54 protein-coding genes and 7 tRNA genes are annotated in these 50,337 nt (G+C 53.6%); 49 read left to right on the forward strand and 12 right to left on the reverse strand.

Going from position 1 to position 50,337, the window contains the following annotated elements; genetic code table 11:
* The 3 genes from Q7R85_02625 to Q7R85_02635 all read left to right on the forward strand — a co-directional run.
* On the forward strand, positions 1-615 hold a 615-nt coding region (locus Q7R85_02625), incomplete at its 5' end, for an IMP dehydrogenase (GenBank protein ID MDO8584994.1).
* 63 nt (positions 616-678) lie between these two features.
* Entirely contained in the window at positions 679-948 is a 270-nt protein-coding gene (locus Q7R85_02630; protein MDO8584995.1) for a hypothetical protein, read from the forward strand.
* 10 nt (positions 949-958) lie between these two features.
* Positions 959-1,339, forward strand: a complete 381-nt coding sequence (locus tag Q7R85_02635) for a hypothetical protein (GenBank protein ID MDO8584996.1) — start codon at positions 959-961, stop codon at positions 1,337-1,339.
* Positions 1,340-1,394: 55 nt separating this feature from the next.
* On the opposite strand, the gene Q7R85_02640 is transcribed toward Q7R85_02635, so the two are convergent.
* Positions 1,395-2,459, reverse strand: a complete 1,065-nt coding sequence (locus Q7R85_02640; GenBank protein ID MDO8584997.1) for a hypothetical protein — start codon at positions 2,457-2,459, stop codon at positions 1,395-1,397.
* A gap of 192 nt (positions 2,460-2,651) precedes the next feature.
* Positions 2,652-2,736 (reverse strand) — tRNA-Ser (locus Q7R85_02645).
* Positions 2,737-2,803: 67 nt separating this feature from the next.
* Between Q7R85_02645 and Q7R85_02650 the strand changes: the two genes are divergently transcribed.
* From Q7R85_02650 to Q7R85_02670, 5 genes are all read left to right on the forward strand, one after another.
* A tRNA-Arg gene (locus tag Q7R85_02650) sits at positions 2,804-2,876 on the forward strand.
* A gap of 71 nt (positions 2,877-2,947) precedes the next feature.
* The gene (locus tag Q7R85_02655; GenBank protein ID MDO8584998.1) at positions 2,948-3,925 is read left to right on the forward strand and encodes a hypothetical protein; all 978 of its coding nucleotides are present in this window, start codon (positions 2,948-2,950) and stop codon (positions 3,923-3,925) included.
* A 169-nt stretch (positions 3,926-4,094) separates the two neighbouring features.
* Positions 4,095-4,165: transfer RNA gene (locus tag Q7R85_02660), tRNA-Ala, on the forward strand.
* 5 nt (positions 4,166-4,170) lie between these two features.
* The gene (locus tag Q7R85_02665) at positions 4,171-4,398 is read left to right on the forward strand and encodes a hypothetical protein (GenBank protein ID MDO8584999.1); all 228 of its coding nucleotides are present in this window, start codon (positions 4,171-4,173) and stop codon (positions 4,396-4,398) included.
* On the forward strand, positions 4,379-4,645 hold the full coding sequence (locus Q7R85_02670; GenBank protein ID MDO8585000.1) for a hypothetical protein: 267 nt from the start codon (positions 4,379-4,381) through the stop codon (positions 4,643-4,645). The genes Q7R85_02665 and Q7R85_02670 overlap by 20 nt, the downstream gene beginning before the upstream one ends.
* Here Q7R85_02670 and Q7R85_02675 read toward each other — a convergent pair.
* The 3 genes from Q7R85_02675 to Q7R85_02685 all read right to left on the reverse strand — a co-directional run bounded on the left by Q7R85_02675 (position 4,642) and on the right by Q7R85_02685 (position 6,754).
* Positions 4,642-5,691 carry a lipocalin family protein gene (locus Q7R85_02675; GenBank protein MDO8585001.1) on the reverse strand — a complete coding sequence of 350 codons (1,050 nt, stop codon included), beginning with the start codon at positions 5,689-5,691 and terminating at the stop codon, positions 4,642-4,644. The two genes, Q7R85_02670 and Q7R85_02675, sit on opposite strands and share 4 nt — an antisense overlap.
* Before the next feature lie 113 nt (positions 5,692-5,804).
* Entirely contained in the window at positions 5,805-6,476 is a 672-nt protein-coding gene (locus Q7R85_02680; GenBank protein MDO8585002.1) for a hypothetical protein, read from the reverse strand.
* Positions 6,477-6,667: 191 nt separating this feature from the next.
* Positions 6,668-6,754 (reverse strand) — tRNA-Ser (locus tag Q7R85_02685).
* A gap of 114 nt (positions 6,755-6,868) precedes the next feature.
* Here Q7R85_02685 and Q7R85_02690 point away from each other — a divergent pair.
* Together Q7R85_02690 and Q7R85_02695 are read left to right on the forward strand one after the other, a co-directional pair.
* Complete coding sequence (locus Q7R85_02690) at positions 6,869-7,576, forward strand: hypothetical protein (GenBank protein ID MDO8585003.1); 708 nt, start codon at positions 6,869-6,871, stop codon at positions 7,574-7,576.
* A gap of 128 nt (positions 7,577-7,704) precedes the next feature.
* Complete coding sequence (locus tag Q7R85_02695) at positions 7,705-7,953, forward strand: hypothetical protein (protein MDO8585004.1); 249 nt, start codon at positions 7,705-7,707, stop codon at positions 7,951-7,953.
* A 14-nt stretch (positions 7,954-7,967) separates the two neighbouring features.
* Here Q7R85_02695 and Q7R85_02700 read toward each other — a convergent pair whose 3' ends face one another.
* Positions 7,968-8,759 (reverse strand): ComF family protein, encoded by a 792-nt coding sequence (locus tag Q7R85_02700; GenBank protein MDO8585005.1) that lies wholly within the window; start codon positions 8,757-8,759, stop codon positions 7,968-7,970.
* A 93-nt stretch (positions 8,760-8,852) separates the two neighbouring features.
* Between Q7R85_02700 and pilM the strand changes: the two genes are divergently transcribed.
* The 21 genes from pilM (at position 8,853) to Q7R85_02805 (ending at position 28,190) form a co-directional block, all read left to right on the forward strand.
* The gene (gene pilM, locus Q7R85_02705) at positions 8,853-9,929 is read left to right on the forward strand and encodes a type IV pilus assembly protein PilM (protein ID MDO8585006.1); all 1,077 of its coding nucleotides are present in this window, start codon (positions 8,853-8,855) and stop codon (positions 9,927-9,929) included.
* Positions 9,930-10,053: 124 nt separating this feature from the next.
* The gene (locus Q7R85_02710) at positions 10,054-10,596 is read left to right on the forward strand and encodes a hypothetical protein (GenBank protein MDO8585007.1); all 543 of its coding nucleotides are present in this window, start codon (positions 10,054-10,056) and stop codon (positions 10,594-10,596) included.
* A 5-nt stretch (positions 10,597-10,601) separates the two neighbouring features.
* Positions 10,602-11,171, forward strand: coding sequence for a hypothetical protein (locus Q7R85_02715; GenBank protein ID MDO8585008.1), 570 nt, complete (start codon positions 10,602-10,604; stop codon positions 11,169-11,171).
* Between the two features lie 80 nt (positions 11,172-11,251).
* Entirely contained in the window at positions 11,252-11,542 is a 291-nt protein-coding gene (locus tag Q7R85_02720) for a hypothetical protein (protein MDO8585009.1), read from the forward strand.
* A 122-nt stretch (positions 11,543-11,664) separates the two neighbouring features.
* Complete coding sequence (locus tag Q7R85_02725) at positions 11,665-13,395, forward strand: GspE/PulE family protein (GenBank protein ID MDO8585010.1); 1,731 nt, start codon at positions 11,665-11,667, stop codon at positions 13,393-13,395.
* 119 nt (positions 13,396-13,514) lie between these two features.
* Positions 13,515-14,588 (forward strand): PilT/PilU family type 4a pilus ATPase, encoded by a 1,074-nt coding sequence (locus Q7R85_02730; protein ID MDO8585011.1) that lies wholly within the window; start codon positions 13,515-13,517, stop codon positions 14,586-14,588.
* Positions 14,589-14,633: 45 nt separating this feature from the next.
* Positions 14,634-15,842, forward strand: a complete 1,209-nt coding sequence (locus Q7R85_02735) for a type II secretion system F family protein (protein ID MDO8585012.1) — start codon at positions 14,634-14,636, stop codon at positions 15,840-15,842.
* A 71-nt stretch (positions 15,843-15,913) separates the two neighbouring features.
* The gene (locus Q7R85_02740; protein MDO8585013.1) at positions 15,914-16,363 is read left to right on the forward strand and encodes a prepilin-type N-terminal cleavage/methylation domain-containing protein; all 450 of its coding nucleotides are present in this window, start codon (positions 15,914-15,916) and stop codon (positions 16,361-16,363) included.
* A gap of 308 nt (positions 16,364-16,671) precedes the next feature.
* Positions 16,672-17,553, forward strand: a complete 882-nt coding sequence (locus Q7R85_02745) for a prepilin peptidase (GenBank protein MDO8585014.1) — start codon at positions 16,672-16,674, stop codon at positions 17,551-17,553.
* The gene (locus Q7R85_02750; protein MDO8585015.1) at positions 17,550-18,176 is read left to right on the forward strand and encodes a type II secretion system protein; all 627 of its coding nucleotides are present in this window, start codon (positions 17,550-17,552) and stop codon (positions 18,174-18,176) included. The genes Q7R85_02745 and Q7R85_02750 overlap by 4 nt, the downstream gene beginning before the upstream one ends.
* 123 nt (positions 18,177-18,299) lie before the next feature.
* A complete protein-coding gene (locus Q7R85_02755) occupies positions 18,300-18,845 on the forward strand; it encodes a hypothetical protein (protein ID MDO8585016.1) in 546 nt (181 codons plus the stop codon).
* Positions 18,846-18,848: 3 nt separating this feature from the next.
* Positions 18,849-19,379, forward strand: a complete 531-nt coding sequence (locus tag Q7R85_02760; GenBank protein ID MDO8585017.1) for a prepilin-type N-terminal cleavage/methylation domain-containing protein — start codon at positions 18,849-18,851, stop codon at positions 19,377-19,379.
* 83 nt (positions 19,380-19,462) lie between these two features.
* The gene (locus Q7R85_02765; protein ID MDO8585018.1) at positions 19,463-21,463 is read left to right on the forward strand and encodes a hypothetical protein; all 2,001 of its coding nucleotides are present in this window, start codon (positions 19,463-19,465) and stop codon (positions 21,461-21,463) included.
* Between the two features lie 78 nt (positions 21,464-21,541).
* Complete coding sequence (locus tag Q7R85_02770) at positions 21,542-21,814, forward strand: hypothetical protein (GenBank protein ID MDO8585019.1); 273 nt, start codon at positions 21,542-21,544, stop codon at positions 21,812-21,814.
* Entirely contained in the window at positions 21,814-22,188 is a 375-nt protein-coding gene (locus Q7R85_02775) for a hypothetical protein (GenBank protein ID MDO8585020.1), read from the forward strand. The genes Q7R85_02770 and Q7R85_02775 overlap by 1 nt, the downstream gene beginning before the upstream one ends.
* Positions 22,189-22,263: 75 nt before the next feature.
* A complete protein-coding gene (gene ligA, locus Q7R85_02780) occupies positions 22,264-24,345 on the forward strand; it encodes an NAD-dependent DNA ligase LigA (GenBank protein MDO8585021.1) in 2,082 nt (693 codons plus the stop codon).
* 147 nt (positions 24,346-24,492) lie between these two features.
* Positions 24,493-25,509 carry a hypothetical protein gene (locus Q7R85_02785; GenBank protein ID MDO8585022.1) on the forward strand — a complete coding sequence of 339 codons (1,017 nt, stop codon included), beginning with the start codon at positions 24,493-24,495 and terminating at the stop codon, positions 25,507-25,509.
* A gap of 141 nt (positions 25,510-25,650) precedes the next feature.
* The gene (locus Q7R85_02790; protein ID MDO8585023.1) at positions 25,651-25,923 is read left to right on the forward strand and encodes a helix-turn-helix domain-containing protein; all 273 of its coding nucleotides are present in this window, start codon (positions 25,651-25,653) and stop codon (positions 25,921-25,923) included.
* A gap of 63 nt (positions 25,924-25,986) precedes the next feature.
* Positions 25,987-26,286 (forward strand): Asp-tRNA(Asn)/Glu-tRNA(Gln) amidotransferase subunit GatC, encoded by a 300-nt coding sequence (gene gatC, locus Q7R85_02795; GenBank protein MDO8585024.1) that lies wholly within the window; start codon positions 25,987-25,989, stop codon positions 26,284-26,286.
* 2 nt (positions 26,287-26,288) lie between these two features.
* Positions 26,289-27,755 (forward strand): Asp-tRNA(Asn)/Glu-tRNA(Gln) amidotransferase subunit GatA, encoded by a 1,467-nt coding sequence (gene gatA / locus Q7R85_02800; protein MDO8585025.1) that lies wholly within the window; start codon positions 26,289-26,291, stop codon positions 27,753-27,755.
* 42 nt (positions 27,756-27,797) lie between these two features.
* Positions 27,798-28,190, forward strand: a complete 393-nt coding sequence (locus Q7R85_02805) for a hypothetical protein (protein ID MDO8585026.1) — start codon at positions 27,798-27,800, stop codon at positions 28,188-28,190.
* A gap of 488 nt (positions 28,191-28,678) precedes the next feature.
* Here the strand turns inward: Q7R85_02805 and Q7R85_02810 are convergent.
* The 6 genes from Q7R85_02810 to Q7R85_02835 form a co-directional block, all read right to left on the reverse strand.
* A tRNA-Asp gene (locus tag Q7R85_02810) sits at positions 28,679-28,752 on the reverse strand.
* 32 nt (positions 28,753-28,784) lie between these two features.
* Entirely contained in the window at positions 28,785-30,134 is a 1,350-nt protein-coding gene (murD, locus tag Q7R85_02815; protein MDO8585027.1) for a UDP-N-acetylmuramoyl-L-alanine--D-glutamate ligase, read from the reverse strand.
* Positions 30,135-30,361: 227 nt separating this feature from the next.
* Positions 30,362-30,778, reverse strand: a complete 417-nt coding sequence (locus Q7R85_02820) for an NlpC/P60 family protein (protein MDO8585028.1) — start codon at positions 30,776-30,778, stop codon at positions 30,362-30,364.
* A gap of 109 nt (positions 30,779-30,887) precedes the next feature.
* Positions 30,888-30,959 (reverse strand) — tRNA-Met (locus Q7R85_02825).
* A gap of 40 nt (positions 30,960-30,999) precedes the next feature.
* Complete coding sequence (locus tag Q7R85_02830) at positions 31,000-32,574, reverse strand: hypothetical protein (protein ID MDO8585029.1); 1,575 nt, start codon at positions 32,572-32,574, stop codon at positions 31,000-31,002.
* Positions 32,575-32,651: 77 nt separating this feature from the next.
* Positions 32,652-32,724 (reverse strand) — tRNA-Met (locus Q7R85_02835).
* 68 nt (positions 32,725-32,792) lie between these two features.
* Here Q7R85_02835 and Q7R85_02840 point away from each other — a divergent pair.
* The 18 genes from Q7R85_02840 to Q7R85_02925 form a co-directional block, all read left to right on the forward strand.
* Positions 32,793-33,440, forward strand: coding sequence for a hypothetical protein (locus tag Q7R85_02840; GenBank protein ID MDO8585030.1), 648 nt, complete (start codon positions 32,793-32,795; stop codon positions 33,438-33,440).
* Positions 33,433-34,191, forward strand: coding sequence for an HAD-IIB family hydrolase (locus Q7R85_02845; GenBank protein MDO8585031.1), 759 nt, complete (start codon positions 33,433-33,435; stop codon positions 34,189-34,191). Before Q7R85_02840 ends, Q7R85_02845 begins: the two co-directional genes overlap by 8 nt.
* A 34-nt stretch (positions 34,192-34,225) precedes the next feature.
* The gene (gene pheS, locus Q7R85_02850; GenBank protein MDO8585032.1) at positions 34,226-35,254 is read left to right on the forward strand and encodes a phenylalanine--tRNA ligase subunit alpha; all 1,029 of its coding nucleotides are present in this window, start codon (positions 34,226-34,228) and stop codon (positions 35,252-35,254) included.
* 67 nt (positions 35,255-35,321) lie between these two features.
* The gene (gene pheT / locus Q7R85_02855; protein ID MDO8585033.1) at positions 35,322-37,313 is read left to right on the forward strand and encodes a phenylalanine--tRNA ligase subunit beta; all 1,992 of its coding nucleotides are present in this window, start codon (positions 35,322-35,324) and stop codon (positions 37,311-37,313) included.
* 73 nt (positions 37,314-37,386) lie between these two features.
* Positions 37,387-37,878 (forward strand): hypothetical protein, encoded by a 492-nt coding sequence (locus Q7R85_02860; protein MDO8585034.1) that lies wholly within the window; start codon positions 37,387-37,389, stop codon positions 37,876-37,878.
* A 3-nt stretch (positions 37,879-37,881) separates the two neighbouring features.
* Positions 37,882-38,559 (forward strand): hypothetical protein, encoded by a 678-nt coding sequence (locus Q7R85_02865; protein MDO8585035.1) that lies wholly within the window; start codon positions 37,882-37,884, stop codon positions 38,557-38,559.
* A 168-nt stretch (positions 38,560-38,727) separates the two neighbouring features.
* On the forward strand, positions 38,728-41,958 hold the full coding sequence (gene gyrB, locus Q7R85_02870; GenBank protein MDO8585036.1) for a DNA topoisomerase (ATP-hydrolyzing) subunit B: 3,231 nt from the start codon (positions 38,728-38,730) through the stop codon (positions 41,956-41,958).
* A gap of 54 nt (positions 41,959-42,012) precedes the next feature.
* Positions 42,013-42,201 (forward strand): preprotein translocase subunit SecE, encoded by a 189-nt coding sequence (gene secE, locus Q7R85_02875; GenBank protein ID MDO8585037.1) that lies wholly within the window; start codon positions 42,013-42,015, stop codon positions 42,199-42,201.
* A gap of 51 nt (positions 42,202-42,252) precedes the next feature.
* Positions 42,253-42,804, forward strand: coding sequence for a transcription termination/antitermination protein NusG (nusG, locus tag Q7R85_02880; GenBank protein MDO8585038.1), 552 nt, complete (start codon positions 42,253-42,255; stop codon positions 42,802-42,804).
* 52 nt (positions 42,805-42,856) lie between these two features.
* Positions 42,857-43,282, forward strand: coding sequence for a 50S ribosomal protein L11 (gene rplK / locus Q7R85_02885; GenBank protein MDO8585039.1), 426 nt, complete (start codon positions 42,857-42,859; stop codon positions 43,280-43,282).
* An 81-nt stretch (positions 43,283-43,363) separates the two neighbouring features.
* Positions 43,364-44,095 (forward strand): thymidylate kinase, encoded by a 732-nt coding sequence (locus Q7R85_02890; GenBank protein ID MDO8585040.1) that lies wholly within the window; start codon positions 43,364-43,366, stop codon positions 44,093-44,095.
* A 57-nt stretch (positions 44,096-44,152) separates the two neighbouring features.
* Positions 44,153-44,692: a hypothetical protein gene (locus Q7R85_02895; GenBank protein ID MDO8585041.1), complete on the forward strand. Its 540-nt coding sequence runs from the start codon at positions 44,153-44,155 to the stop codon at positions 44,690-44,692.
* 207 nt (positions 44,693-44,899) lie between these two features.
* Positions 44,900-45,175 (forward strand): hypothetical protein, encoded by a 276-nt coding sequence (locus Q7R85_02900; GenBank protein ID MDO8585042.1) that lies wholly within the window; start codon positions 44,900-44,902, stop codon positions 45,173-45,175.
* 110 nt (positions 45,176-45,285) lie between these two features.
* The gene (locus Q7R85_02905) at positions 45,286-45,798 is read left to right on the forward strand and encodes a hypothetical protein (GenBank protein ID MDO8585043.1); all 513 of its coding nucleotides are present in this window, start codon (positions 45,286-45,288) and stop codon (positions 45,796-45,798) included.
* Positions 45,799-45,921: 123 nt separating this feature from the next.
* Complete coding sequence (locus tag Q7R85_02910) at positions 45,922-46,257, forward strand: hypothetical protein (GenBank protein MDO8585044.1); 336 nt, start codon at positions 45,922-45,924, stop codon at positions 46,255-46,257.
* Positions 46,258-46,428: 171 nt separating this feature from the next.
* On the forward strand, positions 46,429-47,691 hold the full coding sequence (locus tag Q7R85_02915; protein MDO8585045.1) for an HD domain-containing protein: 1,263 nt from the start codon (positions 46,429-46,431) through the stop codon (positions 47,689-47,691).
* A gap of 66 nt (positions 47,692-47,757) precedes the next feature.
* Positions 47,758-49,218, forward strand: a complete 1,461-nt coding sequence (gene gatB, locus Q7R85_02920; protein ID MDO8585046.1) for an Asp-tRNA(Asn)/Glu-tRNA(Gln) amidotransferase subunit GatB — start codon at positions 47,758-47,760, stop codon at positions 49,216-49,218.
* Positions 49,219-49,356: 138 nt separating this feature from the next.
* Positions 49,357-50,337: YCF48-related protein (locus Q7R85_02925; GenBank protein MDO8585047.1), on the forward strand; the 981-nt coding region annotated here is incomplete at its 3' end.

The following is a 50,337-nucleotide window of genomic DNA, read 5'->3' on the forward strand; positions in this document are numbered from 1 at the left end:
GTGGATGTGGTCGCGGGAAATGTCGCAACAGCGAGTGGCACCGTTGATTTGATTAAGGCGGGAGCGGATGCGATTAAGGTGGGCATCGGGCCCGGGGCGGCGTGTTCCACGCGCATCGTGGCGGGTTCCGGCGTGCCGCAATTTACGGCGGTCAAGGCGTGCGTTGAAGCGGCGAAGAAATACAATGTACCGATTATCGCCGACGGCGGAATAAAAAATTCCGGTGACGTGGCAAAAGCCATTGGCGCAGGTGCCTCAGCGGTCATGATCGGCAACATGTTTGCGGGAAGTTTGGAATCGCCCGGCGAGTATTACATTGAAGACGGGGGAGCATTTAAGATTTATCGCGGGCTTGCCTCGCGCGATGCTTCCATGGACCGCGGAGCGCGCGAAGCAAATGCCGAGCGCGCCGACCGCGCGCCGGAGGGCATCGGCTACCGCGTCACGTATAAAGGAGAAGTGAAAAGAATCCTCGGCAATCTCGTGGACGGACTCCAGTCCGGTATGAGTTACACTGGCGCCCGAAATTTAAAAGAATTTGCCGATAAAGCGGAATTTGTGCGGATGACCGATGCGGGTATGCGCGAAAGCGTGCCGCGGAGCCATCAGCAGTAAGGGCGGGGTGCGGGTGGTATAATAAAAAATAGTGGGAGGCCGCATCGAGAAAGGAGGTGCGCGATGGAGACCATGGGCTTGCACGTGCTTTGGGTTTTCGTGCGCGACTATCTTGCGGGAAAAAACGCTGACGCGCAGAACGTCACGCTTGCCCGGGATCTTGAGTGGCGCGGTATTACGGACGGCGATCGTATCGCGAAGTTCACGTGTCCGCGGTGCCGGGAGCCGCTGTATTTCCTTGAAGGGTTCGGTCCGGCGTGTTCAGGTTTGCGTGGCGGTTGCGGATTGAAGGCGCCGCGCGGGAAGCGCGTGCCATTCGAGAAAAAGAATTAGGAGATGCAGGATGGCAATTACGGTTGATGACATCGCTGAAGCGGTGGACATTGAGGAAGTCATCCAGGAGTACATGGCGGGCGGGTTGGACAAAGAACAAACCCGGGAGATGCTCAAAGAGCTCATGAAGCTCAAGGTAAGCCCGGGTGACCGCCTACTGTTCCGTTACCCGGTGCCGGATCCGAATAATCCTGCGGTGCCGCCGCGCTGGTATGCCTACGCGGTACGGTGTCCGAGGTGCAGGAAGCCGTCCGTGTACTTCTTCCAGGACTTCGGTCCGGGGTGTTCGGGAATGGACGGCGGATGTGGCTATAAAGTGCCAAAGGAAAAGCGTCCGTGGTACGATCCGCCATCGGATGTCAATCGTGGCAGGGCGCCATACAAAACATAACGACCCCCAAGCTCGTGATGAGCAAGGGGGTCGTTCGCTTTTTGTTCTTTCGGAGTTAGTCCGCGCGGCCGTACTTCTTTTTGAGGTAGACCGTGTAGTCCGCCAGGAACTTCGGACCGAAGTTCCTCGGAGAGAAGGGGAGCGGCAGCCACTCTGCGGCCGAGGTTTTCCACGCACCGGTGATTGTGCCCTTCGTGTGTGTGAACAGGCGCACAGTAGGGTCGTAGTGTTTGCCGGTGAGAATGGCTCGCCTGATTGCGGCTCCGAGGAGCCGCTGTCGGTCGCGGTACATGACGCTGGGTGGCATCGTGCCATCGCCTTCGGCCACGATCATGACCGACTTGATGTAGGGATCCTTCGCGCGCCTCATGGCACGAACAGCATCTTCAACCGGATAGATCGGGTGAAAATCCTCCTCGTTGGACATCGCGCCGAAATACATCCGGTCGGTGACGGCGCTCTCGCCGGTCGCGATGGACACGAAGTAGTTCCGTAACGGGCACTTCAGGGGATCATGGGAGGGATTGTCCATCAGCGCCTCGCCTTCGCGGATCGTCTGCGTGATCGAGATGTTCAGGACGTCGATCTTCGAGAGCGGTACGCGTGCGTAGTCTTCAAAGAGCACGTCGGCGAGCGTCGCAATCACCGCGGTGCCGCCATCGGATGTTCCGCAGATGAGGATGCAATCCTCGCCTACGGTATCGCGCAGAAAGTCGCGACAGCCACCGCAGGGCATCGCGAACCGCTTGGGGGTTCCGGATTTGTGCCCCGCGAGAATAACGAGCGCCGGAGTCACGGGGTTTTCGATGGAATTTTGCCGGGAGGCGAGTGCGGCAATCACGGCCACTTCAAGGTGAAGCGAGTCGCAGTTGCCGGACTCTACATTCTCGGATTGCGCGATCGCGAGCTCGCCGGCTCCTACGCAACCCTTCACGTGGTATCCGGAGAAGATCGGATTTCCGGATTTCGCCTCCGACGCGCGCGTAAGGAGCATGAGGTAGTACGGCGCCATCACGCGCTCCACCTTCGTAAGCGGCCGGAGCGAATGTTCGCCGTTCTTCGTGATCACAAGCCGCATCAGTTCCCACTTCGGCATGGTTGTCTCCTTTCGTTTGTTCATACCTTTAATAGCAGTGCTACAAGGATACTAATGCGTTTTTGTGAAATATACAACTTGGCGGAGGGGGTGGGAGTCGCCTCTCATTTTTGCTACAACTCGAGACCTTCGCTCCCTCTTCGGGAGCTGCGGCCCGCGGTTCGAATCCGTCACCAGAAAAATTTGGCGTGGCATGAATGCCATCCCAAATTTTTGCGGAGGGGGTGGGAGTCGAACCCACGATGCCTTGCGGCATACCGGTTTTCGAAACCGGCGCAATCGGCCACTATGCGACCCCTCCAAATCAACGTCTTCAGTATAACGAAATTGCACAAAAGGTCAAAAAGTGATAAGGTATGAAGGAAATTGCCCTCGTAGTTCAACGGATCAGAACAGTCCCGTCCTAAGGGATAGATCGAGGTTCGATTCCTCGCGAGGGCACATCGGGCTTTAAGCTTTTGTTTATCCCTGCTACGCTTGAAGTAGCACGGGATATTTTTGGAGGGAGACCGATGATTGAGCGGCTGAATCTCATCAAAGGGCCGGAAGGTGAAGGAGCCGGCAAACCGGACATCATGGAAATGATGGACGTGAACGCCGCCGGAATCCTCGTGCGCCGGTTGCTGCGGTATACGCTTCGGGAGTACAATGAGCGTGCCATGCGCGAGTCGCTTAGCAAGCGATTCGTGCGTCACACAAAGCACTTGGTCGCGATGCAGGCCGCGCACATAGAGCGTGTGCTCTGGAATGGCAACGCGCTTACGCGCCGGCTGCTCATCGGCATTCCGCCGAAGGAGCGCACGGAGAACGAGGAAGAAACGCTCATGAATCGGATCCGCGAGGTTGAATTCGCGCTTCTGATGCATGAGTGTGCCAAGATGAATCCCAAGTGTCGTGGCGGCGTGAACCCCGACCGTCACATGGAGGAAACGTGCAACGATACGCTGACCTTCCTCGCTGACTACCGCAGGAAGCGCAAGCCGCTGGCCGATCGGATCGCCGCGATGGTAGAGGTTTCCGGGTCGCCGTACTCCATATACGCGAAGCACACCGGCACGCGCACGCCGGCGACGGTTGAAGAGGCCATCGTCTTCGCGGCAGTGAACTTGGATGCAATTGACTTCTGGGGCGCGCGCGACATCGTGTGGATCCGCCAGCATCCGGAAATGCTGGGTGGGGAGAGTCTGGAACCCGAGCATGTCCGGGAGTCGCTGGAGTTCGCCAAGCGCATGTGCGACGACGCGGCGAAGCGAGTGAACAGTCTGAATCTCCGCAAGTTGGACGGGGCCGAAAAGAAATCCATCGCGGATTTCGGCATTGCGTACTGGCGCCGGAGCGAACAATTCTTCGCGTTCGTTGAAGAGTGGTCTCCGCAGAGCTTCGTTGAGTTCCGCGGCGCATGTACTGCATTCCTTCGCGCGGAATTCGGAAAACGCATCACGCGTCCCGAGTGGAACGTCGGTTCGCGCATGCCCAACATACACGACTGACTGCCGTGCTTTTCTTCGGAAGAGTGCGGCAGTTCAATTTTTATACGGCCCGTTCTTATGCTGGTGTTCTTGAGAACACCAGCATAAGGAATCGGAGATGGTGCGGGTGCTTTTGAAAAAAGTTTGATATGGTGCTATGCTGTATGCAAAACAGAAAAGCCGATAAGAAGGGCCTATAGTGAAGCGGTATCACGGATCCATGGCATGGATCAAGTTGGGGTTCGACTCCCCATAGGTCCACGAATATGTCTGAATATCTTGAACAAGAAGAAGATGAAGAGGGCGGCTTTGACGCCGAAGCCGCCGAACAACAGGAATCGGTGCGGTTGGAAGGCGTTGCGCGGGAGATTGACTCGGCCGCAAGTTTTCCGATGCTCTTTGGCATTGGGTTAATCACCTCGCTTTTTAATCGTCCGGCGAAAAACAAAGAAGAGGAACCAAAACCCAAAAACAATGAACGGAGAGCTGCGTGAAAAAATACGGCAATATATTTTGCAATCGCCGCTTGCGTTAATGGACAAAGCGGAGTTTTCGGATTTCCTTTCGCGCGCGAAGGAAGATGAGCTCGCGCCACTTGTTCAATTGTTTGAGAAAGACGCGAGTTGGGTCACAAAACTTTTTCATAACTACCAAGATAAAAAAGCCGCGTTTGCCAGCCGCGACCCGAAGCTATGGGAGAAAATTTTAGACGAGGAAGAGCGAATGCTCCGCGAGCGTTAGCCTAAGAGGCTTCGTATCTTTCCGCGTACTTCACTGATGAGTGCGTTAAGGCGGCTATAGTCGGCCGGATATCCGACGAGTTCCATAAATCCGGCACCAGAAACGGTTTTTTCGCCTATTGTGCCGGATACATCCACGGGACCCTCCCAATAATTCATTCCGGCGAGGAGCAGTTCTTCGTCGGCGAGTGGCGCGTGCGCGGAAAGACGTATGGCGGCGTCCGGTATAGAGATGTCCCATGAGAGGGGATACTCGGCGTTTGTGCGCGGACTTTTCCATATATCCGTGCCGGGCGTGAGTGTAAGTTGAGTATAGTGCGCGCTTGTGCCATCCGGTCGTAATACATCAACGAGCCCTTCTTTTTTCTCGCCGTTCTGATACTCCACGCACATGAGGTCGATGCCGTCGTGCAGTTGCAACGAGAACCAATTCCACCGGTCGCGCGCGTATGGGACATTCGCCCATTGGTGATCCATCCACGCCTTGCCTTCAATCGCAATCCAATTGCCATCAACGAGAATGGAACCTGTGACACGCAAATCCGTCAGCGAATAGTAATAACTTTCGCGTCCGGCAACAGAAATAAAACCCGTGCCCGCCTCAAGGAGGGGTTGTTTTTGTGAGACGAGCGAGAGATTGAGATTTTTTGATTTGAGTTGATACGTGAACGGCGCGGTTTCGGTGATTTCTGTCGGCACCTCATGGCGGGTCAGTGGGTCATGGTATGAAACGTAGAGCAGGGGATTCCCGAAGCTCTCGCGCGAAATAAACACCACATGCTGCGCGTCTTTGAGTGCGGTTTGTTTGGTGATGTTGGAAAGTACCGCGTGCGCGAAATACGCGTGCGGCATGTGGCTTTGCAGCGGCAAACTTTTTAAGAACGGAATTTTCGCCTTCGCCACGTCGGCGCGGAAAAGACAGTTGGTGAAACTGTACCGATTGCCGGAAGCATCACGCAAATGGCCGTTCCAATACCACCATTCAATCGTGGCGTCGTGCGATTGCTCGTCGCTGGGAAAAACGATTGGCGTTGGAGGGTTCGGCATATGTTTTCCAGTATACTGCTTTACGACGCCACGGCGCTACTTACATAAAGAAGTGGCCCGAGGCGCTGGTGCGCCTCGGGCCGGTATAAACCGCGTTCGAACATGTGACTTGTCTACGTCTCGGTTCCCGTGAGGAGCGCGACGAGCTCGGCGGCCTCGGCGATCTTCTCCTCGATGATGGGCGCCGGAAACTTCGCCTTTGCCCATTCGGTGGAGAACTTGAGGTTTTTGTGGAATGGCCCCTGGAGCTTGAGCACTTCGAGGGGCGTCTTGCCCCACTCGGTCGCGAGGCCGAAGACCACCTGCTGGATCCACGCGACGCTGAGCGCCTGACTCAAGTCCGCGTCGCGGAGAATCTGTCCCGAAAGACCAACCGCTTCCGATGGTGATGTGTGCGGGAACTCGGTGGCCTTGATGAGCTCCGCGATGTTCTCGAACTCACCCGCGTCTTCGGGGGCGAGATGTTGTTTCAGTCCCGCGATGGCCCGTTCGATGTTTGCTGCGTCGGGACCGGGCACGCCAGTGTGGTCGAAGTCATGGAAGAGCGCCGCGATGAGGAGTGTGCGCACCTCGCGCTTCGTGAGCGTCGTGTCATAGAACATGCACGCGTTGTAGCACAGCCATAGCACGTGGCACATGTGCCGGAAGTTGTGGTACGGGTTGCACAGGTTTTCCGCGCGGTTGAAGACCGATCGGAAGTAGCTGACGAGATTGCCCTCGTAGCGTCCCGTCGCGTTGTTGATGATGGCGGGAATACTGCCGCAGATCTCCAGTGTGGAGCCCATGTTGGCCTCCTTGGTAAGGTGCCGCTAATCTCCCCAAACAACAGCGTCTGAGGTTGCGCTTATGCTAACACGCCGACGCCGATTAAGCAAACGGCTCAACGGCGCCTCCCGTTGAGCCGTTTGGAGTTATTCAAACTCAAGCTTGCGGTCCCCGAGACCCTTTCGGGTCTACCGCATTTTCCCGCGCAAAGCGGTGGGGGTGAGATTCGAACTCACGGTACCCTTTCAGGTACAGCAGTTTTCAAGACTGCCGCCTTAAACCACTCGGCCACCCCACCGTTGGCTCTAGCATAGCCTAAAACAGTAAGTTGTCGCAATACTCGGGGTTGTATAGATAACTTCTCTATGATAGTATTTGCCTCAGTGAAGGCGTAAACGACAAGGAGGTTCCCATGCGTTCGCGTCATGAGATACTGGCGAAGCGGTGGAGGTTTATCGGGATATGGGGCTGGATGGCGAGTGTGCTGATACTATTGGCGCTGAACATCGCGAAGGGATGCGGCGCGCATTGGGCGGAGGTGGCGGTGAGGAGCGGATGGTCCGTGTTTCTTGTTGCCGCTATCTTCGCGCTCTACTTCTACGCTCGGAGCAAGTGGAAGTTTCACGTGCTGCGCTATTGCCGCGCGTGCAAGAGAGAGATGAGCGGCGATAAACCCGAAGAGCGGTGCAACGCGCCAGAATTGTGGGGGCAGTTTGCGGTGTGCGACGCGTGCCGGAGCAACGCGGATTTCTACGCATCGCTGCCAAATTGCGAGCCCTCGCTGTGGAACGAGGAGCTGGCGAAACGATGGTTTCGCATATTGCTTAGGGCATTGGGATGCATCGTGGTACTCATGATCGTTTCTCTCATCCCAAACGGTGAGCCCTTGAGTGATATCGCGCTCGTGCTACTGCTTTGTGTGTTGCCCGTGTCATTTCTCTCTTCCGAGAAGTGGAACGCGTACAACACGGCATTCTGCGTCCGTTGCAAGCGCGACATCGCGCTCTGTGAATCCCGGGTGTGGGTGAATAGCGCGGCGGTGGTTTGTGAACAATGCGATGACGTGGAGTGTAGAAACAATGACGACGACGATGACGGCGATGAGTTCGCCGGCGCGTGAAGAAATGACGCCGCTCGGTTCCAGTCGGGACCGAGCGGATTCTTTTTATACAGTTGCATTAAAAATGCTTTCGTGATAATATGTCATCAGTGTTGAGGTGGCGGTTTCCAAGTTTAACGGAGGTGCTTATGAATTCCCGGATGTGGAGAGTCGTTGAGGTGGTCGGCACGGCGCTTGTGGTATGCGATACGATACTGCTTGCCGCGTGCTGGTTGCTTATGCAGTTCGTTCTCGCCATGGTCGCGCGCGGGATTTGGCGCACAACTCCCGGCTGGCACGGCGTGGTCGGAGCCGCGACGTTCGCGCTATTCACGACAATACTCTGGGCGCTTGCCGTGTGGAGTATGCGGCACGCTCGTCTTCGCGATGACTTGTAAACGAAGAACTCGCGCTATATCGCCCTGGCTATTGTCAGGGCGATCACTATTTTCGCGCCCGCGGTTTTGAGCATCCGGACGGCTTCGCCGATGGTCGCGCCGGTGGTGAACACATCATCAACGAGTAGGATATTTTTTCCTGCGATGGCGGTGCTGTGTGGATTTATCGCAAACGCATCTGCAAGATTCGCGCTGCGTTCCGCGCGATCGCGCATCTTTGCCTGTGCGGGGGTTGCTTTGACGCGCTGAAGCACGTCCGTTACGAGCGGCAAGCGAAGATGCGCCGCAACGTGCGTCGCAAGTAGTTCAGCCTGATTGAAGCCGCGTTCCTCAAACCGGTCGGCGTGAAGCGGCACAGGCAAGACAGTGAACCCCAAAAAATGATAATCAAGCGTCGTAAGATATTGCGCGAGAAGCCCGGCGAGCGGCACGGCGGCAGCGCGCAATTTTCCATATTTCAAGCGCCATATGAGTTTTTGCACCGCTTCGTTGCGGTATGAGGCGGCGCTGCCTAGCATGTAAAGTGCCTCGGGGTGACAAATTTTCGCGTTCCCGGGCAACCGCGCGCCGCAAACAGAACAAAACAGCGTGTCAAAAAGCGCGATGCTGCCAAAGCACGCAGCGCAAACATTTTGCGTTTTTTCTTCCGGCAAAAGATTTTTCTCGCACGCAAAACAGAGCGGCGGGAAAAGAATGTCCAGCACCGTGTCTTTTATTGCCGCAAGCGACGGGATTTTCATGATATACTGATGGTATGGTGATTGCCGGCGAATGGCAAATTGTTTAGAGCTTATAGGATTTGTCATTCCGGGCTTGACCCGGAATCCAGTGTGTGCAAATTCTGGATTCCCGCTGGAGTTTACCCGCCTTTGGCGGGCGGGAATGACACTGTTATTTTTATGGAGTTTAATTTTTTTAAAAACCTTTTTTCTCCGCGCACCTATCTTGGCGTGGACATCGGCACCACGTCATTAAAAATCGTGGAGATGAAGCGCGGGAAAGAGAACGTCGAATTGTTGAACTACGGCTATCTGGAAAGTTTTGATTATTTGGAACGCGCGAACGAGGCGTTTCAGACGAGTACCTTAAAGTTGCAGGAGGAGACGGTGGCGAAATACTTGCGGGCACTCATGAAAGAAAGCGGTATTGCCGCGCGTCCGGTGATTGCCGCGCTTCCGTCGTTTTCATCGTTCACCACACTTATTGAAGTGCCGATGCTCTCGGACGAAGAGCTGGGTAATTCCATGCAGCTGCAGGCAAAACAGTATGTGCCGATGCCGATAACGGAAGTGAAGCTGGACTGGCAAAAAGTGGGGGAGCGGCGCGACACCGACGGCCGTGTGCTGCAGCAGGTGCTGCTCATTTCGGTGCCAAATGAAGTCATCAGCCGCTATCAGAACATTTTCAAGCGCGCGGGGTTGAACCTCCTGGCGCTGGAAGTTGAAGGTGTAAGTTTGGCGCGCGCCTTGACTACCGGTACTACCGGCCCATCGCTCGTGATGGACATCGGTTCGCGTTCAACAACGATAGTGGTCGCCGAAGGGGGATTGATGAAATTCGCGGGGCAGACCGATTTTGCGGGCGCGACGCTCACGCAAACCGTCGCGACGGGGTTAAAACTCGGTAATCGCCGCGCGGAAGAAATGAAGCGGCACCGTGGCTTGACCGGAGCGGCGGGAGAGTATGAGTTATTCACACTGCTGTGCCCAATGGTAGATGTTATAATAAATGAAGGAATGCGTGTAAAGAAAAATTACGAAACGCTGTATAAAACAGCCGTTTCACGCATCGTCCTTTCCGGCGCAAGCGCGAACTTGCCCGGTCTTGACCGTTACATCGCGAAAGAAACGGGTCTCGCGGTTTCGCACGCGGAACCGTTCGCGCATATCACCTACCCCATGCGTATGGCGCCATTTCTTTCAGATTTGGGGCCGGTACTTTCGGTGGCGATTGGGTTAGGACAAAAGGAGTTGTGATGGGATAAAATAAAGCATAAAAACAACGAAGCAATAAAGCATAAAAATACAAAAGCAAGAAAGCGCACAAGAGCGCCGCGTTGCTTCTATGCTTAGTTGCTCAAATGTTTTTTTGTGCCACACGATGCCAGAGCTTTTACAAAATAACAGCGCGTTGCAGGATCGCGACACCGGACCAGGTGTGCCGTGGAAGATTTTTTTATTCTCTATCATTTTACTTTCCACCGCGGTCGCGGGATATGTCGGCGTTCGCGCCGGGTATGAGCCGTATGTCGCGGGAAAGTTGGATACAGTGAACGCGGGGCTCAAAGCGCTCTCCGAAGCGGTGCCGGAGCGTGATCAGGCAAATCTTTTTAAGTTTTATTCCCAGATCGTGAACTTGAAGGGGCTGTTGGACAAACACGTCATTGCGAGTAAAGTCCCCGCGTTTTTAGAAAAAACAACGAATGCAAAAGTTGTGTATACGAATCTCGGCGTAGACGCGATGCGCCGCATTGTGACGCTTGAAGGATTAACTGACCGCTATGAGACATTGAGCGAGCAGTTGGAAGCCATTCGACAGTCATCGGATGTTGAATCGTATTTGTTGAATGAATCGCGCACCACGGAAGGAAAGGTGCGTTTTCGAATTTCCGCGACACTAAGACCCGAGTTGTTTCGTGATTAAAAAACATGCGCCATTCTACTAAACGCATCTTGAGCTTATTCGGCAGCGCGGCATGCTTTGTCGCGGCGCTTATTGTCTACGCCGCGTTTTTGCAGCCGCTCTATGCGAGCGTCAACACCATGCGCGGTGAGCTCGCGGCAAAGTCAAAACTGTACGACGACCAGCAGCGCATCATTGCGAAAGTGAACGATCTTGTCGCGCAGTATCAAGGCAAAGTGAAAATTCAGGACACTATTTCCACCACGCTTCCGTTTGAACCTAACGCGTCGTTTGTTGTGGCACAGCTTTCGGCAATCGCGGCGGGGAATAGTGTCGCGGTGCAGGAATTGAACACGCAATTGCTGCCGGTGGATAAGCCATTAGCAAACATGGGTGGTCTTAAAGGGTTGGGCCGTATGCGCGTTTCGGTGAAACTACTCGGCTCGTACGCGGGGCTTAAAGGATTTTTGCAGGGCGTGGAAACCAATTTGCGGCTCATGGATCTTGTGGAGGCGAAAGTTGAATCAATGCCGAAAAGCCCGGATACGCTTTCCTTCGCGTTGCTTATTGACGCATATTATCAGGCCGCGCAGTAGCAAAGAAGCAATAAAGCAAAAAATCAAGAAAACAACGAAGCATCTATGCTAGATTCTAGATACTAAATTCTAAACACCCTATGCCATTCATCGTTCCCGAAAAACAAAAAAGCATTCCATGGTTCGCGATTATCGCGACGCTGTTTATTGTTGCCGTGATTATTGTGGGCGCGTATTATCTCTTTTTCTCGCCGGCGCCGGCGATTGAAGTACTTGTTCCCGCGCCGCTTCAGAGCGCGAATCAACTCTCGTTCATTGAAGTGGACCCGACCACGGTCATCAACAGCAAAGATTTCCGCACGCTCCGCAGTTACACGGGGTTATTGGGCGTGGGGACACAAGGGAGGCAAAATCCGTTTCTGCCGTTCTAGTGTAACGTCAGGGGTCGGGTGACCGGTGACCGACGTCCGACGACCGATGTCCGATGTCCGATGACCCTCGTCTTCCGTCTTCCGTCACCCAACACCTGACACCCGACACCAGACATCAAACCATGGACTCCAAACTTCTTCTTAAATCATTAGTAGACGCCGGCCTCTTGACGCAAGAGGCGCTTTCCAGCGTGCTCCGCGAATCAACATCGCTCCAGAAAGACGTAGAGAGTATTATTGTTGAGCGGAAAATTGTTGCTGAGCCGGAATTGGCGAAAGTGAAAAGCCGCATTGTGGGTGTGCCGTACAAAGCCGTGGAGGCAGGCAGCATCAGCGATGAGGTGTTAAAAATGGTTCCGGAGGAGACCGCGCGTGGCTACAAAATTTTACCTATCGGGTTGGAGAAAAATCTGCTGATTGTCGGGATGCTGAATCCGGACGACACCGCGGCGCAGGAAGCCCTGCGGTTTATCGGAAAGCAAAACAAAGTGAGTTTGGGTGTGTATCTCATCACCAAAAGCGATCTCGACGCCGGGCTACGCCGCTACGCGCCGTTTGCAAATGAAATTCAGGAGGCGGTGAAGGGGCTGAAGTTGAAAGGTGGGGAGACCACGGCGCGCGTTGTGCAGTTGGAAGAAGGCGGGACACGTGTGGCGGAAGAGGCGCCGGTGATCAAAATCGTTGCGTCGCTTATTAAGGAAGCGGTAAATATCAACGCCTCCGACATTCACATTGAGCCGCAACGTACGCGTCTGCGCATCCGCTACCGCGTGGACGGCCGGTTGCAGGAGGCGACGTCGTTGCCGTTGGCGCTGCATCAACCGATTGTCTCGCGCGTGAAAGTGCTTTCGGAACTGAAGATTGATGAAACACGCATCCCGCAAGACGGCCGTTTTCGTTCGGCATTGTTCGGCCGCGACATCGACTTCCGCGTTTCCACATTTCCGACGCCGACGGGGGAGAAGGTGGCTATCCGTGTGCTTGACCCAACGGTGGGATTAAAAACATTGAGCGACATTGGCATGCTTCCGCTTGTTGAGGAAAAAATCCGCGCCGCCATTCAAAAACCGTTCGGTATGGTGCTCGTCACCGGCCCCACGGGCTCCGGAAAAACAACGACGCTCTACGCGCTCCTCCAGATTTTGAACAGCGAGGAGGCGAACATTGTGAGCTTGGAAGATCCGGTGGAGTATGTGGTGGACGGGTTGAACCAATCGCAGGTGCGTCCGGAGATCGGGTATGATTTTGCCTCCGGCTTGCGCCAGATTTTGCGGCAGGACCCCGACATCGTCATGGTCGGGGAAATCCGAGACAATGAAACCGCGGCGCTTGCCGTGCACGCGGCGCTTACCGGACACGTGGTACTCTCAACCCTTCACACAAATAACGCGTTAAGTGTTATCCCGCGTCTGATTGACATGAAGGTGGATGCGTTTTTGTTGCCGTCGGCGTTGAATATCATGTTGGCACAGCGGCTGGTGGCGCGTCTTTGCCAAAAATGTAAAACCGAAAGCGCTCCGTCCGAAGATTTGCTCGCGGAAATCAAAAAAGAAGCGGACCGGCTTCCGGCAGCGGTAAAAAAATTGTTGCCGGAAAAAGGCGGGTACAATATTTATCATTCGCCCGGATGCGCGGCGTGCAACGGCAAGGGCGTTGAAGGGCGCGTGGCGTTGTTCGAGGTGTTGGAAATGACCAAGGAGTTGGGTGACGTGACCACCAGCGGAGTCACCGAAAGCAAAGTTGCCGAGGAAGCGCGTCGGCAGGGGATGGTGACCATGCGCCAAGATGGTGTGGTCAAAGCCCTGCAGGGCCTCGTCGCTATGGAGGAAGTGCTTCGGGAAACGAGTGAATGATGGTATAATAAGCAAGAAAGCAATAAAACAATAAAGCAATAAAAACACAAAAGCAAGAAAGTGCACGAGAACGCTCCGTTGCTTCTATGCTTACTTGCTTAAATGTTTTCTTTCGTGCCATGACCGAACATCAACAAAAACTGAACGAATTATTATTGACCACCGCGACGCAGAACGCGTCGGATTTGCATATTGCCGTCGGACGGAAGCCCATCATCCGGGTTGACGGCGCGCTTATTCCGCTTCAAAAAGAACCCGTCATAACGCCGGAGGAGGCGACCGGGCTTATTATGGCGCTCTTGACTCCGGAGCAAAAGAAACAGCTTGAGGAAGAAAAAGAAATTGATTTCGCATACGCCTTCGAAGACAAGGCCCGCTTTCGCGTGAACGTGTATTCCCAGCGTGGATTTTTGGCGGCGGCGCTTCGTCTTATTCCTGCCAAAATCCAAACGATTGAAGAGCTGAACCTGCCGCCAATTTTACACGATTTCACGAAACTTTCGCAAGGTTTCATTCTCGTGGTCGGTCCCGCCGGTCACGGCAAGTCCACAACCATCGCCGCGATGACCGATGAAGTGAACCATACGCGCATGGACCACATCATCACGATTGAAGATCCGATTGAATATCTATTTGAACAGGACCGCGCCATCATCTCCCAGCGCGAAGTGAAGCTGGACACGCCAACATTTCATCGCGCGCTTCGCTCGCTCCTTCGGCAAGATCCGGACGTCGTGATGATCGGCGAAATGCGCGACCACATATCGTTTTCCACCGCGTTGACCGCCGCCGAAACTGGACACTTGGTGTTTTCAACGTTGCACACTAACTCCGCTTCGCAGACCATTGACCGCATCATTGACACCTTCCCGGCGGAACAGCAGGGTCAGGTGACTTCGCAATTGGCCGCGACGCTCGTCGCCATTGTCTCCGAACGGCTGGTGAGCAAAGTGGACGGAGGCAGGGTGCCTGCCTGTGAAATCATGATTGTGAACTCCGCCATCCGCAATCTTATCCGCGAGCGCAAGTCCTATCAAATTGACCTCGTGATTGAAACAAGTATGCAGGAGGGGATGATGTCGCTGAACCGTTCGCTCGTGAATTTGGTGAAACAGCGGATGATCACGCCGGAAGTCGCGGAAACTTATTCGCAAAATCCGTCGGAATTAAGAATTCTTCTTCAAAGGATTTAATAGGACCTATAAGTCCAATAGGTCTTATAGGACTTATATGGTGCCATGAAATACCAATACAGCGCGCGCACAAAATCCGGTGAGATGCAGATGGGTTATGTGGAATCCGGCAGCCGCGAGGCGGCGTTCCAGATGCTTTCCGGTCACGACCTTTATGTGTTAAGCATTGAGGCCGAGCGCGAGCCGACGTTTTTGACGCACGTTGCGGATTATTTTCGTCGCGTGAAGTTATTGGACGTCGCCATTTTCACGCGGCAATTCTCCACCATGTTGGAAGCGGAGATTCCGCTCGGCGATACACTCAAAAGTTTATATCGTCAGACGACCAACGCAATTCTCCGCGAAACGATTTTTGAAATATCGTCGGATATTGACGCGGGGTTGTCGCTTTCGCAGGCGCTTGGGAAGCACGGCAACGTGTTTGATAATTTTTATGTAAATCTGGTACGCTCGGCGGAAGTCACGGGTAGAGTTGAAGAAGTGATGGGTTTTTTGGCGGATTATTTGGAGAAAGAGCATATCTTGCAGTCAAAGGTGAAAAACGCGCTTATCTACCCGGCGTTTGTCGTGGGGTTGTTTGTGGTGGTCGCGGGAATCTTGATCGGCGTTGTGTTCCCGCAGATCGGACCGATTTTTGAAGAATCCGGCGTGCAATTGCCACTCCCCACGCGCGTGCTCATCGGCGCGGGGAACTTTTTGGCCAACTGGTGGTTTGCGGTGGTGATTGTCTCCGCGATATTTCTTTTTATGGCGATTGACTACGCGCGCAGTCGCGAGGGGAAAATTGTGATAGACCAAATCAGCGTGAAGTTGCCGGTGTTCGGGCAGTTGTTCGTGAAAACATACGTCGCGCGGTTCGCGGAAGCGGTGAATGTGTTGATCCGCGGCGGCATCCCCATCGCGCAGGCGATTGAAATCAGCGCGGACACCATCGGCAGCGACGTGTACCGCGAGGCATTAAAAGAAGCCGCGGCGGGAATAAGGCGTGGAGAGCTGATGTCCGCGACGCTGGAAAAAAACGAAACATATTTCCCCGCGATTGTGAGCCAGATGATCGCGGTGGGGGAATCCACCGGAAAACTGGACGACATGTTAAAGCGGCTCGCCACATTTTATACGCGCGAAGTGGATGACTTGGTTACCAATCTCGTGGAGCTCATTCAACCTGCGCTGATGGTCGTGGTCGGCGTTCTTACGGGGCTCCTCTTCGCCTCACTCCTCTTGCCGCTCTACAGCTTGGTGCGGGCGTTTTAGAAAGAACTCGCTCAATATGCTACTATAATAGATATATTTATCGAAAGGTCGAGTTTTGCTTTCAAATTGTTATGCAAAATAAAAAATCAGGTTTTACGCTCATTGAAGTTCTGATCGTGGTTGCCATCATCGGTCTCTTGGCATCCATCGTACTGGTAGGTTTGGGCAGTTTCCGCGCGAGAGGGCGTGATGCGCGCCGTGTGGCGGACTTGCGCCAGACGCAGAATGCACTTGAGCTTTTCTACACCCAAAACATCGCGTACCCGGATGTGAACAGCTGGAGTGCCTTGGAGACTGTGTTGGTAGGCGCGAGCATCGGCGTTTCAAAGATTTCCAATGATCCGCTGGGAGGTTCGCGGTCATACGATTACGCGGCGGGACCGGCGGCGGGTAATGGACCGCAGAGCTATGCGTTACGCGCGCAGCTCGAAGATCCGGCAAACCCCGTCTTGAACGATGACGTGGACGGCACGGTCTTTGGGCAAGATTGCAGTGACCCCTTCTACTGCGTGCAGTTTTAGAAAAGGAAGAAGCGCAGAAATGAGCGCTCGCATTGTCGCCCCTCGTCGAAGTAGTTTCCAACTACACCTCCTCGGGGCTTCGCGCGATCACTCCATTTCTGCGCTTCTTCTCAATTTGTTGTTATAGCGAGAAAGCTCGGCATAGTGTTGTGAGCGGGTTTGTCGGAGGCGATTCGGCATGGTGTCCGATGAACACATTGGACCGAATCGCCGAGACGTTAAGGCCAGTCGCCAAAGGCGACTGAGCCGAACCCGCGAGCAATACTATGTCGGGCTTTCTGACTGATATATTCGCGATTACTCCCTCTATGTACGCACTGCTTTTCATCTTCGGATTAGCCATTGGCAGTTTTTTAAACGTCGTCGCGCTGCGCTACGACCCCGACAAAGGTTTTAATTTCCGTTCAATCGGCGGACGTTCGCGCTGTTCTTCGTGCAACACACAGCTACGTTCGCACGATTTGATTCCGCTTTTGAGTTTTCTCCTCCTTCGCGCCAAATGTCGCTATTGTCGCCATCCGCTCTCGTTCCGATACCCGATAGTTGAACTTGTCTCAGGATTTATTTTTCTTTTGCCGCTCTATTTCAGTAATCACTTCGGCCTCGCGCACCTGCTTGCCGTGAACGACACGCTTATCTGGTATTACGCGCTTATCGCCATTTGGACGCTTGCGCTTCTCGTGTTTCTGCTCATCGCGCTTATTGATATCCAACTCTACATTATTCCGAACGGATTAAACTGGACGCTTGCGGCGCTTGGCGTTGCGCGCGCAGGGATTCTTTTTTGGTACGACAAGTTCGATACAACGTACGGAACATTTTTGGGAAACTACGCGCTGCTCGCCGGTCTTAGGGAAAATGTGTTTGTAAATATCGCGATGGGCGCGCTTATCGGGGCAGGTTTCTTTGGTGTTATTATTGCCGCGACGCGTGGTCGGGGCATGGGCCTCGGTGACTTGAAGCTTGTGGGCGCGCTGGGGCTGCTGTTCGGCTGGCCGGACATTGCCCTTGTTATTGTCTTCGCCTTTGTTTTCGGGTCGCTCTACGGCGTACGTTTGCTTCTTGCCGGAACAAAGTCGCTGAAGGACGCCGTCCCCTTTGGTCCGTTTATCGTGCTGGGCGCCACATTTGTGGTGTTTTTCGGCTACGATATCGCGCAATGGTATTTTAATTTCTTTAATATCACATGAGTCCCATTCGCATTATTTTGCGCCAGATTCGCATTATTCGCGACTACTCCCGGGGTTTTACCCTTGCCGAAGTCATCGTATCTGTCAGTGTCATGGCGCTGCTTTCCGCGGTATTCATCGGGTACTCGCGTTCCGGCAGCGCGCAAATTAAAATATTGAAAAATAAGAGCGAGTTTATCGCGATGATGTATCGCGCGCGGTCACTCGCTGTTGCGACGTATCAGTATGATCCGCCGGAATGCGGCTACGGCATCCATGTATTTACCGGCGAGAGTCCGGTGCGGCGGTATGTGCTCTGGCGCGATACGGCCGGAAACGGGGATTGCAATGACGCCGACCCCGCACTCCGCGCAAACGGCATCTATGACATAAACAGAGATGCAAACGGCGACGGCAAAAACGATGAGGACGTGGAATTTTTCACGCTGGACTCTGGCATTGAGTTCGGAAATGTCGGCGCGGCGGATTTCATGAGCGACATTCTTTTTATTCCTCCGGATCCGCGCATTATCCGGAACGGTAATTCCGGCGCTGTCGGTCAATTACGCGTCGTTATTGGTACTCCCGACGGCTCCTCGGGAAGTACCTTGAATGTGAACGACTACGGCCAAGTGGAAGAATAGCGCGAAAATTTCCAATTTCAAATATCAAATTCCAAATTAAGGAAGGGAGCATTTAAATCATTAGACATTTATTAGAAATTTGAAATTAGATATTTGGAATTTTCGCTGTGCTATCCTAAACATATGCTCCGCCGCCCTTCTTACTTCTTACCTCCTACGTCTTACGTCTCCCAGGGTGGCATCGCCCTCATTGAGGCGGTCATTGCGATTTCCATCGCGACGGTGGGCTTGCTGGCGCTCTTTACACTGCTTACGCGTTCATTGGGTTTGCAGCGCGTGGTTGCGGAACGTTACATTGCCTCAAATCTTTCCGCGGAAGGCATAGAGCTCGCGCGTAATCTCGTGGGCACAAACTTTTTGCGCGGCACCGCATGGAATGAGGGGCTTCCTTCGTCGCCTGGGGAGTATGAAATGGACTACAACGATGAGGAGCTCACTCCTCGCGCCGACCGGCCACTGCGTTTCGACGGAACATTTTATAGTTACGACGCCGGCGCCGAAACAGCGTTTTATCGTACTATTACCGTTTCGCCTATTGGCTCACCGATTGAAGAATTGGGCGTGCGTTCCGTTGTGCGTTGGACGTCACGCGGTATCCAATCGTCCATAGACGTGGAAGATCATTTATTTAATTGGCGCTGCACGCCCGGAATTCCGGGATGTCCGTAGGATATGAAAGCAAAAAAGCAAGAAAGCAAAAAAGCAAGAAAGCAGGCTGCCGGCTTCACCATCGTAGAGCTCCTTATCGCCGTTGGCTTATTTTTGATTGTGCTCTCTATTATAAGCGGGGCTTTTATTGAGGCGTTGCGGACGGAGCGGGCGACATTGCGCCTGATGGCCGCGAATGACACGGCGTCATTTGCGCTGGAGCAAATGGCGCGCGACATCCGCGTCGGTACGGATTTCTCCCTCGTTGGACCGAGCGAGTTGCATTTTAACGACCGTGTTGGAACGGAAGCTGTTTACCGGCTGAACGCCGGACGCGTTGAAAAGAGGAGCGGCGCCGGAGCGTTTACTCCAATCACCGCGAATACGGCACTCGTGACCACGCTACATTTCGCGCTGGCGGGTGAGCTAAACACCGACAGTCTCCAGCCACGCGTGACTATCGCGATGTCTGTTGGCGCTACCGGACGCGATATCGCAGGCGTAACAACCGCGGTGCAAACAACGGTGACGCCCCGCCTTTTGGACGTTCCATAATGTTATAATGAAATAAATATAGGCCTTCGATAAACTCAGGCAATAATTATTCGCCGAGCGATGTCGAAGCGTTACAATATTTTATGTTCCGCTCATCATTTTTTATCTGGTTTTTCATTATCGTCGTCGCGACGTTTTCGTTGAGCGTGAACGTCGCCGAAGCGAGTTTTTGGAGCGTGTTTTGGACTGTTATTGCCGCAGTTGTGACGGTGGCGCTTGTTGTTTTAACGGGTGGTGGAGCGCTTGCGCTTCTTGGAATTAATCTAATGACCGGATCGGTTTCGCTCGGCGGCATATCCGCCGCGCTTATCACAACCGGAGTGGCCTGCGGCACTGGACTCATTTGCGGTGGGTCAACCGAAAATCCGATTGCGATTGTTTCCAGCGGCACGGGAAATTGTTCATCGGACAACGGCATGCGGTTTTTTGACACCGAGCCGGGCGTCGCAAGCCCGGATGACCAAATCGCGATCTATCGATTTTCAATCGTCCCGGACCCTGCGTTTCTCGATTATTATCTTGCGATATGGATGGGGAGTAAGCGCGGGTTTAATGTCCGCGATCCTATGGCGCCCGGATTTTACGACGCGGCAAACGACGGAACGGGGCGTGCGTATGTGGAGACGGAGAGTAATAGCTACGCGAACTATCTAAGCGATGTAGGGATAAGTACGACGCCGATTCGCATTGCGCGGTACGGTGACATATGTTCGCAAAGCGGCGTTTGTCAGATATTGGATCAATCGGCGCCGGAGAATAGTTACGTCATCTATGCCGCGAAAGTCCTGAAAAATTATCCGCGTGTGCACTTGTCTGGCGGGGACGGGACGCTTCTTTCGTTGGATAATAAATTTTTGACCGCGGTTGCGGGTTCGCCGGCAACATTTCCATATTTTAACTATGCCGCGTATCAAGACTGTGGGGGAAATAGCGCTTGCCGTCGGGTTGCCGGCCAGTGGTATCGTCCGGGAACGGTGTTCGCGGGTCCGTTTCGCGTCAGCGCGCTTGATCCCGCAACCTGTCCAGCGCCCGTTACCCCTGTGGCGGTTGTAAATACCGCGCAGACGGGATGCAATTTCGTCACATTGTCGGTAACTCCGGCAAACGCCGAAACATATGATGTACTGCGCGATGGCGCCACAATCGCCACGAATATTTCCTCGGACGAACAGGTGTATAACGACACGGGTCTCGCGCCAGCCACAACCTATCGGTATCGCGTTATTGCGCGAAAAGGCAGTGAGACCGGCGAGTCAAACGAAGTGACAACGGCGACGTCTGCATGCGCGGCGGGGGCGGCGTCCGCGCTATCAGCGCAAACAGCGCTCCTTGAAACGCAGTGTGAGGCAGTGACGCTCGGCGTCACAACCGAAAATGCGACCTTTTATCATGTGTTCAGAGATGGCGCGCCGGTTGCGGTAAATATTCCCGCAACCGAAACACGATACGCCGACAGTGACCTTGATCAAAACACGGCATATTCCTACGTCGTGCGGGCGACTAACGGCGTGGAAAACGTGGATTCGGCGGCGCTCGGAATTCGCACGCCCGATTGCGGCTCGGAGCCGCGAGCAATCATCGCGCTTGGCGGAGGTGGTGCGGGAGCGGGGGAGTGCACCGCGGTAACGCTTTCGGTTGTTGTGGAAAACGCCGCGACCTACGATGTGCTGCGGGATGGCGTGGTGATCGTGACGGGGATTTCCGCGTCGCAAACCACGTACCGCGACGCGCCGCTCACGCGCTCAACTAATTACTCCTACACTGTCATCGCGCATGGGAGTTTCGGGCGAAATGCCGAGTCAAATGTTCTGCCAACGCGTACCGCGTGTTTCCCGGCGTGTACCTTTGGCGCGAGTCCGGAGAGTATCGTGCGCGGCGAAACCTCACGGCTTGGTTGGAGCTGTAGAGAGGTTGATGCGTGCGCGATCGACGGAGCATCCGTCGCGGTGCCGGAGGGGACAAAGACCGTTGCGCCCACCGCGAACACCACCTACACCCTGCGATGCGAAAACGCCGACGGCTCCACCACCACGCAAACCACTATAAATGTCACTCGCCCGGGTTTGCGCGAGGTGCCGCCATAGTTTGCCGGTCGATGGACGCTAAGTTGTCAGTTGAGCCTAAAAATCTAATAACGCTAGTAATCTAACGAAGCTAATTCTATGGAAGACAAATTTCTTATGTATCGGAAGTGGTTTTGGATCGGGATTGTCGCGGGATTTATGAATGCGGCGGTGGGGTTGATATACGGAATCGCGCTGGCGATGGAACCGGAACACCGCAAAGAGGGCGCAGTGATTATCGCGTGGTCGTTTGTCGCGTTCGGCATCACGTACCTTATTGCAATGTGGCTCCAGTCGAAAGGAATCATTCCGACGTTTATCGCTTCTCCTACCGCGAAACCCTCCGTACTTTCTCCTCAATATCAGTTCTAATGATGAAACGCGAAGACGGACAGGTGATGCTCATGGCCGTCGTGATTCTCTCCGGCGTGTTTTTGGCCATCACAGCAATCTCGGGATATTTGACGCTTACACAATTGCGTCTTGCAACCGCGGCATCTGATTCAACGCGCGCCATCTTTGCGGCGGATACTGGTGTGGAGTGGGAGTTGTACAAACATTTCCGCTGCGCGGACCCCGATACCGCGCCCACGCGGTGTGCCGAGCCGCCGCCGACGCTCGCGAACAACGCCGTTTTTGAAACAAAAATGAATCCGAGCGGTGAGTCGGTAAAATCCACCGGCTACGCGGACGGCCGCAAAAAAATCGCCCGCGCATTTGAGTTACTGTTCGCCGCCTTTGAGTAGAAGCGCGAGCCACTGGCCACCAGCACGCTTACTCCCTGAGCTTGTCGAAGGGCTTCATTCATCTATAATAAGTGCATGGATAAAGCGGCCGCCAAAGCCCGCATTGAGCAACTAAAAAAGGTGATTCACCATCACCGGTATCTTTATCACGTCTTGGATAAGCAGGAGATTTCCGATGAAGCGCTTGATGCGTTAAAAAAAGAACTGTTTGATCTTGAGACGCAGTTTCCGGAGTTTGTGACGGCGGATTCCCCAACACAGCGCGTGGGAGGGCGTCCGCTCAAGGAATTTAAAAAACTTCGGCATGAGAAGCCGATGCTCTCCTTTAACGATGCGTTTTCGGAGGCTGATATGCGCGAATGGCTCACGCGTCTGGAGAATTACTTGGGGCATAAAGTTTCGGAAAACGACCGGACATTTTACTGTGAACTGAAAATTGACGGCCTCGCGATTGAGCTGGAATATGTTGACGGCGTATTCGTGCGTGGCGGCACGCGCGGCGATGGATTAGTGGGGGAGGATGTCACGCAAAACATCCGCACCGTGGAAGCGATTCCATTGCGGCTTGAGGGTAATCCGCCGAAGCGCCTCGTGGTGCGCGGCGAAGTATTTTTGACGAAAAAAGAATTTGCCCGCATCAATAAAGAACAAGCAGCAAGTGGTGAAAAAATCTATGCGAACCCGCGTAACTTTGCCGCGGGTTCCATCCGCCAGCTGGACCCGAAAGTTATGGCGGCGCGTAAACTGGATTCGTTTCAATATGATATTGTTTCCTCTTACCCCCTGAGCTACGTCGAAGGGTTTAAAACCCACGAAGAGGAGCACGCGGCGTTGAAATCGTTTGGCTTTAAAACAAATCCGGACAACAAGCGCGCCGGCACGTTACGGGACGTTTTCGCCATTCGCAACTATTGGGAGAAACATCGTGACGGATTGTTGTACGAAATAGACGGCATCGTCGTCATCGTGAACGACAATAAAACATTTGAAGACGGCGCGGTTATCGGTAAAGCGCCGCGCGCCGCAATGGCGTATAAGTTTTCTCCACGCGAAGCAACAACGGTGGTGGAGCGCGTTATTATAAATGTTGGCCGCACCGGCGCCTTAACTCCGGTTGCCGAAATGCGTCCGGTGAATGTGGGTGGCGTTACCATCACGCACGCGACGCTTCATAATATGGACGAAATTGAACGGTTGGGTTTAAAAATCGGAGACACGGTGATTGTGAGCCGCGCGGGCGACGTGATTCCGCAGGTGACGAAAGTGTTGAAAGAAATGCGTACCGGCAAAGAAAAAGCGTTTACGATGCCGCTCATATGCCCGGTGGATGGCTCAAAAGTCATTCGTGACGGCGTGGCGCACCGATGTTCCAATCCGTATTGCGGCGCCCGGTTGCGCGAAGGACTTTATCATTTTGTAAGCCAGAATGCCTTTAATATAGAAGGCGTCGGTCCGAAAGTCATTGACCGTTTTCTTGATGAAGGGCTTATTACTGATGCCGCTGATTTATTTACGTTGCAAAAAGGCGACGTTGAAGCGCTGGAGCGTTTCGGGGAAAAATCCGCGGAGAATATTATTGAAGAACTGCAGTTGCGTAAAAAAATTTCGCTTGATCGCCTCATTTATAGCTTGGGCATTCTGCACGTCGGCGAAGAGACCGCCAGGGCGCTTGCGCAATTTATAATGAATAAATTATTCCCTGAGCGAGTTCCGATAGCAATCGGGACGAGTCGAAGGGCTACCATAAGCGGCGTGCTGCGATTTTTCCTCTCCCTCTCCCTTGACCAATTGCAGGAAGTCCCGGACATCGGCCCAAAAGTCGCGCAAAGCATTTATGGCTGGTTCCACGAACCGCGCAATGTGAAGTTTGTGGAAAAACTCGCGAAAGCCGGCGTGGTCATCGAACACCGAACATCGGTCATCGGACAACAAAAGTTTTCAGGGAAAACTTTTGTGCTCACCGGCACGCTTCAAACGATGAGCCGCGAGCAAGCAAAAGAAAAAATCCGTGCGGCTGGTGGCGACGTGAACGAGTCCGTTTCAAAACATACGTCGTATGTCGTGGTGGGCGCGGAGCCCGGCTCAAAATTCGCGCAAGCCAAAAAACTCGGCGTGCCAACGCTGGACGAGAAAGGGTTTCTGGGGATGATTAAGTAGCGCTTGGGCGTATGTCATTCCCGCGGAAGCGGGAATCCAGCCGGTTTTTCCGCCGTATACCACTTGCTTTTTCGCGCCATCTGTCGTAATATGTCTTCAGCATCGGGAACTGTTCCCGGGCAATGTCTCTTTTTGTGGAGGTGAGTCATGTCGGACGTTCACAGCACTCGTCGGTACGAGCGCTACGAGAACGATGACCCGAAGCCGGTTCCGGCAACGCCGCAACTGACGCCGGCGCAATCGGCGGCCGCGAAGTGGGACGAGGAAGACCGTCGGAGGCTCTGGCGGCAGGTGACGAATCTCGGTGAGACGGCGAAGCGCAACAACATCATCTTCGCCATGAGTGTCAGCATCGGCATCCTCTTGACTGTATTCTGCTGGTTCGAAGGCTCCGCGTCGGATGAGCGCGTGAGTGCGAAGCAGAAGGCGATGGCCGATCAGGTTCAGGAGTTCTATTTCGCGCTCGAGCGTACGGCCGCCGATGTGGATGACAACCGCAAGGCGACCGCGGTGGCATCCACGGAGTTCGTCGGGAACGAAGAGTGGATTGATGATAGGAAAGGGGCGTATAACAGCTATTGGTGGTATATGCCCGCACCATCCGAGATCGGCGAATACGACGGTGATGTAATCATCCAACGCTTCGACGAGTTACGCGTAGTTCATGTAATGCATCCTCTCCGAAAAGGACCGTTCAAGGGCTGCAAAGAGAATACGCTGATCTACCTTGACGACGCGGCTTACGCCATCACGAAGGAGATGAAGACGCTGGATGTCGCGAGGATCGAGGCCGAACTTGCAAAGGCGAAAAAGCCGGACGTCGGTACGAATGAATCGGCGACGCGCGGCGAGAGTCCCAAGCTGGAGGGCAACGATGCGAGCGGCATCGTAGGGCTGCTCGGCGAAGCGGTGCGCAAACTGACGGCACCGAAGCCGCTCTCGCTGGCCGAACTTCGTCAGTACGACGGCGAAGAAATCGTGTGCTCGGCGACAAGTGGGGCGAAGCCCAACGTCACTTACGGGATTTTCGTGAAGCACCTTCCGTATGCGTACGGTAAGCATGAGCTGATCGCCCTGAGTCTTTCGGCGGAGGATTTCGCCTTGATGAAGGGCATGAAAACGCTTAACGTGCGTGTCCTGGAGGACGCGCATCGTAGTCGCTAGCACGAAAAACGTATCGCGGCTCGGGTCACGAAGATCCGAGCCGTAACCATTTTTATAAAATTTTATTTACATATCTATTCTCAAATTCTTGAGAATTTGAGAATAGATATTGCGGTATGTTAATTATGTTAATATAAAGCGATGGCATCACCGGAGCGGAAAATCGAGCGTATCGTGAAAGGGTTCGCGAACCATCGGCGCATTGAGATTATGCGATTGCTGTCGGCGGAGCCGGAGCTCTCGGTTTTTGAGATTGCGCGGAAGCTGAAAGTGAATTTTAAAACAATATCCGAACACGCGCGGCGACTCGCCATCGCCGGACTCGTCCTTAAACGCAACGAGGGGAACATGGTGCGTCATGCGCTTTCCGATCGCGGTAAGTCTATTCTCAAATTCTTGAGAATATTGGAATAGATAATACCGATTTTTACGAAATGCAACATTGGCGCAATGACGCTTTTTGATTAAACTAGTACTATGGCGGAAATCACTAAACAGCTCGTGGAACATTTGGCGGACCTTGCGCGGCTTGAACTTGATGAAAATGAGGCGGGGAAGTTTACCGACGATCTCGGGAAAATTTTGGCGCACGTGAAGGAGTTGCAGAGCGTGGATACAAAGAATATCGCGCCGATGACCGGCGGCACTATGCTGACGAACGCGTTTCGGAGCGACGAGGAGCCGCAGGGGGACATGATGGAGGTCTCGCGCAAAATTATCGCCGAGTTTCCCGAAAGCGAAGGCGGATATAACAAAATCCCGCCAGTGTTTGAATAATTATGAAGGTTGAAGACCTAACAATAAAAAAGTTTGCTGACGGACTGCGGAAAAAGGAGTTTTCCGCGGAGGAGGTGACGAGGGGCTATCTTGGGCGCATTGAAAAAAATGACGACGAGATTGGCGCGTATTTGCACGTGATGAATGAAGCGGCGTTGGCGCAGGCGAAGAGTGTTGACGCGCGCATCGCGAAAGGCGAGGCAGTTGGCGCGCTTGCCGGAGTCCCGCTCGCGATTAAGGATAATATGCTCATCACTGGCGTTCCCGCGACCGCCGGCTCAAAAATGCTGGAGCATCACGTTGGCGTGTATGACGCGACCGTTATTAAAAAACTAAAAGATGAGGGCGCGGTGTTTTTGGGAAAAACCAACATGGACGAGTTTGCGATGGGATCGTCCACGGAAAATTCCGCGTACAAAAAGACAAAAAATCCCCGTGACCTCACTAGAGTACCCGGCGGCTCGTCCGGCGGCTCGGCTGCCGCGGTGGCGGGGGACATGGCGTTGGGTGCGTTTGGGTCAGATACCGGCGGCTCTATCCGCCAGCCCGCGGGATTTTGCGGCGTCGTTGGGTTGAAGCCCACCTACGGCGCGGTTTCGCGTTACGGTTTGATTGCGATGGCATCAAGCTTGGATCAGATCGGACCATTTGCGAAAACCGTGGAAGATGCGGCATTGCTTTTCCGAGGCATTGCGGGATATGACAAATTTGACGCGACGAGCGTCAACCTCCCCTACGATGATGAGGTGACGCATGTGCACGAGAACGAAATCAAAAACATGACCGTCGGGTTGCCGAAGGAATATTTTATTGAAGGTCTGGAGCCGGAAGTCAAATTCGCGATGGACAAGGTTATTGCAACGATCAAAGGGCTCGGATTGAAGATAAGGGAAATCAGTTTGCCGCACACGGCTCACGCGCTCTCATGCTATTACATTATTATGCCGGCGGAAGTGAGTTCCAACCTCGCGCGCTTTGATGGTATCCGGTACGCGAAAGTCGCGGGCGTTGAACGTGGCGTCCATAACCTTGCCGAACTGTACAAGAAAAATCGCCATACAGGTTTCGGCGCGGAAGTGAAGCGGCGCATTATGCTTGGCACATTTGTGCTTTCCTCCGGCTACTACGACGCGTACTACAGTCAGGCGCAAAAAGTGCGCGCGATGATAAAAAATGATTTCGATGAGGCATTCCGTGACGTTGATATGATTTTGACACCGGTCTCGCCCACGCGTCCGTTTAAGTTCGGCGAAAAAGTAGATGACCCACTCGCGATGTATCTCTCCGACATTTTTACGATTCCCGCGAACCTCGCCGGCGTTCCGGCAATTTCCATCCCCGTTCGTTCAGCGAAGTCAGCGTCAAGTCCGCGTGAATCCGCGTCTTTGCCGATTGGCTTCCAGCTCATCGGCAAGCACTTCCGCGAAGAAGACATTTTGAGTCTGGGGCAGATGTACGAGGCGGCGTAAAGCTTGCTATGCTCTTAGGAGTAGTCCATTAAGGAGTCTGTCGTGAAGAGAAAATATCCGAAAAGAGAACGATTCCGGCTGACGATGCTGGAACAATCCGACAATCCGGATGAAATCGTGCGCGTGCTGCGCTGTGGGTTTCTGTTGAGCCGAAAGGATCTTGCGGTCGTGACCGGTGTCCGCGCGCGGACGGTGTGCCGGTGGGAGAGGGGAAAGCCGCCCTCCATGGCGCATGAGTTGCGGATGATTGCCCTGCGGCTGATTGCACTGCAACTACGCCAGACAATGACGCGGCGAGGCGTAGCCCAATGGCTGCGCTGGAAAAACCCGTACCTTGGTATGCGCGCATTGGACGCGCTCCGGAAAGGGCGCTCCGATCTTGTGTGCAACGCGATCCGCGAGGATGAGGCATCGTCGGATCAGAATGGCATCTAACACGCGAATGCCCGGCTTCCTGAAAGGAGGCTGGGCATTTCACTTACTTGTGCGCGGTGGATGGGAGTTGAACGTCGCTTCTTACGGTCGCTCCCTAAAACCCAGCGGTTTAGGACCCTATCGCAATTCTTATCTCTGGCGCGAAGCCGCAGATTGCTCGCGCGGCGCAAGGCGCGAGGAGTGTAGTGTATCCCCTGGGATACATAAGCGACGAGCAACACAGCGCTGCGCGGCAAGATGCGGCTTCCCGAAGGGTTGCGCACCGCGCGCGCGAATCACGGCGTCGTTCCTCCTCGGCGTATGCAAGTGCATACAACCTCGTCGTCGCTCCTTGTGCTCGCGCGCGGGGAGCGCACCGCGCCGAGAGCAAGAATTGCGATAGTGTCCATTTCCGCCACGAGAAAACTCCCGTTTTCCCGACCCCTTTCTCAATCCAAATCCCATCCGCTAATATAAAGAACCGGACACAATCCGGTTCTTTATATTAGCGCGGTGGATGGGATTTGGACCCACGATCTTTCCCGTGACAGGGGAACGCTTTAGACCGCTAAGCTACCACCGCATGATAGATATAATAGCGATATTCTAGAAAAATCACAAGCCACGCACGATACGCTTGAATTGTTCGCCGCGGTCGGCGTAGTCCTTGAACATATCGAAACTTGCGGCGGCGGGGGAGAAGACAACAACAGAGCGTTCAGCGGTTAGCGTATAGCGTTTAGCAAGGCGATAGGCGGCGCGGACGGCGTCGGCAAGCGTTTTGCATTCCACGATTTCTGACCCTTGCTTCATGCTTCCACGCAGGGCATCGTTGATTTTTTTCTTATTTTCTCCGAATAGAATGACACTCTTCACGTTTTGAGATTTGCGGATTGCCTGCGCTAATGGCGCATAGTCAAGATTTTTGTCTTTACCTCCGGCGATTAATATGAGCGGCTCATGAAACGCGCGTACTGCCGCCGCCGCGGTTTGAGGATTGGTGCCGGCAGAATCATCATAGAACCGCACTGACGCGGACTGATGCGGACTGGACGCTGACTTACGCGGAACAATGCTTATTTCGCGTACTAACTGAAGACGATGCGGAAGCCCACGAAAACGTTTTACGGTTGCGGTAATAACCTTTTCGCTCACGCCAAGCGCGCGGGCAACCGTTGCCGCCATTACGGCATTGTTGAAATTGTGGCTTCCCGGGATTTTTACGTCCGTTGGCGCAAACAGAGAAAAGCCATCCGCGGAAACGGCGACTTTTTTGCCCCGGCCTTCATTTGCCGCTTTTGCGCTGAAATCATTATTGCTCATGTAAAAAACCCGGTCTTGCGATGTCTGATGTCGCGCGATATGCATTTTCGCGTCAAGGTATTCATCAAAGCTCCGGTGGCTGTCCATGTGGTCGGGAAAAATATCTAGGATAACGGCAATTTCCGGCGAGCACTCAAGGTCCTGCAGTTGAAAACTGGAAAGTTCAAATACAACAATAGATTTTTTCTTGAGCTTCGGAAGCGCTTCAAGCGCCGTGGTGCCGATGTTGCCCAAAAGATACGTGTCGCGGCCGGCGGCTTTCAAGATGTTGTAGATAAGCGTCGCGGTGGTGCCTTTGCCTTTGGTGCCGGTGACGCCGATGATGGGGCACGTGGCCAATTCAAAAAACAGTTTTGTGGCGCTGGAGCATTTCGCGCCTTCTTCTATAACGTGTTGGATTTCGGGTGTGAGGTAGGGAATGCCTGGGGAGCGGAGCATGAGCTTGAATCCATGCAGCCATTGCAGGGCATCTTTTCCTAAAATAGCGCGCGCGCCGCGGGGGACCTTAACTTTCGGATTGTGGTCAAAAATAACAAGCTCCGCGCCGCGGTAGTCGGGCGAAGTTTGCAAAAATTTCAATATCGCTTTGCCTTCGCGGCCGAAGCCGAGAATGGCGATTTTTTTGTTGGTCGTTTTCGGCATCGTTTGTATTATAACCGTGACATCGCAAAATGCGTAGGGCTCGTGGAGTGCACGAGCCCTAGAGCTTCGAGTTACAAAACTCCTCGCAGACGATTTTGAGAAGAGTTTCGAGCGAGACGCCGCGAGAAAAAATGAGCGATATACACTTGTATCTCGCGAATTTTTTCTCGCGAGTCGCAGCCGAAAGTGTTCCAAAAGCGGCGCGACTGGAGTTTTGTAATTCGGAGCTACAAGATGCGTTTCATGAGAACGAGCTTTTTCCGTTTCGCGACGCTGAGTTTGGTGATGTGTACGCCACGCCGACGTGTGCATTGGACGATTTTTCCTTCTCCGGCATAAATCGCCACGTGCCCGATCCAGAACTCCATACCTTCAAGGACTACGGGTTTCCGTCCCGCGATGTGTCCCTCGAAGAACAGGAGGTCGCCGCGTTGCAGCCCTGCTTCATCGCGGACGATTATTCCGCACTGCGCCTGCTGATATGCCCGTCGCGGCAATGCAATCCCGACGAGTCCGAAGACGAGCTGTGCGAACGACGAGCAGTCCAGAAACGCGGGCATTTCTTCGGGTCTAACGCCGCGCTTGAACGGAGTCCCCCTGAACTGTCTCGCGGTCGCGATGATGGCGCTTGCGCGTTGTTCCATAAACTACCTCCTTCAATGAGTTCTGGCAAAAGTATAGCAGAGATTTTCTGAGGAGGCAAATGTTTATGGAAAACATAAAGAACGCCCTGATGAGGCGTCCTTTATTTTGTGCCGACGGGAGGGATCGGACCTCCGACCTTGGCCTTATGAAAGCCCTGCTCTACCACTGAGCTACGTCGGCGACATTCGCAATATAACCCAAAAACTTTATGAATGCAACTCTATCGTTTAATGAGAAAAACTTGCTCCGTCTTCGCTTCAAACGCTTTTTCGTATCGCGAATCGCCGGAAAGATACGCGGAAAGTTTCGGGTTGCGCCACGGCTCAACAAGAATGTATTTTGCGTTGAAGTCACGGGTCAAAACGGTGTAAGTATCTTCTGCGGTTCCCTCAACACAAGGATAGGTGCCGCAAGTGTTGTTGGTCATCAGGTCTTTTGAAAGGTAATAAAATTTCCAATACATCGCGGGCGAGTAGTCGTATTGGAAAATCGGGTCCATGCCGCCGAGGTAATAATTTTTCTGGTCGTGGAAGAATAGCGGGGCAAAGTTGTCCCAGTGTGTGTTAAACACGATGTCGCCGGGCGCGCTATTCGTGTTGAGCCACTCGCTTGAGCCTTTAAGCCACTCATAGGGGAACGTGGTATAACGGACGTTCAAGTCATGCCGATAGATGGCGTAAGGGAACATAACGACGATCGAAATCATGAGCAGCCCCAGCGCGTACTCTTTAATTTTTTTCGGCAAAAGATACGTGTAGGTTGCCGCGATTCCCAAGGTACCAAACGCTTCCCATTGTACGAGCGATCGGCGCGCGATAAACGCCGTCAAGACAAAAAACGCGCCGGCGATTCCCGTGGCGCTGACCAAAAACAAGCGTTCGTTCGCGGGAACATTATTCCATCGTTCACGGAAATTGAAGTACGCGACGGCAATCGTAAGAAGCGACGCGACCCAAAGGATAAAAAAAAGAGTGGAGGTTGTGGCGAGTTCGCCAAGCGGGAGCGGCGCAAGTTCGCGGCCAAAAGTGAGCGGCGCGCCGCCGGTTTTTTCGAACAGCAGTTTAAAAATTTGGATGTAGGCAAGTTTGGCGGCGGCAATGGGGTGCGGTCGGAGCACTGCGCCAAGTGCGGTGCCAAGAAATACGAGCAGTGTATTGAGCCAACCGATGGGGGCGACTTGCGCCGCGGTCTTTTGAATTTTTTTGACGATAGCGCCCGCCACTTGGATGCCGAGCACCGCAAGCGCGATGAACGGCCCGATCCAGAAAAATCCCAGATGGAAAAAGGTGATCGCCGTGCTGATGAGCAGCACCTGCCACCATGTTCCGCGTGCGAGGAATGAAAGCAAACCAATGGCAAATGCGAGAGAGAATACATGCGGCCGCACCATCAAGTATTGAAACAGGACATTCGGAATCGCGAGAAAGAAAAATAGCGGCCAAAAATACATCATGGAAAACTTGTGGCGTTTCGCAATCCATAAGACCGCAGAGAGCAATGCAAGCGTAAAAAGCACGCCGCCGATCTTGATACCGGTTACGAGGTTGGGGAAGTAGGTGAGGGGAATAAGAGTCAGGTGGAGGCCGTACCAGATGTCGGCTCCAAGTGTGCGGATGGAAGAGAACTGCGTCCACGGGAATGTAGTGTCAAAAAGTGATTGCGTGCGATAGAGCCACGAATGGCGCAGATGATAAAAACTATCCGGATCTGGTATGCCGCTTGTGAGGCCATGGAAAAGAAGCGTGACAGCAAGGATGGCGAGGAGAGGAAAGACGAGAGGTCGGAGTCGTTGCATAACGTCAGTGTACGCAAATTAAGCATGCCGCACAATACAAAAAACCGCCAGAAAATCCGGCGGTTTTTTGTATTTTGTTGCGGGGGCGGGAATCGGACCCGCTACCTTCTGGTTATGAGCCAGACGAGCTACCAGTACTCCACACCCGCGTGTTAACCTGCACGCTTATATTATCTTTATCTGGCTTTTTAGTCAAACCGGAGTTATGCTGGGAATATATGGATGCGCTACGCCGGCTTGTTTTCTCGCTCGTCGCCTTCGTTGTCGTTGGCGCGGCGGGCTACTATATATTGAAGCAGGACCGTGTGTTTGAAGTGGTCATTCCTTCCGGTGTCTTTGGCGATAAGGCGCGCGCGGTGATTAATCCGACGCGGGAAAAAATTATCAACACCGTTGATAGTGTCGTGGGCGCTGTGAAGGAAAAGGCGCAGGGGGTTATTGACGGGGTGACCGGCGTCATAAAGCAAAAGGCATTTGAGTCGGTGAAAGACGCGGTGAACGATAAGTTAAATGAAGTAGGCAAGGACCTTGGCGTGCCGAAAACCACAACTGCTCCTCTGGCGGGCGCCATTGTGCTGGGGGGCGCTCCGGCGATATCAAGCTCCAATAACGTTCCGTTGGGGTTCTCGGTAAAAAGGGGCCAGCTGGCGGTGTTTGTATTAAAAGACGTCGCCGAGGGGAGTGCCAAGGTTCCGTATGCCATTCAATGGGGCGATGGCTCGACCGAAAGCGGCACACTTGCCGATAAGGACGCGAAGACGATTTCGCACACATGGGGATCGGTAGGTGAGTATACGATTAAAATTACGATGACCGTCGGTGAAACCATTATGGTGTACGAAGTGTATATTATGGTATATGCGTAACAAGAAACTCATCATTTTTGACCTGGACGGCACGTTGGCGCCGAGTAAATCGCCGATGGATGCCGATATGTCCGGATTGCTCTCGGATCTTTTGCGCACTAGGATGGTGGCGGTCATTTCCGGCGGCTCGCTCGCGCAATTTCAGAAGCAGTTTTTGGGGAGCTTAAACGCGGCGCCGGAGCTGCTAAAAAACCTGTATCTTTTCCCGACCTGCGGCGCGGCATTTTATCGCTACAAGGAATCGAGCGGCGCGTGGCAGTGCGTATACACCGAGGCGCTGACCGCCGATGAAAAAGTCCGCGCCGGCAGCGCGTTCACCAAAGCATTCCGTGATCTGAACCACAAACATCCTGAAACGCTCTATGGCGACGTGCTGGAAGACCGCGGAACCCAGGTGACGTTTTCCGCGTTGGGACAGCGGGCGCCGTTGCCCTTGAAGGCCGCGTGGGATCCGGACTCAAAAAAACGGCTGCGGATTGCCGAGGCGGTGCAAAAATATATTCCCGACCTTGAAGTGCGCGTCGGCGGCACTACGTCTATTGACATCACGCGCCCGGGTGTTGATAAGGCATACGGCATCAAAAAAATGGAGGAGTATTTGGGCGTCACGAAAGCCGAGATGTTGTTTGTGGGCGATGCGATCTTTCCGGGTGGCAACGACTATCCGCCGAAAGCGATGGGCGTGGACTGTGTTCCCGTAGAAAACCCGGACGATACGAAAGGGCTGATCCGCACACTACTGGTGGTGTAGCGTTTATGCGTTTTTTTTGTTACGATTTTTAGTAATGGACGTCCTTGAACTGAAAAAGCACGCGCTTCACGAAATCGCCGAAGCGAAAGATGCGAAAGCTCTTGAAGCGGTGCGGGTGAAGTATTTGGGCCGCGAAAAAGGCGAGCTGACGAAAGTTTTGCGCGGTCTGAAGGATTTACCCGAAGCGGAAAAGCGCCGCGTCGGCCCCGCCGCAAATGCCTTGCGCAATGAACTTGACGCCGCCTTTGACGCAAGGTTGCGTGCTCTACAAGCTACAACCTACCAACTACAACCTGCCGTCGACGTCACCATGCCCGGCAAAAAAGTGTCGCTGGGACATTTACACCCCCTGACGCTCACGGAAAACAGTATCCGAGAAATTTTTGCCGGCCTGAATTTTTCTGTTGTGGAAGGGCCGGAAGTTGAAAACGAACACTACAATTTTGACGCGTTGAACATTCCCGCGAATCATCCGGCAAGGGATATGTGGGATACGTTTTGGCTTCGCCAAAACGAAGGAAAAACGGAAAATGAAAAAGGAAAAACAAGGGAACGGTTATTGTTGAGGACGCACACGAGCCCGGTGCAAATCCGCTACATGGAAACGCACGAGCCGCCGTTCCAAATCATCGTGCCCGGCAGAGTATTTCGGTTTGAGGCGATTGATGCATCGCATGAAATAAACTTTCACCAGGTGGAGGGGTTGATGGTGGGGGAGAATGTGTCACTTGCGAACTTTAAGTATCTCATTCTGCATTTTTGCAAAAAGTTTTTCGGTACGGATGTGAAACTGCGTTTCCGTCCGAGTTATTTTCCGTTCGTTGAGCCGGGGCTCGAGGTGGATATTCAGTTGCAGAAAGGGCCGTGGAGCGGCAAGTGGCTGGAGGTGATGGGTGCCGGTATGGTGCACCCGAAGGTCTTTGACGCCGTAAAATACAATCCGAAATTCGTAAAAGGGTTTGCGTTCGGCTTGGGGTTGGAGCGTTTCGCGATGATCAAATACAACATTCCCGACATCCGGATGTTTTACGAAAACGACATGAGATTTTTAAAGCAGTTTTAATATACTCCCTGAGTTTATCGAAGGGATACAATAATGTAAGCCTTCGACAAGCTCAGGCAATAAGGTTATGCGATTCAGCTACTCATTACTCAAACAATTCGTTCCCGCCTTGAAGAGCTCCGAACACTTGAAGGACGTCTTAACGGCACATCTTTTTGAAGTGGAATCCATTGATGGCGACACGGTGGACATCAAGGTGTTGCCGAACAGATATAGTGATTGTGCTTCGCATATCGGTATCGCGCGCGAGGTTGCGGCCGCGTTAGGTAAGCCCTTGAAGTTGCCGAAGGCGAGCAATGCGGAATCCCGCGCATCGCACGTGGAAGCGGCGTTAGACCTCGTGTTGAGCGTCAAAGAGCGCGTGCTTTGCCCGCGATACATGGCGCGGTATTTTGAGATTGATGCAAACGCTACGACACCGGAGTGGATGAAGCGCGTGCTTGCCTCTTGTGGTATGCGGCCGATTAATCCGGTGGTGGACATTATGAACTACGCGATGCTGGAGGTTGGTCAGCCCATGCACGCGTTTGACGCGGATAAAATAAAAAATATCACCATCCGCCGCGCGGAGGCAAAAGAAAAAATAGAAACACTGGACGGCAATCATTTTACGCTCACGCCGGATGACTTGGTCATTGCCGACGGGGCTCACGTGCTGGGCATCGCCGGCATTAAGGGCGGAAAGCGCGCCGAAGTAACGGCGTCCACAACGCGCATCGTGGTGGAGGCGGCGACGTTTGACAGTGTGGCGCTTTATAAAACATCAAAGCGGTTGAAGCTCGTGACGGATGCCTCGCAGCGTTTTACGCACCGCTTATCATCGGTGATGCCGCAGGAAGGAATGCTTCGCGTGACCGAATTGCTTATTAATATTTGTCACGCGCGCGTGGGCGAAGTTGTTGATTTTTATCCGAAAAAAATGAAGCCTGCGGTGTTGCGGTTCACCGCCGAAGAATTTAACGCATTGTCGGGAATGAAGTTGACGCTTACGCAGGCGCTGGGATATTTGAAGCGCTTGGGATTTGAGGTTCGGGGTGAAGGGAAGCTGACGAAGGTGGTTGCGCCCGCGCGGCGTACGGACATTGAGCGTTTTGAAGACCTTGTTGAAGAAATTGTGCGGCTCGTCGGGTACGATAAACTTCCTTCAACGCCTCCGGCGATTGCCCTTACTCCCGCGGTGCATGATGACGCGGTGAGCTTGAAAGCGCTCATCCGCCAGCTCCTCCCCGGCGCGGGATTAACCGAAGCGTATAACTACTCGTTTGTTTCCGAAAAAGATATCGCGCGAGCGGGAACTTCCGACGGAGCCGTGGCGCTTCAAAATCCCGTCAGCGCCGAGTTTGCGTATTTGCGGCCGACGCTGGCTGGTGGCCTGCTGAAAAATATAGAAAGCAATTTCCGTTTCTCCGATACGGTGCGTATTTTTGAAATAGGGAAGGTGTTTGTCGAGACGAAGGGGAAGGTGAGTGAGCACTTGGCGCTGGGCATTGCGCTTGGCGCGAAGCATGCGTCTCCGCTCTTGGAACTGAAGGGTATCATATCCGAACTGTTGGATCGGTTGGGGCTGATGGAGCATGTGATGCGCGATGTTACCAATGTCGGGGCGAAATATTTGAACGCCGGTGAGAGTATGTGTGTTGAGTCCGATCATCGCTTGCTGGGCATCTTCGGCGCGGTGCCGCAGACGCTTTTGGCGCACGCGGCAATTGCGGAAATTGACCTGGGAGAACTGACTGAGCTTGTCGTTGGCGAGCGCGAATATGAACCCATCGCGAAGTATCCTTCCATAGCGCGGGACATCTCGGTGCTCATTCCGCGCGCCACGCGCGTGGGGGACATTCTTGAGGAAATCCAAGCCGTGAGTCCGAAGTTTGTCTACGACGTTGACCTCATTGATTATTTTGAAGATGAGGCGAAAATGCGCGCCGACCAAAAGAGTTTGACGTTCCGCATTGTGTTTCAGGCAAACGACCATACGTTGACCGACGATGAAGTGGGGCGTGAAATGGAAAAAATCGTGCATGTGTTGCGTGACCGTTTGTTCGCAGAGGTGCGATAGTCGCTTTCTATTTTCGGCGTAATGCGATACGTTCTAATGTAGAACATCAATGTTGTGTAGAAAGAGGTGCGCAATGCCGATCTTCAATACGAAGCGCTGCCGGAAATACTTTGTGAAGGAGTGCCGCGATTTCGGGCATGAAACGCTGGAATCTCTTATCGCGGAGCGTAGCGAGGCGCTTGCGTTGGCGGCGCCCACGCCGCAATGCGTGAAGTTCCCGATGCTCGTGGGAATGGAGCCGGTGACGGACGAGGTGCACAGTGCGGAGGATTGCATGTTCTGCCGCAGCGTTCTTTACGTGTACTACTTCCTTTACATAACCAAGAAGGAGCTGCGGCTGTACAGCAAAGTCGTTGCGCGAAGAAACGAAACACCGGTCGCGGCGGTGTGTCGCGCGCTCAAATCCAGCATGTTCAAGGGCGGAAAGGAATGCTTGAACACGGGTGAAGCGATGAACTTTGACGCGCTTCCGCCGGAACAGCAAGAGCATCGCATGGACTGCGTGAAGTGCAACTTGCGCGTTGATCTGTGGGCTGTAATTGGCAACATTGAACTGCGGAGGTGAGTGATGGTTGAACTGCGATTCACCGCCGGGCGATTTCGGCGGTGGCTTGTTTCGTTCGCGAAGCGCGCCGGACTCTCCGTCACCGAGGCGCGATGGAAGATTGACGCATTTGCGGAGACGACGCTCTGCAACGACGACCGGATAGTGTTGAGGCATCTGGAACGGGCGGAGTTGGACGACTCCGCGCATCAGCAGATCGTCAACAGGTGCTGGCGCTGTCACGCGTTCGCAGTGATCGCCCGGCTTTTCTTTGCCGGTATGCACGAACGCATTGCGGCGGTGGGGAGGCGGCGCGAGCGCGCGCTCTATGGCGCGTTGTGCCGTTTGGAGAACATGCTCGCGGGTAAGCCGGAGGAAGACGGGGTACGCGAGTCGGAACCAAAACGTAAGGGTTCTCCGTACGCGAACGTGGGGCGATATGATCCGGAGGCAGACGAAGAGGACGAAGGCGGCTGTGAGGAAAGCGCGCTCACGCGTCGCGTGACGCTTGAGGAGCTGCTCCGGTTTCCGTCGCTCCCTATCGTGCGGCGCTTTGCGGTGAACGAATGCGGGGAAGACCGCGCCGTGGTCTACGCGTTGAAAAATGTTCGCATCGTTTTCGGTCCGGCGCATGCGCATCGGGGCGAAAAGAGAGAGAAGCGCGGAGTAAGGCGGGCGGCGCGTTTGCGCCGCAAGCGATGATGCCGGTCGCCTGGGGCGACCGGCGTTTCCTTATATAACGCACTGTTGAATTCGCGTTATTTTTTTGATATACTTATAGTATTCATTTCCATCATTATGCCTTCCAAAAAACCTGAAAAATCAGCCGCGAAACCAAGCGAAGAGAAGCCCAAAACAACCGCTCCCGGAATGGCCGAAGCGAATAAGCCGACATCCTATACCGCCAAAGACATTTATGTGTTGGAGGGTTTGGAGCCGGTCCGGAAACGTCCCGGAATGTACATCGGTTCCACCGGCCCGGACGGTCTGCATCACCTGATATGGGAGGTAGTGGACAACTCCATTGACGAGGCGATGGCGGGATATGCCAAGACCATCCGCGTGGAAATGTTGCCGGATAATAAAATTGCCGTGTCGGACGATGGCCGCGGAATCCCAGTGGAAACACACGCGCAAACAAAGGTGTCGGCGTTGGAAACCGTGATGACCAAGCTTCACGCCGGAGGAAAATTCGGCGGCGAGTCCTATAAAGTGTCCGGCGGTTTGCACGGAGTGGGCGTCAGCGTCGTGAATGCCCTTTCCACACATTTGGAAGTGGAGGTTTCGCGTGACGGCAATTTATATAAACAAGAATACAAGTGCGGTGCGCCGCAGTATAAGGTGAAGAAGGTGGGGAAGAGCCCAATGCCCGGCACCGGAACAAAAGTAACCTTTGAGGCGGACCCGACGATTTTCCAAAAAGTGGAATACGACCGCAAGCGTGTGATTGAGCATTTGCGCCAGCAAGCGTATCTTACGAAGGGCGTGAAGGTGGAAATCATAGACACGCGCGAGCCCGGTGCGCCGTTTTATTATGGATTTTATTTTGACGGTGGACTGCTTTCATTTATCAAGTACCTCGGCCGCGCGGAGAAGCCCTTGCAGGAGACGCCGTTTTACGTGGATAAAAATTCCGAGAACGTGGAAGTGGAAGCGGCGTTTGTGTTCAACAACGAATACGAAATGCAGGAGCTTTCGTTTGCGAACAATATTTATACGCCCGACGGCGGCATGCACTTGACCGGTTTCCGCTCTGCCTTGACGCGTACGTTGAATGACTACGCGCGGAGCAATGAATACATCAAAGCGGCGGACGAAAACTTGACCGGCGACGACGTGCGCGAGGGGATGATCGTGGTGATTTCCGTTAAGTTGCGTGAACCGCAGTTTGAAGGGCAGACCAAGGCGCGGCTGGGCAGTCCTGAGGCGCGTACCGCAACCGAAACCGTGACGGGTGAGGCGCTCAAAGAATTTCTTGACCGCAATTCCGCTGACGGCCGCCGCATTATTGAAAAGTGTCTGCTTGCCGCCCGTGCCCGAAAGGCCGCAAAGGCCGCAAAAGAAACCGTGCTTCGGAAGGGAGTACTGGAAGGTTTGACACTTCCCGGAAAACTCGCGGATTGTTCAAGTAAGAATCCGGCGGAATCCGAGCTCTTCATCGTGGAGGGCGATTCTGCAGGTGGTTGTTTTTCCGGTGAAACAAAAGTTGCTCTTGTGGACGGAAGAACCGCGTCTTTTGAAGAGTTAGTTGAAGAAGATAAAAAAGGAATAAAGAATTATTGCTACACTATTGACGCGAACGGTTCCGTTGCGATTAGCGAAATACTCCATCCTCGCGTGACAAAGAAAAATGCAGCAGTCGTAAAAGTGGTGTTGGACAATGGGGAAGAAGTTGTTTGCACGCCGGACCATAAGTTTATGCTCGCTGACGGCGTATATAAAGAAGCAAGAAATCTTACATCGACCGATTCGCTGATGCCGTTGTATCGCCAACACTCGCGGATAGGAAAACGGATTACTATTGAGGGATACGAAATGGTGTTTGACCCCGCGGCACGCCGGTGGCTTTTTACGCACGTGCTTGCCGACCAATATAACCTTGCGCGCGGCGCATACATTGAAACGGCGGGGTCACACCGTCACCACAAGGATTTCAATAAATGCAATAACAACCCCGACAATCTTTGGCGGCTCACGCGCGAAGGACATCTCGCGACGCATCGTAAACATGCCGCGGTGACATTGCAACGGCCGGATACACTCGCGAAACTGCGCGCGCTTCGGGCGACTCCGGAGTTCAAGCAAAAGATGAGCGTAAAGATGTCCACCATGCGGGATATGTTGAGCGCGCGGGCAAAAAGGCAGTGGGAGAGCGTGGAGTATAAAGCATTTATGACGGAAAAGTTTTTAGCGTTTTATCACGGCAATGCCGCCTATCGTGCGCAGAGTAACGTACGGCTTGCTGCGGCGCAGGAAAAGTATTGGAGCGAGGGGTCGCATCGGGAGGCGCAAGCCGAACGCACGCACGGCTATTTTGTAGCACATCCTGAGGAGCGTGCCGCCCGCGCCGTTGTCGCGGACGCGCAATGGCAGAATGGCGCATTGCGACGATGGCGTAGCGAAAAAACAAAAAATCAGTGGACGGTGGAATTTCGCGCGAAGCGCCGCGCAGCGTATAACGAAACGTATTATCACAAGGCATTGAGCGTGTTGCGGAATATTTTTGAGCGCGCGGGGACGGTTGATGGCGGCGCGTATGAGCTTGCGCGAAGAAAAACAAACGATAAATCGTTGTTGCGCTATGACACGATACTTGCGCGCTTCTTTAGTAACGACGCGGCGCGTCTTGGCGAAACGGTAGCGCGCTATAACCACAAAGTCAGTTCCGTTACGCTGCTTACGGAGACGATGGACGTATATGACATGGAAGTTCCCGGAACGCATAACTTCGCGCTTGCTTCGGGCGTGTTTGTGCATAATAGCGCCAAGCAAGGCCGTGACCGGAGATTTCAGGCAATTTTGCCGCTCAAAGGAAAAATTTTGAACGTGGAGAAATCCAACGTGGAAAGAATGCTTTCGTCCAAAGAGGTGAAGGCACTCGTTATCGCGCTCGGCACCGCGATTGCGGAGAGTTTTGATATTTCGCGGTTGCGTTACCACAAAATCATCATCATGACCGATGCCGACGTTGACGGCGCGCACATTAGGACGCTCCTCATGACCCTTTTCTATCGTTATTTCCGTCCCATTATTGAACAGGGATATCTCTACATTGCACAGCCGCCGCTCTATCGTATCCAAAAAAATAAAGAGGTGCTCTATGCGTATAGCGACAATGAAAAAGAGAAAGTGGTAAAACAGATGGGTGGCGACAAGGGCGAAAAAATAAACATCCAGCGTTATAAAGGTCTTGGTGAAATGAACCCGGACCAGCTGTGGGAAACAACTATTGACCCCGCGAACCGGATGCTCAAGGTTATTGAAATCGCGGATGCCGCCGCCGCGGACCAGATGTTTGATATTCTGATGGGTGAAGAAGTTGCCCAACGCAAAAACTTTATCCAAACGCATGCGCTGTCGGTGAAAAATCTTGACGTGTAATAAATCAGTTGACTTTCGCCACCCGTTGCCGTACAATAAACCAATTACCGTACTATGTTTGAAAAACTCAAGCTTTTCTTGCAGGAGTCGAGGACGGAGTTCCAGCGCGTAAACTGGCCGACGCGTCAGGAAACGACACGTTTAACGTTGGTTGTTATCGTCATGTCGCTTGGCGTCGCGGTCTTTTTGGGCGTTGTTGACTATGTGTTTTCAATCGGCCTCGCCCGCATCATCACCCCGTAAGAAGCCGCCCCATATTAAATACTAAATTCTAGATACTAAATACTTAGCCCCATGTCCCGCATTGAAGGCACAAAAGAACGCTCATGGTATGCCGTGCATACCTACTCGGGTTACGAAGATGCCGTCGCGCGTTATTTAAAACAGCGCGTTGATTCACTCGCGATGGGCGACAAGATTTTTAATGTTATCGTTCCGAAAGAAAAAAAGATTCGCGTAAAAAACGGCAAGCGTCGCGTGATTGAGGAAAAGATTTACCCGGGCTATGTGCTGGTGGAAATGATGCTTGGCGACGATTCGTGGTATGTGGTGCGGAACACTCCGCGCGTGACGGGCTTTGTGGGTTCGGACTCCACCACCCCCACACCGCTCTCCAAAGCGGAGGTGGACTTGTTGATGTCGCGGATGGGTGAAGGAACGGAAAAGAAGTTTTTGGTGGATTTGGTGGCAGGCGACATGGTGCGCGTTTCCGACGGTCCGTTTAAGGACTATGACGCGAAAGTGTCCGAAGTGGACTCCGAGCGCGGCAAGGTCAAGGTCTTGATTCCGATTTTCGGACGTGATACACTCGTTGAATTGGACGTGCTGCAAATACAAAAGTTGTAACAGCCCCATTCGCATTATTTGAATCAGATTTGCATTATTCGCGATTACTCCTATGGCCAAACCAATCAAAACAACTCTAAAACTCCAGATTGAAGCGGGCAAGGCAAACCCGGCGCCGCCGATCGGACCAGCATTAGGTCAGCATGGCGTGAACATTGCCGAGTTCTGCAAGCAGTTCAACGCCGCGACAAAAGACATGACGGGTGATGTTATCCCCGCCGAAATCACGATCTACGAAGACCGTAGTTTTACGTTTATTTTGAAAACCCCTCCGGCATCCGCGTTGCTCAAAAAAGCCGCGGGTATTGAAAAGGGTTCCGGAACGCCGAACAAAACAAAAGTGGGTAAGGTGACGAAAGCCGACCTCCGCGCCATCGCGGAAAAGAAAATGGTGGACCTGAACGCAAACGACATCGACGCCGCGATGAGAATTATCGCGGGAACGGCGAAGAATATGGGGATAGAGGTTGTTGACTAGGAATCAGGAAGCAGGAATAACGAATCAGGAAAAAACCCGGTCGCCTAAGGCGACCGGGTTTTGTGTTAAGATGAAACTACTATGGCCGCGGCTAAAGGCAAATTTATCGTCATTGAGGGCACTGACGGTTCCGGAAAGGGGACGCAGTTTCAAAAATTGGTTGAACGGCTGAATGTGGTGAATGTTCCGCTTGCCACGTTTGATTTCCCGCAATACGGGAAGCCGTCGGCGTATTTTGTTGAGCAGTATTTGAATGGACGCTACGGCGCCATGAACGAGAGTGTCAGCGGATTATTCGCGCTGGATCGCGTTGACGCGGTAAGTCCCGAGGCCGCCTCGCTTTTTTATGCGCTTGATCGTTTTGATATACGGAAAGATATAAACGACGCGCTCGCGGCGGGGAAACTTGTGCTTTCCAATCGCTACGTGACTTCCAATATGGGGCACCAGGGCGCGAAGATTGCGCGCAAAGTCGATCGCGCGCGTTACTTGAAGTGGCTGGATAACATCGAGTATGGAATTTTGGGCGCGGCTCGGCCAGACATGGTCATCTTGCTCCACGTGCCGGCGGCAATCGCCCAGCAGCTCATCGCGAAAAAAGCGGAGCGCAAATATCTTGAGGGCGTCAAAAAAGACATTCACGAAAAAAATCTTGAGTATTTGAAAAACGCGGAGGCGGTGTATCTGGAAGTCGCCGCGATGTATCCGGAAACATTCCGTGTCATTGAGTGTACCGAAGGCGGCAATCTAATGCCCATTGAGGCGATTCATGAGCGCGTATGGGCGGTAATTGAACCGTTGACGCGCCGTTGACATCACGTGCTCGCGGGCTATGCTTTGATAAGGACAACTCGTGATCGGAGGTGACTGATGCTGAACGAATTGACGCTGAGCGAGGCGTGGGAAAAGGAAGCAAATCGTTTGCGCTCCCTGCCCAACCCCGTGCGTGAAGCGTTCGCCAAGCATGCGAGAAATGAAGCGCTGCGGAGGTGGACGGGGACGCATAAGCGCAAGGCGGAGGATCTGCCGACGGCGGTTGCCGCCGGAACCACCGAACTCCGCGCGTTCTTCGCCGGTTTGGAGGGCGCGCGCATGGAGTCATTGCTGCGGGCAAGCGGCAGGCGGATCGAGCTGGGGAAGGCGATCGTGATGGGATTCTCCGGGGAGTACGTCGTTGAAGAACACGGCATGTTCCTGGAGTTCTGCAGCCTGCGGGAGTGGGAGAATCGGGGAGGTAGAGCGACCAAGTGGAGATTCCATCTCACCGTTGAGGAAACGGTGTGGGTCGTGCTCGCGTGCCAGTGGCGGAAGCCGGAAGAAGTCGCGCAGGCCCTGCGCGAGGAGGTGGCAATCATTCTCCACGGCTCGCTGGACTCGCATGACCCGATCAATAGGAAGCGGAGAGAGTAGCGTACGAACGAGGCAGTCCCGCATTACGGGACTGCCTCGAACTCGTTTCAAGATTTGTTGACGCCCTAGGATTTTCTCGCTATGCTGGTTGCAGATTGGTTTAGGTTTCAGTTGGAGGATGCTCGCGTGGTAGATAACAGCGACTTCGACGGCGCAAAATGGCGATGCGCAGACGAATTCGCCAAGTTCTGGGATGGCCCGGAGGGTGTGGCGGCTCGGGCGGTACTCAAGGAGCGTAAGAAGACAATCACGATCGGGAAGGAGGAATGGACTGGCGGTTGGCACACCTTCGTGCTCGATGGGCAGGGTCACACGGACTATTCGGATGGGGGATCGCGTTCTAACCCGCTGACGGCCTTCGGTATCGTGTCGTTGTGGCTGGTGCAGGATGCGTCACGTAAGCCAAGCGACTTCATGCCCTGGCTGGATGCGGAACTTGCGAAGGCGAAGTCTCCACGCCCATGGTGGAAGTGGTGGGGATAGCGGAACGAGCGTGTATGCGCGGGGCAGAGTCCGGAACATCGGACCCTGCCCCGAACCATTTTTGTTGACGCTTCTCGATTTTCCCGATATGCTGGTTGCAGATTCGTTTAGTGGTTCCAGTTGGAGATATACTGATGAGCGCGTTTGCCGGGAGATGTCGTCGCGCTGCCGATCGGTATCGGCGGAATCGCGATTGTTTCATTCCCAACATCAAGTATCCGCCGGACGTGGAGTCCGAGATTCAGGACGCCGCGGAGAAATTCCAGAAGTTCTGGGACGGGGCGGATGGCGAGGCCGCTCGGAAGATGCTCAAGGAGAGCGGGAAGTTCGTGGAGTTCGGCCGCGACGAGCACGGAGTGGTGGACTTTTTCCATGGTGAGGGTCACCACCGGATGTTCGGCACCTTGCTGGTGCAGACGAACCCCTACGCCTCCTATGGCATCGTCCGTAGTTGGTTGGAGAGCGAGCCGGGCCGTGAGCCCAAGGGGTTCATGCCATGGCTCAAGTCGAAGCTCTGGGAGATCGTTGACGCTGCGCCGAAGCCGAAGAGGGCGAGGAAACCGAAGAAGCCGGCGGCGTATGCGGTGTCGGATGGCACGGCGGGTTGCGAGCGACAGGGCTAGTTACGTGCGGGACGAGTCCGATGGACTCGTCCCGAACTTATTTTTAATCTCGGTTGACGCTTCTGAGCTTTCTCGTTATGCTGGTTGCAGAATCTCTTAGTGGTTCCAGTTGGAGGTACAGATATGAGCGTTGAACTTTGCGACAGTGCATCGCTCGACGAGGTGGAGGCGGCGGTTGAGGGCTTTCTGAAAAGTCCTGAGGGCGTAGTTGCTCTCGAGAAGATCAGGGTCGCGGGGAGTTGTCTCACAATCAACAATCTCCGCACGCACGCGGACGTGCTTTGCGAAGGAGGCTTTTGTATGGATGTGCCGTATTTCGGAATGCACTGCTTCGGATCCGGCCGTCCGTTGAAGACTATCATCGCGGACTGGGCAGCGAAAGTTCGTCGCCCGGCTTCGGTCTTCTTGCCGGCATTGAAGGCCGGACTCGACAAGATCGGCAAGGCGAGTGGCAAGTAGCGTTCGAACGGGGCAGAGTCCGAGACATCGGACCCTGCCCCGATCCATTTTCGACAGACGCGCTGTGAATTGTTACACTATAAATGAAGTTAAATATTGCGAATCATTGTAGTGGTTCGACAAGCTCACCAACTATTATATCCTGAGTTTATCGAAGGATTTCCATTGCTCATGTTTCGAATTCCAAAACTCGTTTCCGATCCCATTCTCGGCCTTGTTGATATCGGGCCGGTGTTGCCAATGGTTGACGCGCGGCCGTTTCAGGAACTTGCTTTCAAGCACCAACTTGGGCTTACATTTTTGCTCTATCCCGGAGCAACGCATACGCGCAAAGAACATTCGTTCGGCGCATATCAGCGCACTAAAGTGTTGATGGAGGAGTGGCTTGCGAAGGATTTTGTGACGAAAGACGAAGCCACAACCGTCGCCGCATACGCCTTGTATCACGACATCGGGCACGGCCCGTTTTCGCACGCCGTTGAATCATTACGCAAAATTGACCATAAGGAATACGGGCTGAAGCTCGTGAAAGGACTAAAAAAAGAAATTGAGTCCGCGGGCGTAAATTACAAACTTTTCATTGAGCTCTTTGAACGCAAACACCCGCTCTATGCGGCGGTCGCGGACCGCAACCTCGGCACCGACAAGTTGGACTACTTGGAGCGCGACGCATTCTACACCATCCGCGAAGGCCCGGGCGTGGATTATCTTTCAAAATATATTTATTTTGTTGACGGCCACGTGGTGATTGACGAGCATGCGATTGATGAAACAAAAGCCATTCAGGAGTTCTATATTAAAATCACTAAAAATGTCTATTTGCGGAAGCGCGCCATCATTTTGCAGGGGCTGATGCAGGCGATGACGTATCAACTGCTGGAGGACGGTTTGTCGCTTGCAACGCTCTATACATTGACGGACTTCGGACTTTTGGGCCGGTTTGAACTCTCCAAAAATTCGTATGTGCAGTTTGGCTACCAATGTTTGCTTGGCGGACATTTCCCGAAAACCGCGATTGAGCTTAAAGACGCGCAGTTTGTGGGCACGGTCACTTCGGCTGGAAAACTGATGGCAATCCGCGCGATCACGAGCGCCGAGATGCAGGGGTTAAAAGATCTGGGATTATCGCATGATTTTCCCGCGCTCCGCGCAATGGAGGCGCATGTGGCAAAACTCGCCGGAGTCCCGGTGCAAGAAATTCTCATCGTTCCGCCGCTCTTCACCGAACGGCTGCACATTGAGGACGTCCGCATCTATCGCGCCGGAGGGAAAGTGGATTTAATGAGCGCCGTGTATCCGCATCACTTCCGCGCGATGGAAGAGCACGCCATGTCCTATGACGGCTTCCGCGTTTGCGCTTTCGGCGACGCGCGCGAAAAGGTGCAGAAAAAATCTAAAGCAATTGTTGATTATATTTTAAGCTTATTAAGGTAGCGCTTCGACTAGCTCAGCGTATAAAAGATATTTCCTGAGCTTGTCGAAGGATTACATTAAATCTCTATGGACTATATTCCCACCATCGGTCTCGAAATCCACGCGGAGCTCAAAACGAGGACAAAAATGTTTTGTCATTCGTTGAATGATCCGTTGGAAACAAAACCGAACGTGAACATTTGTCCCGTTTGCACCGGTCAGCCCGGCACGCTCCCCACCATCAATAAGCGGGCGATTGAGCTGATGGTAAAAATCGGACTTGCATTGGATGGAAAAATTGCCGAACGCACAAAATTTGACCGTAAAAATTATTTTTATCCCGATTTACCGAAGGGCTACCAGATTTCGCAATATGACCAACCGATTGTTTCCGGTGGAAATTTGCTCGGCGTTCGTATTACGCGCGTGCATCTTGAAGAAGACGCGGGACGGCTTCTTCATAGCGAGGGAGGTCCTGAATCAAGTTCAGGACGACCAGCTTCGCTGGTCGACTATAACCGCGCCGGTTTGCCGCTGATGGAGCTCGTCACCGAACCGGATATTACCAACGCAAAGCAGGCAAGCGAGTTCGCGAAAGAATTGCAACGCATCCTGCGGTACTTGGACGCCTCGGACGCGGATATGGAAAAAGGACAAATGCGTGTGGAGGCGAACATCTCCATTCGCCCGAACGGCACGGAGAAGCTCGGTACAAAAGTGGAAGTCAAAAACCTGAACTCCTTCCGCGCGGTGGAGGACGCGATTGCGTATGAAATTGACCGGCAGCAAGCCGTGCTCCTCGGCGGTGGCAAAATCATTCAGGAAACCCGCGGCTGGGATGAAAATAAAAAAGAAACGTTCAGTCAGCGTATTAAAGAAGAGGCGCATGACTACCGCTATTTTCCGGAGCCGGATCTGCCGCAGTTGGTGATGAGCGAAAGCGGCATTGATGTTGTGGCGCTGAAAAAAGAAATTCCCGAGCTCCCGATGGCGAAGCGCGATCGGTTTATGGCCGAGTACGCGTTGTTGCACGACCAGGCGGATGCGTTGGTCGCGGAGCGCGCAAACGCCGATTATTTTGAGCAAGCCGTGTCCGAGCTTGAAACGGAAGAGGGCGGTAAACGCAGTGAGGCGGTAAAACTGCTATACAACTATTTCTCCAGCGACTTCTGGGGACTCTTGAAAGAGTTGGGCATTCCGCTCGCGGCGTCAAAAATCACGCCGGAAAACTTTGCTGATCTCATTATGCTTCTCGCGACAAACAAGATCTCCAGCCGTTCGGCGAAAGATTTGCTGCGCAAGATGAACGAAACCGGATCTGACCCGCGGGAACTCGTAAAAACCGGTGGACTTGAACAAATTTCCGACACTGCCTCTCTTGAACCCATCGCGCAAAAAGTGATGGAAGAAAATCCGAAAGTGGTAGCGGACTACAAAAAAGGCAAAACCGCGGCGATCCAGTCGCTCATCGGCAAAACCATCGGCGCGACCAGCGGTAAAGCAAACCCTAGCGTGGTCAAGGAAATCTTTGAGCGGCTGTTAAAATAATTGTGTATGAATAGAAATATGCTGCGGTTGTTTATTGTCATTGGGATTTTTCTTTCCATCCCCGCATATTCCGCATCTGCCCAAACCTAGAGCGCGCAAACGTCGGGGACTTCCGACAGCCTTAGCGGCGTTTCATTTGTGAATTCGACAACGGGGTGGGTAGTGAGTAATGTTGCGACCATTTTTGCAACGACAGACGGCGGCTCAACATGGACTGCGCAGACATCAGGCACGTCAAATCCGCTCCTCGATGTACACTTCGTGAATTCTACGACCGGTTGGGCGGTGGGCGCGAATGGAGAGGTTCGTGTGACAACGAATGGCGGTTCAACTTGGAGTGGACAGACATCGGGCGTTGCAATTTCTCTAAATGGAGTTTTCTTTACAGACGCGTCGAATGGTTGGGCGGTAGGCGCGAGCGGCGTAATCCGCGCGACAACCAACGGCGGCTCCACTTGGAGTGGGCAAACCTCTGGCACTGCTGAGATTTTGAACGACGTTTATTTCGCTGATGCAAATAACGGCTGGGCGGTCGGAAATAGCGGCACGATTCTCACAACAACTAACGGCGGCTCCACTTGGAGTGCGCAAATTTCAGGAACCACCGACGGACTTTATGGTGTGTCATTTGTAAGTGCTTCAATCGGCTGGGCGGTTGGTGGTGATTCAAGGGGCGGGACGCAGGCAATTCTAAAAACGACAAATGGCGGTTCCACCTGGACGGCGCAAACCGGCACCACCGATGAGTTGATAGGTGTTGCATTTGTGGATTCAAATACCGGCTGGGTCGTGAGTAATACACCGGCGATTCTTGCGACGACCAATGGCGGTTCCACATGGGCGACGCAGGCGCCTGGCACCGCGAATGCCCTCGATGCTGTTTCGTTTATTGACGCAACGACCGGTTGGGCAGTGGGTGATGCCGGCACCATCCTGAAATTCACCGGCGCCGCGGGATCGTCATCAACTGGTAATCCCCGCGCCCCGCTTTCATTTATCGAACAACAGCGTCGTCTTGCCCTTCACCTCACCCCAAACACCCCTTCTGCCGCGCGCGTGCTTCCGCTCACATGCTCCAACGGCGATTGCCCGCTTGATATTGAATTCACATATGATCCG

This window comes from bacterium (assembly GCA_030649055.1).
GTDB lineage: Bacteria > Patescibacteriota > Minisyncoccia > UBA6257 > JAUSGH01 > JAUSGH01.

Excerpts from the sequence above, each read along its gene's own strand:
- Q7R85_02630 (MDO8584995.1), top strand. The coding sequence starts at position 679 with ATGGAGACCATGGGCTTGCACGTGCTTTGGGTTTTCGTGCGCGACTAT.
- Q7R85_02635 (MDO8584996.1), top strand. The coding sequence starts at position 959 with ATGGCAATTACGGTTGATGACATCGCTGAAGCGGTGGACATTGAGGAA.
- Q7R85_02640 (MDO8584997.1), bottom strand. The coding sequence starts at position 2,459 with ATGAACAAACGAAAGGAGACAACCATGCCGAAGTGGGAACTGATGCGG.
- Q7R85_02655 (MDO8584998.1), top strand. The coding sequence starts at position 2,948 with ATGATTGAGCGGCTGAATCTCATCAAAGGGCCGGAAGGTGAAGGAGCC.
- Q7R85_02665 (MDO8584999.1), top strand. The coding sequence starts at position 4,171 with ATGTCTGAATATCTTGAACAAGAAGAAGATGAAGAGGGCGGCTTTGAC.
- Q7R85_02670 (MDO8585000.1), top strand. The coding sequence starts at position 4,379 with ATGAACGGAGAGCTGCGTGAAAAAATACGGCAATATATTTTGCAATCG.
- Q7R85_02675 (MDO8585001.1), bottom strand. The coding sequence starts at position 5,691 with ATGCCGAACCCTCCAACGCCAATCGTTTTTCCCAGCGACGAGCAATCG.
- Q7R85_02680 (MDO8585002.1), bottom strand. The coding sequence starts at position 6,476 with ATGGGCTCCACACTGGAGATCTGCGGCAGTATTCCCGCCATCATCAAC.
- Q7R85_02690 (MDO8585003.1), top strand. The coding sequence starts at position 6,869 with ATGCGTTCGCGTCATGAGATACTGGCGAAGCGGTGGAGGTTTATCGGG.
- Q7R85_02695 (MDO8585004.1), top strand. The coding sequence starts at position 7,705 with ATGAATTCCCGGATGTGGAGAGTCGTTGAGGTGGTCGGCACGGCGCTT.
- Q7R85_02700 (MDO8585005.1), bottom strand. The coding sequence starts at position 8,759 with ATGACAAATCCTATAAGCTCTAAACAATTTGCCATTCGCCGGCAATCA.
- pilM (MDO8585006.1), top strand. The coding sequence starts at position 8,853 with ATGGAGTTTAATTTTTTTAAAAACCTTTTTTCTCCGCGCACCTATCTT.
- Q7R85_02710 (MDO8585007.1), top strand. The coding sequence starts at position 10,054 with ATGCCAGAGCTTTTACAAAATAACAGCGCGTTGCAGGATCGCGACACC.
- Q7R85_02715 (MDO8585008.1), top strand. The coding sequence starts at position 10,602 with ATGCGCCATTCTACTAAACGCATCTTGAGCTTATTCGGCAGCGCGGCA.
- Q7R85_02720 (MDO8585009.1), top strand. The coding sequence starts at position 11,252 with ATGCCATTCATCGTTCCCGAAAAACAAAAAAGCATTCCATGGTTCGCG.
- Q7R85_02725 (MDO8585010.1), top strand. The coding sequence starts at position 11,665 with ATGGACTCCAAACTTCTTCTTAAATCATTAGTAGACGCCGGCCTCTTG.
- Q7R85_02730 (MDO8585011.1), top strand. The coding sequence starts at position 13,515 with ATGACCGAACATCAACAAAAACTGAACGAATTATTATTGACCACCGCG.
- Q7R85_02735 (MDO8585012.1), top strand. The coding sequence starts at position 14,634 with ATGAAATACCAATACAGCGCGCGCACAAAATCCGGTGAGATGCAGATG.
- Q7R85_02740 (MDO8585013.1), top strand. The coding sequence starts at position 15,914 with ATGCAAAATAAAAAATCAGGTTTTACGCTCATTGAAGTTCTGATCGTG.
- Q7R85_02745 (MDO8585014.1), top strand. The coding sequence starts at position 16,672 with ATGTACGCACTGCTTTTCATCTTCGGATTAGCCATTGGCAGTTTTTTA.
- Q7R85_02750 (MDO8585015.1), top strand. The coding sequence starts at position 17,550 with ATGAGTCCCATTCGCATTATTTTGCGCCAGATTCGCATTATTCGCGAC.
- Q7R85_02755 (MDO8585016.1), top strand. The coding sequence starts at position 18,300 with ATGCTCCGCCGCCCTTCTTACTTCTTACCTCCTACGTCTTACGTCTCC.
- Q7R85_02760 (MDO8585017.1), top strand. The coding sequence starts at position 18,849 with ATGAAAGCAAAAAAGCAAGAAAGCAAAAAAGCAAGAAAGCAGGCTGCC.
- Q7R85_02765 (MDO8585018.1), top strand. The coding sequence starts at position 19,463 with ATGTTCCGCTCATCATTTTTTATCTGGTTTTTCATTATCGTCGTCGCG.
- Q7R85_02770 (MDO8585019.1), top strand. The coding sequence starts at position 21,542 with ATGGAAGACAAATTTCTTATGTATCGGAAGTGGTTTTGGATCGGGATT.
- Q7R85_02775 (MDO8585020.1), top strand. The coding sequence starts at position 21,814 with ATGATGAAACGCGAAGACGGACAGGTGATGCTCATGGCCGTCGTGATT.
- ligA (MDO8585021.1), top strand. The coding sequence starts at position 22,264 with ATGGATAAAGCGGCCGCCAAAGCCCGCATTGAGCAACTAAAAAAGGTG.
- Q7R85_02785 (MDO8585022.1), top strand. The coding sequence starts at position 24,493 with ATGTCGGACGTTCACAGCACTCGTCGGTACGAGCGCTACGAGAACGAT.
- Q7R85_02790 (MDO8585023.1), top strand. The coding sequence starts at position 25,651 with ATGGCATCACCGGAGCGGAAAATCGAGCGTATCGTGAAAGGGTTCGCG.
- gatC (MDO8585024.1), top strand. The coding sequence starts at position 25,987 with ATGGCGGAAATCACTAAACAGCTCGTGGAACATTTGGCGGACCTTGCG.
- gatA (MDO8585025.1), top strand. The coding sequence starts at position 26,289 with ATGAAGGTTGAAGACCTAACAATAAAAAAGTTTGCTGACGGACTGCGG.
- murD (MDO8585027.1), bottom strand. The coding sequence starts at position 30,134 with ATGCCGAAAACGACCAACAAAAAAATCGCCATTCTCGGCTTCGGCCGC.
- Q7R85_02820 (MDO8585028.1), bottom strand. The coding sequence starts at position 30,778 with ATGGAACAACGCGCAAGCGCCATCATCGCGACCGCGAGACAGTTCAGG.
- Q7R85_02830 (MDO8585029.1), bottom strand. The coding sequence starts at position 32,574 with ATGCAACGACTCCGACCTCTCGTCTTTCCTCTCCTCGCCATCCTTGCT.
- Q7R85_02840 (MDO8585030.1), top strand. The coding sequence starts at position 32,793 with ATGGATGCGCTACGCCGGCTTGTTTTCTCGCTCGTCGCCTTCGTTGTC.
- Q7R85_02845 (MDO8585031.1), top strand. The coding sequence starts at position 33,433 with ATGCGTAACAAGAAACTCATCATTTTTGACCTGGACGGCACGTTGGCG.
- pheS (MDO8585032.1), top strand. The coding sequence starts at position 34,226 with ATGGACGTCCTTGAACTGAAAAAGCACGCGCTTCACGAAATCGCCGAA.
- pheT (MDO8585033.1), top strand. The coding sequence starts at position 35,322 with ATGCGATTCAGCTACTCATTACTCAAACAATTCGTTCCCGCCTTGAAG.
- Q7R85_02860 (MDO8585034.1), top strand. The coding sequence starts at position 37,387 with ATGCCGATCTTCAATACGAAGCGCTGCCGGAAATACTTTGTGAAGGAG.
- Q7R85_02865 (MDO8585035.1), top strand. The coding sequence starts at position 37,882 with ATGGTTGAACTGCGATTCACCGCCGGGCGATTTCGGCGGTGGCTTGTT.
- gyrB (MDO8585036.1), top strand. The coding sequence starts at position 38,728 with ATGGCCGAAGCGAATAAGCCGACATCCTATACCGCCAAAGACATTTAT.
- secE (MDO8585037.1), top strand. The coding sequence starts at position 42,013 with ATGTTTGAAAAACTCAAGCTTTTCTTGCAGGAGTCGAGGACGGAGTTC.
- nusG (MDO8585038.1), top strand. The coding sequence starts at position 42,253 with ATGTCCCGCATTGAAGGCACAAAAGAACGCTCATGGTATGCCGTGCAT.
- rplK (MDO8585039.1), top strand. The coding sequence starts at position 42,857 with ATGGCCAAACCAATCAAAACAACTCTAAAACTCCAGATTGAAGCGGGC.
- Q7R85_02890 (MDO8585040.1), top strand. The coding sequence starts at position 43,364 with ATGGCCGCGGCTAAAGGCAAATTTATCGTCATTGAGGGCACTGACGGT.
- Q7R85_02895 (MDO8585041.1), top strand. The coding sequence starts at position 44,153 with ATGCTGAACGAATTGACGCTGAGCGAGGCGTGGGAAAAGGAAGCAAAT.
- Q7R85_02910 (MDO8585044.1), top strand. The coding sequence starts at position 45,922 with ATGAGCGTTGAACTTTGCGACAGTGCATCGCTCGACGAGGTGGAGGCG.
- Q7R85_02915 (MDO8585045.1), top strand. The coding sequence starts at position 46,429 with ATGTTTCGAATTCCAAAACTCGTTTCCGATCCCATTCTCGGCCTTGTT.
- gatB (MDO8585046.1), top strand. The coding sequence starts at position 47,758 with ATGGACTATATTCCCACCATCGGTCTCGAAATCCACGCGGAGCTCAAA.